Annotated in this window: 51 protein-coding genes and 1 riboswitch (1 of these 52 only partly in view); of the genes, 42 read left to right on the top strand and 9 right to left on the bottom strand. The window is 72.7% G+C overall.

Annotated elements, in window-relative coordinates; all coding sequences use genetic code 11:
- Positions 1–101: 101 nt before the first annotated feature.
- Genes ACIQ9E_RS13485 through ruvX form a run of 4 tightly spaced genes read left to right on the top strand, consistent with a single transcriptional unit; the run spans position 102 to position 4,047 of the window.
- The gene (locus ACIQ9E_RS13485; protein WP_403706400.1) at positions 102–563 is read left to right on the top strand and encodes a DUF948 domain-containing protein; all 462 of its coding nucleotides are present in this window, start codon (positions 102–104) and stop codon (positions 561–563) included.
- A gap of 6 nt (positions 564–569) precedes the next feature.
- The gene (locus tag ACIQ9E_RS13480) at positions 570–917 is read left to right on the top strand and encodes a DUF6167 family protein (protein ID WP_403706398.1); all 348 of its coding nucleotides are present in this window, start codon (positions 570–572) and stop codon (positions 915–917) included.
- Positions 917–3,586, top strand: a complete 2,670-nt coding sequence (alaS, locus tag ACIQ9E_RS13475; protein WP_403706397.1) for an alanine--tRNA ligase — start codon at positions 917–919, stop codon at positions 3,584–3,586. Before ACIQ9E_RS13480 ends, alaS begins: the two co-directional genes overlap by 1 nt.
- Entirely contained in the window at positions 3,583–4,047 is a 465-nt protein-coding gene (ruvX, locus tag ACIQ9E_RS13470; protein WP_403706395.1) for a Holliday junction resolvase RuvX, read from the top strand. The genes alaS and ruvX overlap by 4 nt, the downstream gene beginning before the upstream one ends.
- Before the next feature lie 105 nt (positions 4,048–4,152).
- On the opposite strand, the gene ACIQ9E_RS13465 is transcribed toward ruvX, so the two are convergent.
- Positions 4,153–4,647 (bottom strand): hypothetical protein, encoded by a 495-nt coding sequence (locus ACIQ9E_RS13465; protein ID WP_403706393.1) that lies wholly within the window; start codon positions 4,645–4,647, stop codon positions 4,153–4,155.
- Here ACIQ9E_RS13465 and mltG point away from each other — a divergent pair.
- From mltG to nusB, 10 genes are all read left to right on the top strand, one after another.
- Positions 4,639–6,093 carry an endolytic transglycosylase MltG gene (mltG, locus tag ACIQ9E_RS13460; protein ID WP_403706391.1) on the top strand — a complete coding sequence of 485 codons (1,455 nt, stop codon included), beginning with the start codon at positions 4,639–4,641 and terminating at the stop codon, positions 6,091–6,093. The two genes, ACIQ9E_RS13465 and mltG, sit on opposite strands and share 9 nt — an antisense overlap.
- 14 nt (positions 6,094–6,107) lie before the next feature.
- Positions 6,108–6,977, top strand: a complete 870-nt coding sequence (locus ACIQ9E_RS13455; protein ID WP_403706817.1) for a shikimate dehydrogenase — start codon at positions 6,108–6,110, stop codon at positions 6,975–6,977.
- A 159-nt stretch (positions 6,978–7,136) separates the two neighbouring features.
- Complete coding sequence (aroC, locus tag ACIQ9E_RS13450) at positions 7,137–8,321, top strand: chorismate synthase (protein ID WP_403706389.1); 1,185 nt, start codon at positions 7,137–7,139, stop codon at positions 8,319–8,321.
- Between the two features lie 29 nt (positions 8,322–8,350).
- Positions 8,351–8,839 (top strand): shikimate kinase, encoded by a 489-nt coding sequence (locus ACIQ9E_RS13445; protein ID WP_403706815.1) that lies wholly within the window; start codon positions 8,351–8,353, stop codon positions 8,837–8,839.
- Positions 8,836–9,927: a 3-dehydroquinate synthase gene (aroB, locus tag ACIQ9E_RS13440; RefSeq protein WP_403706387.1), complete on the top strand. Its 1,092-nt coding sequence runs from the start codon at positions 8,836–8,838 to the stop codon at positions 9,925–9,927. Before ACIQ9E_RS13445 ends, aroB begins: the two co-directional genes overlap by 4 nt.
- Positions 9,924–10,364, top strand: coding sequence for a type II 3-dehydroquinate dehydratase (gene aroQ / locus ACIQ9E_RS13435; protein WP_366261171.1), 441 nt, complete (start codon positions 9,924–9,926; stop codon positions 10,362–10,364). The genes aroB and aroQ overlap by 4 nt, the downstream gene beginning before the upstream one ends.
- 679 nt (positions 10,365–11,043) lie before the next feature.
- On the top strand, positions 11,044–11,796 hold the full coding sequence (locus ACIQ9E_RS13430; protein ID WP_403706384.1) for an AAA family ATPase: 753 nt from the start codon (positions 11,044–11,046) through the stop codon (positions 11,794–11,796).
- A gap of 62 nt (positions 11,797–11,858) precedes the next feature.
- Positions 11,859–12,974, top strand: coding sequence for an aminopeptidase P family protein (locus tag ACIQ9E_RS13425; RefSeq protein ID WP_403706382.1), 1,116 nt, complete (start codon positions 11,859–11,861; stop codon positions 12,972–12,974).
- A 58-nt stretch (positions 12,975–13,032) separates the two neighbouring features.
- Positions 13,033–13,599 (top strand): elongation factor P, encoded by a 567-nt coding sequence (gene efp / locus ACIQ9E_RS13420; protein ID WP_006350346.1) that lies wholly within the window; start codon positions 13,033–13,035, stop codon positions 13,597–13,599.
- Between the two features lie 2 nt (positions 13,600–13,601).
- Positions 13,602–14,036, top strand: a complete 435-nt coding sequence (nusB, locus tag ACIQ9E_RS13415; protein WP_403706380.1) for a transcription antitermination factor NusB — start codon at positions 13,602–13,604, stop codon at positions 14,034–14,036.
- A gap of 586 nt (positions 14,037–14,622) precedes the next feature.
- On the opposite strand, the gene bldD is transcribed toward nusB, so the two are convergent.
- Positions 14,623–15,123 carry a transcriptional regulator BldD gene (gene bldD / locus ACIQ9E_RS13410; RefSeq protein ID WP_006350348.1) on the bottom strand — a complete coding sequence of 167 codons (501 nt, stop codon included), beginning with the start codon at positions 15,121–15,123 and terminating at the stop codon, positions 14,623–14,625.
- Between the two features lie 258 nt (positions 15,124–15,381).
- Between bldD and pyrR the strand changes: the two genes are divergently transcribed.
- The 14 genes from pyrR (at position 15,382) to ACIQ9E_RS13340 (ending at position 32,718) form a co-directional block, all read left to right on the top strand.
- The gene (gene pyrR, locus ACIQ9E_RS13405) at positions 15,382–15,969 is read left to right on the top strand and encodes a bifunctional pyr operon transcriptional regulator/uracil phosphoribosyltransferase PyrR (protein WP_403706378.1); all 588 of its coding nucleotides are present in this window, start codon (positions 15,382–15,384) and stop codon (positions 15,967–15,969) included.
- A 157-nt stretch (positions 15,970–16,126) separates the two neighbouring features.
- On the top strand, positions 16,127–17,107 hold the full coding sequence (locus ACIQ9E_RS13400; RefSeq protein ID WP_403706376.1) for an aspartate carbamoyltransferase catalytic subunit: 981 nt from the start codon (positions 16,127–16,129) through the stop codon (positions 17,105–17,107).
- A gap of 2 nt (positions 17,108–17,109) precedes the next feature.
- A complete protein-coding gene (locus ACIQ9E_RS13395; protein ID WP_403706374.1) occupies positions 17,110–18,405 on the top strand; it encodes a dihydroorotase in 1,296 nt (431 codons plus the stop codon).
- A complete protein-coding gene (locus ACIQ9E_RS13390) occupies positions 18,402–18,977 on the top strand; it encodes a hypothetical protein (RefSeq protein ID WP_403706372.1) in 576 nt (191 codons plus the stop codon). The genes ACIQ9E_RS13395 and ACIQ9E_RS13390 overlap by 4 nt, the downstream gene beginning before the upstream one ends.
- Positions 18,974–20,131: a glutamine-hydrolyzing carbamoyl-phosphate synthase small subunit gene (gene carA, locus ACIQ9E_RS13385; protein ID WP_403706371.1), complete on the top strand. Its 1,158-nt coding sequence runs from the start codon at positions 18,974–18,976 to the stop codon at positions 20,129–20,131. Before ACIQ9E_RS13390 ends, carA begins: the two co-directional genes overlap by 4 nt.
- Positions 20,124–23,432, top strand: coding sequence for a carbamoyl-phosphate synthase large subunit (carB, locus tag ACIQ9E_RS13380; RefSeq protein ID WP_403706369.1), 3,309 nt, complete (start codon positions 20,124–20,126; stop codon positions 23,430–23,432). Before carA ends, carB begins: the two co-directional genes overlap by 8 nt.
- 167 nt (positions 23,433–23,599) lie before the next feature.
- Positions 23,600–24,730, top strand: a complete 1,131-nt coding sequence (locus ACIQ9E_RS13375; RefSeq protein ID WP_403706368.1) for a quinone-dependent dihydroorotate dehydrogenase — start codon at positions 23,600–23,602, stop codon at positions 24,728–24,730.
- The gene (gene pyrF / locus ACIQ9E_RS13370; protein WP_403706366.1) at positions 24,727–25,575 is read left to right on the top strand and encodes an orotidine-5'-phosphate decarboxylase; all 849 of its coding nucleotides are present in this window, start codon (positions 24,727–24,729) and stop codon (positions 25,573–25,575) included. The genes ACIQ9E_RS13375 and pyrF overlap by 4 nt, the downstream gene beginning before the upstream one ends.
- 550 nt (positions 25,576–26,125) lie before the next feature.
- On the top strand, positions 26,126–26,449 hold the full coding sequence (locus ACIQ9E_RS13365; protein ID WP_003956414.1) for an integration host factor: 324 nt from the start codon (positions 26,126–26,128) through the stop codon (positions 26,447–26,449).
- 61 nt (positions 26,450–26,510) lie between these two features.
- The gene (gene gmk, locus ACIQ9E_RS13360) at positions 26,511–27,083 is read left to right on the top strand and encodes a guanylate kinase (RefSeq protein WP_403706364.1); all 573 of its coding nucleotides are present in this window, start codon (positions 26,511–26,513) and stop codon (positions 27,081–27,083) included.
- A 113-nt stretch (positions 27,084–27,196) separates the two neighbouring features.
- Positions 27,197–27,469, top strand: a complete 273-nt coding sequence (gene rpoZ / locus ACIQ9E_RS13355) for a DNA-directed RNA polymerase subunit omega (protein ID WP_040916850.1) — start codon at positions 27,197–27,199, stop codon at positions 27,467–27,469.
- Positions 27,470–27,593: 124 nt separating this feature from the next.
- Positions 27,594–28,826, top strand: a complete 1,233-nt coding sequence (gene coaBC / locus ACIQ9E_RS13350) for a bifunctional phosphopantothenoylcysteine decarboxylase/phosphopantothenate--cysteine ligase CoaBC (protein WP_403706363.1) — start codon at positions 27,594–27,596, stop codon at positions 28,824–28,826.
- A gap of 334 nt (positions 28,827–29,160) precedes the next feature.
- On the top strand, positions 29,161–30,375 hold the full coding sequence (gene metK, locus ACIQ9E_RS13345) for a methionine adenosyltransferase (RefSeq protein ID WP_403706362.1): 1,215 nt from the start codon (positions 29,161–29,163) through the stop codon (positions 30,373–30,375).
- A gap of 168 nt (positions 30,376–30,543) precedes the next feature.
- The gene (locus tag ACIQ9E_RS13340; protein ID WP_403706361.1) at positions 30,544–32,718 is read left to right on the top strand and encodes a primosomal protein N'; all 2,175 of its coding nucleotides are present in this window, start codon (positions 30,544–30,546) and stop codon (positions 32,716–32,718) included.
- 484 nt (positions 32,719–33,202) lie between these two features.
- Here ACIQ9E_RS13340 and ACIQ9E_RS13335 read toward each other — a convergent pair whose 3' ends face one another.
- Positions 33,203–33,724, bottom strand: coding sequence for a hypothetical protein (locus tag ACIQ9E_RS13335; protein ID WP_403706359.1), 522 nt, complete (start codon positions 33,722–33,724; stop codon positions 33,203–33,205).
- A gap of 547 nt (positions 33,725–34,271) precedes the next feature.
- Between ACIQ9E_RS13335 and fmt the strand changes: the two genes are divergently transcribed.
- From fmt to ACIQ9E_RS13315, 4 genes are all read left to right on the top strand, one after another.
- Positions 34,272–35,213, top strand: coding sequence for a methionyl-tRNA formyltransferase (gene fmt, locus ACIQ9E_RS13330; protein ID WP_403706358.1), 942 nt, complete (start codon positions 34,272–34,274; stop codon positions 35,211–35,213).
- A gap of 97 nt (positions 35,214–35,310) precedes the next feature.
- Entirely contained in the window at positions 35,311–36,756 is a 1,446-nt protein-coding gene (locus ACIQ9E_RS13325; protein WP_403706356.1) for an RsmB/NOP family class I SAM-dependent RNA methyltransferase, read from the top strand.
- 186 nt (positions 36,757–36,942) lie between these two features.
- Positions 36,943–37,638, top strand: coding sequence for a ribulose-phosphate 3-epimerase (gene rpe / locus ACIQ9E_RS13320; protein ID WP_403706354.1), 696 nt, complete (start codon positions 36,943–36,945; stop codon positions 37,636–37,638).
- Positions 37,639–37,853: 215 nt separating this feature from the next.
- Positions 37,854–38,834, top strand: coding sequence for a sugar-binding transcriptional regulator (locus tag ACIQ9E_RS13315; protein ID WP_403706813.1), 981 nt, complete (start codon positions 37,854–37,856; stop codon positions 38,832–38,834).
- Positions 38,835–38,922: 88 nt separating this feature from the next.
- Here ACIQ9E_RS13315 and ACIQ9E_RS13310 read toward each other — a convergent pair whose 3' ends face one another.
- Positions 38,923–39,771 carry a metallophosphoesterase family protein gene (locus tag ACIQ9E_RS13310; RefSeq protein WP_403706353.1) on the bottom strand — a complete coding sequence of 283 codons (849 nt, stop codon included), beginning with the start codon at positions 39,769–39,771 and terminating at the stop codon, positions 38,923–38,925.
- Between the two features lie 308 nt (positions 39,772–40,079).
- On the opposite strand from ACIQ9E_RS13310, the gene ACIQ9E_RS13305 reads away from it, so the two are divergent.
- From ACIQ9E_RS13305 to ACIQ9E_RS13290, 4 genes are all read left to right on the top strand, one after another.
- Complete coding sequence (locus ACIQ9E_RS13305) at positions 40,080–41,546, top strand: GuaB1 family IMP dehydrogenase-related protein (protein ID WP_403706351.1); 1,467 nt, start codon at positions 40,080–40,082, stop codon at positions 41,544–41,546.
- Positions 41,547–41,773: 227 nt separating this feature from the next.
- The gene (locus tag ACIQ9E_RS13300) at positions 41,774–42,229 is read left to right on the top strand and encodes an Lrp/AsnC family transcriptional regulator (RefSeq protein WP_366261195.1); all 456 of its coding nucleotides are present in this window, start codon (positions 41,774–41,776) and stop codon (positions 42,227–42,229) included.
- Between the two features lie 500 nt (positions 42,230–42,729).
- A complete protein-coding gene (locus tag ACIQ9E_RS13295) occupies positions 42,730–44,424 on the top strand; it encodes a flavin monoamine oxidase family protein (RefSeq protein WP_403706349.1) in 1,695 nt (564 codons plus the stop codon).
- A gap of 101 nt (positions 44,425–44,525) precedes the next feature.
- On the top strand, positions 44,526–44,693 hold the full coding sequence (locus ACIQ9E_RS13290) for a hypothetical protein (RefSeq protein ID WP_403706347.1): 168 nt from the start codon (positions 44,526–44,528) through the stop codon (positions 44,691–44,693).
- Positions 44,694–44,838: 145 nt separating this feature from the next.
- Here the strand turns inward: ACIQ9E_RS13290 and ACIQ9E_RS13285 are convergent, their stop codons facing one another.
- The 3 genes from ACIQ9E_RS13285 to ACIQ9E_RS13275 form a co-directional block, all read right to left on the bottom strand.
- Positions 44,839–45,525 (bottom strand): DUF5995 family protein, encoded by a 687-nt coding sequence (locus ACIQ9E_RS13285; RefSeq protein WP_403706345.1) that lies wholly within the window; start codon positions 45,523–45,525, stop codon positions 44,839–44,841.
- Positions 45,526–45,597: 72 nt separating this feature from the next.
- Positions 45,598–47,052 carry a uracil-xanthine permease family protein gene (locus tag ACIQ9E_RS13280; protein ID WP_403706344.1) on the bottom strand — a complete coding sequence of 485 codons (1,455 nt, stop codon included), beginning with the start codon at positions 47,050–47,052 and terminating at the stop codon, positions 45,598–45,600.
- A gap of 425 nt (positions 47,053–47,477) precedes the next feature.
- Positions 47,478–48,704, bottom strand: a complete 1,227-nt coding sequence (locus ACIQ9E_RS13275; protein WP_403706343.1) for an MFS transporter — start codon at positions 48,702–48,704, stop codon at positions 47,478–47,480.
- Positions 48,705–48,954: 250 nt separating this feature from the next.
- Between ACIQ9E_RS13275 and ACIQ9E_RS13270 the strand changes: the two genes are divergently transcribed.
- Positions 48,955–50,136, top strand: coding sequence for an ROK family transcriptional regulator (locus ACIQ9E_RS13270; protein WP_403706341.1), 1,182 nt, complete (start codon positions 48,955–48,957; stop codon positions 50,134–50,136).
- A gap of 565 nt (positions 50,137–50,701) precedes the next feature.
- Here ACIQ9E_RS13270 and ACIQ9E_RS13265 read toward each other — a convergent pair.
- Entirely contained in the window at positions 50,702–51,817 is a 1,116-nt protein-coding gene (locus ACIQ9E_RS13265; protein ID WP_403706339.1) for a response regulator, read from the bottom strand.
- Positions 51,810–52,166: a hypothetical protein gene (locus ACIQ9E_RS13260; RefSeq protein ID WP_403706337.1), complete on the bottom strand. Its 357-nt coding sequence runs from the start codon at positions 52,164–52,166 to the stop codon at positions 51,810–51,812. The genes ACIQ9E_RS13265 and ACIQ9E_RS13260 overlap by 8 nt, the downstream gene beginning before the upstream one ends.
- Before the next feature lie 491 nt (positions 52,167–52,657).
- Here ACIQ9E_RS13260 and ACIQ9E_RS13255 point away from each other — a divergent pair, with 491 nt between their 5' ends.
- From ACIQ9E_RS13255 to ACIQ9E_RS13235, 5 genes are all read left to right on the top strand, one after another.
- The gene (locus tag ACIQ9E_RS13255) at positions 52,658–53,695 is read left to right on the top strand and encodes a D-2-hydroxyacid dehydrogenase family protein (RefSeq protein ID WP_403706335.1); all 1,038 of its coding nucleotides are present in this window, start codon (positions 52,658–52,660) and stop codon (positions 53,693–53,695) included.
- Positions 53,696–54,078: 383 nt separating this feature from the next.
- A riboswitch (FMN riboswitch) is annotated at positions 54,079–54,209 on the top strand.
- Between the two features lie 170 nt (positions 54,210–54,379).
- Positions 54,380–55,561 carry a bifunctional diaminohydroxyphosphoribosylaminopyrimidine deaminase/5-amino-6-(5-phosphoribosylamino)uracil reductase RibD gene (gene ribD, locus ACIQ9E_RS13250; protein WP_403706334.1) on the top strand — a complete coding sequence of 394 codons (1,182 nt, stop codon included), beginning with the start codon at positions 54,380–54,382 and terminating at the stop codon, positions 55,559–55,561.
- Position 55,562: 1 nt separating this feature from the next.
- Positions 55,563–56,177, top strand: coding sequence for a riboflavin synthase (locus ACIQ9E_RS13245; protein ID WP_403706332.1), 615 nt, complete (start codon positions 55,563–55,565; stop codon positions 56,175–56,177).
- On the top strand, positions 56,174–56,818 hold the full coding sequence (locus ACIQ9E_RS13240; protein WP_403706330.1) for a nicotinamide riboside transporter PnuC: 645 nt from the start codon (positions 56,174–56,176) through the stop codon (positions 56,816–56,818). Before ACIQ9E_RS13245 ends, ACIQ9E_RS13240 begins: the two co-directional genes overlap by 4 nt.
- Positions 56,815–57,671, top strand: the 5' portion of a protein-coding gene (locus tag ACIQ9E_RS13235; RefSeq protein WP_403706328.1) for a bifunctional 3,4-dihydroxy-2-butanone-4-phosphate synthase/GTP cyclohydrolase II. 436 nt of this gene lie beyond the right edge of the window; only the first 857 of its 1,293 coding nucleotides appear in the window; its start codon is at positions 56,815–56,817; the stop codon falls past the right edge of the window. Before ACIQ9E_RS13240 ends, ACIQ9E_RS13235 begins: the two co-directional genes overlap by 4 nt.

Raw genomic sequence — 57,671 nt, 5'->3', positions numbered from 1 at the left:
CCCCGGAATGCGGTAGGGGGCCCACCGGGATCGCGATAGGCTCGGAAGGACGTATCCCCGGGTCCCCGGGGGACAACCGGACGAGCAGGAAGCGGTGCAGTGTGACCGGTGGAGAGGTGGCCGGGATCCTGGTGGCCGTCTTCTGGGCGATCCTGGTCTCCTTCCTCGCCGTGGTGCTGGTGAGGCTGGCCCAGACGCTCAGGGCGACCACCCGGCTCGTGACCGAGGTGACCGAGCGGGCGGTGCCCCTGCTCACCGACGCGTCCGCGACCGTGCGCTCCGCGCAGACCCAGCTGGACCGGGTCGACGCCATCGCCACGGACGTCCAGGAGGTCACCTCCAACGCCTCCGCGCTCTCCACCACGGTCGCCTCCACCTTCGGCGGCCCGCTGGTCAAGGTCGCCGCCTTCGGATACGGCGTGCGCAAGGCGATGAGCCGCACCTCCGGCGAAGCCGGGGAGGAGCGCGGCCCGCGCCGCGGTCGCGCCGCCCGCACGGTGGTCGTCGGACGTACGGTGCCCCCGGCACGCGGTGGACGCGGCCGCTGGGGCGGAAAGGGCTGAGGCACGATGTTCCGCCGCACCTTCTGGTTCACCGCGGGCGCCGCTGCCGGCGTCTGGGCGACCACCAAGGTCCACCGCAAGATCCAGCAGCTCACCCCCGAGAGCCTCGCCGCACAGGCCGCGGGCCGCGCGGTCGACGCGGGCCACCGGCTGCGGGAGTTCGCCCTCGACGTCCGCGCCGGAATGATCCAGCGCGAGGAGGAGTTGGGCGAGGCACTGGGCACCAGCGCGCCGCCCGGCACCGAACTGCCCGCCCAGCGGATCCGCCCCGCACTCGGCGGCCCCGCCCGCGGCCCCCGCGCCGCCCACCCGAACCGCCCCCACACTTCGTACAACCGGAATGAGGACCACTGATGGAGTCGGCTGAGATCCGCCGCCGCTGGCTGAGCTTCTTCGAGGAGCGCGGGCACACCGTCGTGCCCTCCGCGTCGCTCATCGCGGACGACCCGACTCTGCTGCTGGTCAACGCGGGCATGGTGCCGTTCAAGCCGTACTTCCTCGGGGAGAGCCGCCCGCCCGCCCCGCGCGCCACCAGCGTGCAGAAGTGCGTCCGCACCCCGGACATCGAAGAGGTCGGCAAGACCACCCGGCACGGCACCTTCTTCCAGATGTGCGGAAACTTCTCCTTCGGCGACTACTTCAAGGAAGGCGCCATCAAGTACGCCTGGGAGCTGCTCACCGCGCCCCAGGACAAGGGCGGCTACGGCCTCGACCCCGAGAAGCTGTGGATCACCGTCTACCAGGAGGACGACGAGGCCGAGCAGATCTGGCGCGACGTCATCGGCGTGCCCGCCGAGCGCATCCAGCGCCTCGGCATGGGCCCGAACTTCTGGTCGATGGGCGTCCCCGGCCCCTGCGGCCCCTGCTCCGAGATCAACTACGACCGCGGTCCGGAGTTCGGCGAGGAGGGCGGCCCCGCCGTCAACGACGAGCGGTACGTGGAGATCTGGAACCTGGTCTTCATGCAGTACGAGCGCGGCCCGGGCCAGGGCAAGGAGGACTTCCCGATCCTCGGGGAGCTGCCCTCCAAGAACATCGACACCGGCCTCGGTCTCGAACGGCTCGCCATGATCCTCCAGGGCGTGCAGAACATGTACGAGACGGACACGCTCCGGGTCGTCATGGACAAGGCCACCGAGCTGACCGGAGTGCGGTACGGCGCCGAGCACGGCTCCGACGTCTCCCTGCGCGTGGTCGCCGACCACATCCGTACCTCGGTGATGCTCATCGGCGACGGCGTCACCCCCGGCAACGAGGGCCGCGGCTATGTGCTGCGCCGCATCATGCGCCGCGCCATCCGCAATATGCGCCTGCTCGGCGCCACCGGCCCGGTCGTCGCCGCGCTGGCCGACGTGGTGATCCGGACCATGGGACAGCAGTACCCCGAGCTGATCACGGACCGCAGCCGGATCGAGGCCGTCGCCCTCGCCGAGGAGGCCCGCTTCCTCAAGACCCTCAACGCCGGCACCAACGTCCTCGACGGTGCCGTGACCGAGGCCAAGCAGGCCGGTTCCGCCGTCCTCGCCGGCGACAAGGCGTTCCTCCTCCACGACACCTGGGGCTTCCCCATCGACCTCACCCTGGAGATGGCCGCCGAACAGGGCCTCTCCGTGGACGAGGAGGGCTTCCGGCGCCTGATGAAGGAGCAGCGGGAGCGCGCCAAGGCCGACGCCCGGTCCAAGAAGACGGGCCACGCCGACCTCTCCGCCTACCGCGAGGTCGCCGACACCTCGGGCACCACCGAGTTCACCGGCTATGTCACCAACGAGGGCGAGGCGACCGTCGTCGGTCTGCTCGTCGACGGAGTGCCGTCGCCCGCCGCCGTGGAGGGCGACGAGGTCGAGGTCGTCCTCGACCGGACCCCGTTCTACGCCGAGGGCGGCGGCCAGCTCGCCGACCAGGGCCGGATCCGGCTCGACTCCGGCGCCGTGATCGAGGTCCGCGACGTCCAGCAGCCGGTCCCCGGTGTCTCCGTGCACAAGGGTTCGGTCCAGGTCGGCGAGGTCACCGTGGGCGCCTCCGCCCACGCCGCCATCGACGCCAAGCGGCGCCGGGCCATCGCCCGCGCCCACAGCGCCACCCACCTCACCCACCAGGCCCTGCGCGATGCCCTGGGCCCCACCGCGGCCCAGGCCGGCTCCGAGAACTCCCCGGGCCGCTTCCGCTTCGACTTCGGCTCCCCGGCCGCCGTCCCCGGCACCGTCCTCACCGATGTCGAGCAGCGGATCAACGAGGTCCTCTCCCGTGAGCTGGACGTCCAGGCCGAGGTCATGAGCCTGGAGGAGGCCAAGAAGGCCGGTGCCATCGCCGAGTTCGGCGAGAAGTACGGCGAGCGGGTCCGGGTCGTCACCATCGGCGACTTCTCCAAGGAGCTGTGCGGCGGTACGCATGTCGGCAACACCGCCCAGCTCGGACTGGTGAAGCTGCTCGGCGAGTCCTCCATCGGCTCCGGTGTGCGCCGGATCGAGGCCCTGGTGGGCGTCGACGCCTACAACTTCCTGGCCCGGGAGCACACGGTCGTCGCCCAGCTCCAGGAGCTGGTCAAGGGCCGTCCCGAGGAGCTGCCCGAGAAGATCTCCGGCATGCTCTCCAAGCTCAAGGACGCCGAGAAGGAGATCGAGAAGTTCCGCGCGGAGAAGGTGCTCGCCGCCGCCGCCGGGCTCGCCGCGGGCGCCCAGGACGTCCGGGGCACCGCCCTGGTCACCGGACGGGTGCCGGACGGCACCACCGCCGACGATCTGCGCAAGCTGGTCCTCGACGTCCGCGGCCGGATCCCCGGCGACCGGCCCGCCGTCGTCGCCCTCTTCACGGTGGCGGGCGGCCGTCCGCTGACCGTCATCGCCACCAACGAGGCCGCCAGGGAGCGCGGGCTCAAGGCCGGTGAGCTGGTCCGTACCGCCGCCAAGACCCTCGGTGGCGGAGGCGGCGGCAAGCCGGACGTCGCCCAGGGCGGCGGCCAGAACCCGGACGCCGTGGACGATGCCGTCGCCGCCGTCGAGCGCCTGGTGGCCGAGGTCTCGTGAGACGCGGACGCCGCCTCGCGATCGACGTCGGGGACGCCCGGATCGGGGTCGCCTCGTGCGACCCCGACGGGGTCCTCGCCACCCCGGTGGAGACCGTGCCGGGACGCGATGTCCCGGCCGCCCACCGGCGGCTGCGCGCCCTCGCCGAGGAGTACGAACCCATCGAGGTCGTCGTCGGGCTGCCCCGCTCGCTCAACGGGCGGGAGGGCCCCGCCGCGGACAAGGTCCGGACCTTCGCCCGGGAGCTGGCGCGGGGCATCGCCCCCGTACCGGTGCGGCTCGTCGACGAGCGGATGACGACGGTCACCGCCGGACAGGGACTGCGGGCCGCGGGAGTGACGGCCAAGAAGGGCCGTTCCTTCATCGACCAGGCGGCCGCCGTGGTGATCCTCCAGAACGCGCTGGAGTCCGAACGGGCGTCGGGGGCACCCCCCGGTGAGAGCGTCGAAGGGATTGTCTGATCGCGATACGGTAACGTTCCGCGCCATCGGGCGGCTTATTCGAACGGCTGCCGCACTGAACCGTACAGCGGGACGTACACCCGCCCGACTCGCGGCCCTAGGGGATCAATGACTGAGTATGGCCGGGGCCCCGGCTCCGAACCGTGGCACCCCGACGACCCGCTCTACGGCGACCAGGGGCAGGGACCGCAGTCCGCTTCCGGCCATGATCCCTACGGCGGCGGTCAGCAGCAGTACCAGCAGCACCCGGGCGGGCCGCAGCAGGACTACGGGGTCCAGGACCCCTACCAGCAGCAGCCCCAGCAGCAAGGCCGGCAGGCCCACGACCCGTACCAGCAGCAGTACCAGCAGCACCCCGGCGGGCCGTACTACCACCCCGGTGACCAGCAGCAGTACGACGGCGGGCAGACCGGGTACGGCGCGGGCGACGGCACACAGGGCGGGCACGCCCCGTGGGACGGGGGAGCGTACCCGCAGCAGCAGCCGCAGGGCCCGCACCAGGGCCACGGCGGACACCCGCACCAGGCGCAGCACCAGGGCGGCGAACCGCAGCAGCAGGCGCCCCACCAGCACGCCCCGCAGCAGGGGCAGATGCCGCATCCGGCCGACCTCGGGGTCGCCTACGGAGCCGCACCCGGCGACAGATACGCCGCCAACCCCGCCGACACCTACAGCGGGCCCGTCCCCGGCTACCAGGACCAGGCCGAGGCCGACCACTACGCCACCCCCGACGCCTACCCCCCGCCGCAGCCCCCCGGGCGGCGCCCCGCCGAGCCCGAGGCCCGGGAAGGGGCCTGGGACGCCGAGGCCCCCGAGGAGGAGAAGCACCCCTTCTTCACCGGTGACGGCGAGGACCGCGACGACAGCGCCGCGGACGACGATCCGGCCGCCGCCCGGACCTCCCGCCGCGGCGGTGGCGACGGCGCGGGCGACGGCGAGCGCCGGGGCCGCCCCAAGAAGAAGAGCCGCAACGGCTGTGCCTGCCTGATGGTCTCCGCGGTACTGCTCACCGGCATCGGCGGCGTCTCGTACTTCGGCTACCAGTTCTGGCAGGGCCAGTTCGGCTCCGCGCCCGACTACAGCGGCGCCGGCAGCGGCTCCGTGGTCGTCGAGATCCCCCAGGGCGCCGGACTGGCGGAGATCGGCCGCATCCTCAAGCAGCAGGGCGTCGTCAAGAGTTCCGGGGCCTTCGTCTCCGCGGCCAACAGCAATGAGCGTGCCAAGGGCATCCAGGCCGGTGTCTACACCCTCGCCAAGGAGATGTCCGGCGCCAACGCCGTCAAGGCGATGCTCGACCCGCGCAGCAGCAGCAACATGATCATCCCCGAGGGCAAGCGGAACGCCGAGATCTACGCCCTGATCGACAAACGCCTCAGTCTCAAGGCGGGCACCACCGCCAAAACCGCCAAGGACCAGTCGGGCAAGCTCGGACTGCCCGCCTGGGCCAAGGGCGGACCCGATATCCAGGACCCGCTGGAAGGCTTCCTCTTCCCGGCCTCCTACCCCGCAGCCAAGGGTATGAAGCCCGAGAACGTCCTCAAGAGGATGGTCGCCCGCGCCAACGAGGAGTACACCAAGGCCGACGTGGTGGGGAAGGCCGCCGGACTCGGTCTGAAGAACCCCCTCCAGCTCGTCACCGTCGCCAGCCTGGTGCAGGCCGAGGGCAAGTACAAGGAGGACTTCGACAAGGTCGCCCGGGTCGTCTACAACCGGCTCAAGCCGGACAACACCGAGACCAACGGCCTGCTCGACTTCGACTCCACCGTCAACTACGCCCGGGGCGAGAGCAAGCTCGCCATCGGCAGCGTCGACAAGGTGCGGAAGTTCAACCACCCGTACAACACCTACCGCATCGTGGGCCTGCCGCCCGGACCGATCGGCAACCCGGGCACGGCCGCCATCAACTCCACGTTGAACCCGGCCGAAGGCGGCTGGTACTACTTCGTCTCGGTCACCGAGGACGAGACGGTGTTCTCGGAGACCCACGCGGAGCACGCCCGGGCCCGCGAGAGGTATCTGGCAGAGCTCGAGAAGAACCAGGAGTGACCGGCGTGATCAGCGTGACCCCAGGACGCGGCAGCGCGGAGGACGGCCGGACGGACGGTACGGCGCAGCGGCGCGCGGCGGTCCTGGGATCGCCGATCGCCCATTCGCTCTCACCTGTCCTGCACCGCGCCGCCTACACCGCACTGGGGCTCGCGGAGTGGACGTACGACCGCTTCGAGATCGACGAGACGGCGCTCCCGGGCTTCGTCCGCGGTCTCGACGCCGGCTGGGCCGGGCTCTCGCTGACCATGCCGCTCAAACGGGCGATCATCCCCCTGCTGGACGGCATCAGCGCCACCGCGGCCTCGGTGGAGGCCGTCAACACCGTCGTACGCGACGGAGACGGCCGCCTCACCGGTGACAACACCGATATCCCCGGCATGGTCGCCGCCCTGCGCGAGCGGGGCGTCACCGCCGTACCGTCCGCGGCGGTCCTGGGCGCCGGAGCCACCGCCGCCTCCGCGCTCGCCGCGCTCGCCAGGATCTGCGAAGGCCCCGTCACCGCGTACGTCCGCGGCCCGGCCCGCGCCGCCGAGATGCGCGGCTGGGGCGAGCGACTCGGCCTCGACGTCCGCACCGAGGACTGGGAGCGGGCCGCCGCGGCCCTCGAAGCCCCGCTGGTGATCGCCACCACGCCCGCCGGGGCCGCGGACGCCCTCGCCGACCGGGTCCCCGAACGGCCCGGCACCCTCTTCGACGTCCTGTACGACCCCTGGCCCACCCCGCTCGCGGCCGGCTGGGCCGCACGCGGCGGGGCCGTCGTCGGCGGTCTCGACCTCCTCGTCCACCAGGCCGTCCTCCAGGTCGAGCTGATGACCGGCCGCAGTCCCGCGCCGCTCGCAGCGATGCGCGAGGCGGGCGAACGGGCCCTGCGCGCCCGCTGACCGGCGCCCCGGACGGCCCTCCCGCCGCCCCGGCCCGGAGTCCGACTGCTGGACCGGGCACGGAGCCGCCCCCGGGACATGGGAGGATCGGAGGCGGGCGGGCCGGTGCCGCGCACCCGGCCGGGCCCGCAGTTCGAGGCGCGAGCATGAGGAGCACCGTTGAGCAGGTTGCGTTGGCTGACCGCGGGGGAATCGCACGGACCCGCACTGGTGGCGACGCTGGAGGGACTTCCCGCCGGTGTCCCGGTCACCACGGAGCTGGTGGCCGACCACCTCGCCCGCCGGCGCCTGGGCTACGGCCGCGGCGCACGGATGAAGTTCGAGCGCGACGAGATCACCTTCATCGGCGGGGTACGGCACGGACTCACCCTCGGCTCCCCGGTCGCGATCATGGTCGGCAACAGCGAGTGGCCCAAATGGGAGAAGGTCATGGCGGCCGACCCCGTCGACCCCGAAGAGCTGGCCGCGCTCGCCCGTAACGCACCTCTGACCCGTCCCCGGCCCGGCCACGCCGACCTCGCGGGAATGCAGAAGTACGGCCTCGACGAGGCCCGGCCGATCCTGGAGCGCGCCAGCGCCCGCGAGACCGCCGCCCGGGTCGCCCTCGGCGCCGTCGCCCGCTCCTACCTCAAGGAGACCGCGGGCATCGAGATCGTCTCCCACGTCGTCGAGTTCGGCGCCGCCAAGGCCCCCAAGGGCGTCTACCCGACCCCCGCCGACGTCGAGCGGCTCGACGCCGACCCGGTGCGCTGCCTGGACGCCGACGCCGGCAAGGCGATGGTCGCCGAGATCGACCAGGCCCACAAGGACGGCGACACCCTCGGCGGAGTCGTCGAGGTGCTCGCGTACGACGTCCCGGTCGGACTCGGCTCCCACGTCCACTGGGACCGCCGCCTCGACGCGCGGCTCGCCGCCGCGCTCATGGGCATCCAGGCCATCAAGGGCGTCGAACTCGGCGACGGCTTCGACCTCGCCCGGGTCCCCGGCTCCCAGGCCCACGACGAGATCGTCGCCACCGCCGACGGACTGCGCCGCACCTCCGGCCGCTCCGGCGGCACCGAAGGCGGCATGTCCACCGGCGAACTGCTCCGGGTGCGCGCCGCGATGAAGCCCATCGCGACCGTCCCCAAGGCCCTCGCCACCGTCGACATCACCACCGGCGAGGCCGCCGCCGCGCACCACCAGCGCTCCGACGTCGCCGCCGTCCCCGCCGCCGGGATCGTCGCCGAAGCCATGGTCGCCCTGGTGCTCGCCGACGCGGTCGCCGAGAAGTTCGGCGGCGACAATGTCGCGGAGACCCGCCGCAACGTCCGCTCCTACCTCGACAACCTGCACATCCGGTGAGCGCCCCGCTGATCGTCCTGGTCGGACCCATGGGCTCCGGCAAGTCCACGGTGGGCGAGGTACTGGCCCGGCGCCTCGGCGTCCCCTACCGCGACACCGACGCGGATATCGTCACCGCCGAGGGCCGGGAGATCTCCGACATCTTCATCGAGGACGGCGAACCGCACTTCCGCGAACTGGAACGGGCCGCGGTCCGGGAGGCCCTCGCCGTCCACAGCGGGGTGCTCGCCCTGGGCGGCGGCGCGATCCTCGACGCCACCACCCGCGCCCTCCTCTCCGGACTGCCCGTCGTCTACCTCTCCCTGGAGGTCGACGAAGCGGTCCGGCGCACCGGACTCAACCAGGCCCGGCCGCTGCTCGCCGTCAACCCCCGCCGCCAGTGGCGTGAGCTGATGGACGCCAGGCGCCCCCTCTACACGGAGGTGGCGCGGGCCGTCGTGGCCACCGACGACCGCACCCCCGACGAGGTCGCCGACGCGATCGTCGACGCCCTGGAGCTGAAGGACTACCCCGCATGACCGAGCAGGCAGTGACCCGGATCCGGGTCGGCGGCACCGAGGGCACCGCCCCGTACGACGTCCTCGTCGGCCGGCAGCTCCTCGGCGAGCTGGCCGGGCTGATCGGCCGGGCCCAGAGGGTCGCCGTGCTCCACCCGGAGGCGCTCGAAGGCACCGGCGATGCGATCGCCGAAGACCTCAGGGCCCAGGGGTACGAGGTCGTCGCCGTCCAGGTGCCCAACGCGGAGGAGGCCAAGACCGCCGAGGTCGCCGCCTACTGCTGGAAGGCGCTCGGCCAGTCCGGCTTCACCCGCACCGATGTGATCATCGGGGTCGGCGGCGGCGCCACCACCGACCTGGCCGGCTTCGTCGCCGCGACCTGGCTGCGCGGGGTCCGCTGGATCGCCGTGCCCACCACGGTCCTCGGCATGGTCGACGCCGCCGTCGGCGGCAAGACCGGCATCAACACCGCCGAGGGCAAGAACCTCGTGGGCGCCTTCCACCCGCCCGCGGGTGTGCTGTGCGATCTCGCCGCCCTGGAGTCCCTGCCCGTCCACGACTACGTCAGCGGACTCGCCGAGATCATCAAGGCGGGCTTCATCGCGGACCCGGCGATCCTCGAACTCATCGAATCCGACCCGGAGGGCGCGCGGACCCCCGCGGGACCGCACACCGCCGAGCTGATCGAACGGTCCGTCCGGGTCAAGGCCGAGGTCGTCTCCGGCGACCTCAAGGAATCCGGCCGCCGCGAGATCCTCAACTACGGCCACACCCTCGCCCACGCCATCGAGAAGAACGAACGCTACAAGTGGCGCCACGGCGCTGCCGTCTCGGTCGGCATGGTGTTCGCCGCCGAACTGGGCCGGCTCGCCGGACGGCTCGACGACGCCACGGCCGACCGGCACGCGGCCGTCCTCAGGTCCGTCGGCCTGCCGCTCACCTACCGCGGCGACCAGTGGCCCCGGCTGCTGGAGACCATGAAGGTCGACAAGAAGTCCCGCGGCAACCTGCTCCGGTTCATCGTCCTCGACGGACTCGGCAAGCCGAACGTCCTGGAGGGACCGGACCCGGCGCTGCTGCTCGCCGCCTACGGGGAAGTGTCGTCATGAGCCGCCGGGTGCTCGTCCTCAACGGCCCCAACCTCGGGCGCCTCGGCTCCCGCGAACCCGACGTCTACGGCGCCACGTCCTACGCGGGCCTGGTGGAGACCTGCCGCTCCCTCGGCGAGCAGCTCGGCCTCGACGTCGACGTCCGGGAGACCAACGACGAGGCCGAACTGATCCGCTGGCTCCACGAGGCGGCGGACGGGGCGATTCCGGTGGTGCTGAACCCGGGTGCGTTCACGCACTACTCGTACGCCATGCGGGACGCGGCGGCGCAGAAGACGGCGCCCCTGATCGAAGTCCACATCTCCAACCCGTATGCGCGGGAGGCGTTCCGGCACACCTCGGTCGTCGCGGCCGTCGCCACGGCCACGATCGCGGGCTTCGGCCTCGGGTCCTACCGGCTGGCGCTGCGGGCGCTGGCGGAGGAACTGGCGCCGTAGCGCCTCCCGCTGGGGGCCTGGGGGGTGTGCCGTGGGTGGGCTTGTGCCGGGGCCCGGCCGCGGGCCGGTGGGGGCTGGTCGCGCAGTTCCTCCCCCTACGCCTTCGGCAGCGGGAGCACCCCCAGCGCCCCTGGGTACCCGTTCCTTCCCGTCCCTGCGGGTGCGGGCCCTGAGATGGTCGGGTCGCGTTGCTCCGTGGGGTAGGCCCGGGGCCTTCTCCGGTGCGGGTGGGCCGGTGGCCTCCGGGCTCACCTCCTCGCCGGCGGCGATGCACCGCCCCGAAGAGCGTCCTGCTGGTCGCCACCGGCTGCGAGGGCGGCCCTGCACCCCCCTCCCAGGTGACCCCGATCTGAACAGCCCCCGAGGCGCCTGCCCTGTCCAGCTTCATGAGGACTCCCCGGGCAAGGACGGGTGCGAGCAGGAAGGGGGCGCCGGTCCCCACGCCGCAGGCACAGGGGACGGATTGCTCCGAGGCCGGGGAAACAGCGCCCGTCGGGCACGGTGTCTCCGGCGGCATCCCGGTGCCCGGGGGCGGTTCCCTACAGGTGTTGTGGAACCCGGTCGGCTCCGGAGACCTCTCACGGTACGGGGGAGCGTCTCCGGCGGGGCGGGGAGGTACCGTTCCCGCAGGGGCGGGGACCGACCGCCGTACGCAGCGAACGAGACGGAGTCGCACCGGATGCAGCACCCAACGGGCCCCCCGCCGCTGCCTCGCCATCAGGGGCAGGGCGGTGCCACCGGTCCCGTATCGCCTCCGCATGCCCCCGGCTGGGCCCAGCCGGGACCGCCCCACCCCGCCGCGCCTCCGCCGAGGCCCGAGGCCGCGCTGCCGCCCGTACCGTCCTCCCCCACGGAGCCGGACGCCGGCACCGGTGCGACGACCCTCGCCGTCCTCCTCATCGGACCCGCCGGCGCGGGCAAGACGACCGTGGCACGGCACTGGGCGGCCCGCCGCCCCGTGCCCACCGCGCATATCAGCCTCGACGACGTCCGCGAATGGGTGTGCTCCGGATTCGCCGACCCCAAGGCCGGCTGGAACGAACACTCCGAGGCGCAGTACCGCCTGGCCCGCCGCACCTGCGGCTTCGCCGCGCGCAACTTCCTCGCCAACGGCATCTCCTGCATCCTCGACGACGCCGTCTTCCCCGACCGCCCGGTCGTCGGGCTCGGCGGCTGGAAGCGCCATGTCGGACCCGGGCTGCTGCCCGTCGTCCTCCTCCCCGCGCTGGAGACCGTCCTGGAGCGCAACGCGCAGCGCAGCGGCAACCGCCGGCTGTCGGACGAGGAGGTCGCGAGCATCCACGGCCGGATGGCCGGATGGTACGGTTCCGGGCTGCCGATCATCGACAACACCAAGTACGACGTGGAGACGACCGCCCGCGTGCTCGACGAGGCCCTCGCCCGGTCGATCGCCAGCCCCCCGTCCTGGTAGCCGGGAGACCGGTCGGACGCGCTGGGCGCGCCGCGCGGCGCGAACACTCGTACGCTCGGATCATGGCAGAGGTGTTCGCGGCCCGCCGCGACCGGTTGCGGGAGCGGTACGCGGAGAACGGCGGCGCGGTCCTGATCTCCCGCCCCGCCAATGTGCGCTATCTCGCCGGGACGGCCCCGCCGGGGGCCGTCCTGCTGATCGGGCCGGCCGCCGGAGACGGGGACACCCTGTGCTGCCCCGCCACCCCGCTCTCCGGCGCCACGGTCACCGGCCGCCCCGACGATGCGCTCCGGCCCGCCCTGCTGCCCGAGGACGGTCCCGACCCGGTGATCGCGGCCGCGGGGCTGGCGCACCGGGCCAAGGCCGGGGAACTCGCCGTCGAGGAGCATCATCTGACCGTCGCCCGCTACCGCGCCATCGGCTCCGAGCTGCCCCGGCTCCGGCTGGCCGATGTCGGGCTCGCCGTCGAGCGGCAGCGGATCGTCAAGGACGAGGAGGAGATCGCCTGCCTCCGGATCGCCGCCGAGATCACCGACCAGGCCCTCGGCGAACTCCTGGAATCCATCCTGGTGGGCCGCACCGAACGGCATCTCGCCCTGGAGCTGGAGCGCCGGCTGGTCGACCACGGTGCCGACGGCCCCGCCTTCCCCACCTCCGTCGCCACCGGACCGAACTCGGGCCGGCGGGGCCACCGGCCCACCGACCGGCGGGTCGAAGAGGGCGACTTCCTCACCGTCTGTGTCGGCGCCGACTACCGCGGCTACCGCTGCGAGATCGGCCGTACCTTCGTCATCGGCACCACCCCGGCGGACTGGCAGATCGAACTGTACGACCTGGTCTTCGCCGCCCAGCGGGCCGCCCGGGAGTCCCTGCGGCCGGGCATGGCCTACCGCGATGTGGACCTCGCCGCGCGCCGGATCCTCGACGGTGCGGGCCATGGAGCGGGCCTGGCGCCGCTCACCGGGCACGGGGTGGGGCTCGAAATCGACGAGGACCCGCAGTTGACTCCTGCGGCCATGGGTAAACTGGACGCTTGCGTGCCGGTCACCGTCGAACCGGGGGTCCACCTTCCGGGCCGGGGCGGGGTCCGGATCGATGACACGCTCGTCGTACGCCAGGAGGCGGACGGCGGACCCGAGCTACTCACCATCACGACCAAGGAGCTGCTCGCGCTCTAGCGGGCGCGTACCGCGGTGGCCCCAGGTCGTCCACGTCAGTCCAGGAGATTCCGCAACCGTGGCTTCCACGAACGACCTCAAGAACGGCATGGTGCTCAAGCTCGACAACGGCCAGCTCTGGTCCGTCGTCGAGTTCCAGCACGTCAAGCCCGGCAAGGGCCCGGCCTTCGTGCGCACCAAGCTCAAGAACGTGCTGTCCGGAAAGATCGTCGACAAGACGTTCAACGCCGGTGTGAAGGTCGAGACGGCCACCGTCGACCGCCGTGACATGCAGTTCTCGTACATGGACGGCGACTACTTCGTCTTCATGGACATGCAGACGTACGACCAGCTCCACATCGAGCGCAAGGCCGTCGGCGACTCCGCCAACTTCCTGATCGAGGGCTTCGAGGCCACGGTCGCCACCCACGAGGGCGAGGTGCTCTACGTGGAGCTGCCGGCCGCCGTCGAGCTGGTGATCGCCGAGACCGAGCCCGGCGTCCAGGGCGACCGCTCCACCGGTGGCACCAAGCCCGCCAAGCTGGAGACGGGCTACGAGGTGCAGGTGCCGCTCTTCATCACCACCGGTGAGAAGATCAAGGTCGACACCCGCTCCGGCGACTACCTCAGCCGGGTGAACAGCTAACCGTGGCCGCTCGCAGCAAGGCCCGTAAGCGCGCCTTCCAGATCCTCTTCGAGGCCGACCAGCGCAACGCATCCGCGCAGACGGTGCTCGCCGACTGGATCCGCCACTCACGGACCGACGACCGGCAGCCGCCGGTCAGCGAGTACACGATGCAGCTGGTCGAGGGGTACGCGGGATACGCGGCCCGGATCGACGAGCTGATCTCCACCTACGCGACCGACTGGGACCTCGACCGGATGCCCGTCGTCGACCGGAACATCATCCGGCTCGGCGCCTACGAGCTGGTCTGGGTCGACGAGACGCCGGACGCGGTGGTGATCGACGAGGCGGTGCAGCTCGCCAAGGAGTTCTCCACCGACGATTCGCCGTCCTTCGTCAACGGTCTCCTGGGCCGGTTCAAGGAGCTGAAGCCGTCCCTGCGGCGCGACGGCTCCTGACGGCCGTCACCGGCCGCCCCCGAGGTACGGGCCCGGGTCCCGTGGATCGCAAGGTCCGCGGGGTCCGGGCCCGCCTGTTTTCGCCGGGCGGAGGCCGGGAGCCGTGGGAGCCACGGCGGTGGAGGCTCCGTTACGGCCCCGGGAGGCGGCGCAGCACGGTTTCCGGACCTGCCCCGGGGTGCTGCCCCTACCCGGTGTTCCGAGGGGCGTGTGGGGCGCCTGAGGCGGGTGCCCCCCCTCGAAGGGCGACGGGAGTGCCGCTGCTGCCCGGCTGCGCCGAGGACCTGCTGATGGCCGGGCACGGCTCGGACGGACCCGCCCTGAGCCCTGCACCGCGTGCCCGACCCGGCTCCGGTACCGCCCGAGCCGGCGCGGGACGCATGGGCGCGACCGTGGTCCGCGCCTGCCCGAGGCGCGGGGCCCGGTTTCGCCCTCGGGCGGGGCGCACACCGCCCGGCCGTCCGGCTGTCCCCGGGCCGAGGGTCCGGAGACAGCCCGGCCGCACGCAGGAACGCCGGAGGGCGGGACCCGTCCGGGTCCCGCCCTCCGGCGTGACGATTCTCCGCAGCCCCCGCGGGGGCGGGCGTCAGTTGTCCTCGTGGCTCACCGCGCGCCGCGCGTCGGCGTCCAGCACACCCCAGTTGATCAGCTGCTCGGTCAGGACGGACGGCGACTGGTCGTAGATCACGGCCAGGGTGCGCAGATCGTCCTGGCGGATCGACAGCACCTTGCCGTTGTAGTCGCCGCGCTGGGACTGGATGGTCGCCGCATACCGCTGGAGGGGGCCCGCCTTCTCGGCCGGGACATGCGCCAGCCGCTCCAGGTCGAGGACCAGCTTCGGCGGCGGCTCGGCGGCCCCGCCCGGGGTGGTGCCCGGCAGCAGCTCCTGCACCGGAACCCCGTAGAAGTCGGCCAGCTCGGCCAGGCGCTGGACGGTCACAGCGCGGTCGCCGCGCTCGTAGGAGCCGACCACCACGGCCTTCCAGCGGCCCTGGGACTTCTCCTCCACGCCGTGGAGGGACAGACCCTGCTGCGTGCGGATGGCGCGGAGCTTGGCCCCGAGCTGCTTTGCGTATTCGCTGGACATATAGCTCCCCGGACGCTGTGACAACGTGCGGCTCCGCCGCGCTGCTGGTGACTCACTGTGAGGTTACGCAGCGTGATTCGGAAGCGTCAAGCCGAACGGGTCCAGACCGGTGGCCTGTCATGATCACAGCGGGCATCGCCGCAGGTCCGGACCAGCCCCGGCAAGGTTCCCCCGAATGGCCCTGGTACGGTAGTGAGCGCACTATCCGACGTCCTTTAAGGTCCGTCCCGTGAGGCGGAGAAGGAGGTCTGTTTCGCCATGGAATCCATGGACACGAACAGCCACACCGGCGGCCCCGACACGGCCCGCCCCGTTCTGGAAGCGCCCGATATCGCACGGGTGCTGACCCGGATCGCCCACGAGATCGTCGAACGCGCCAAGGGCGCCGACGACGTGGTCCTCCTCGGCATCCCCACCCGCGGCGTTTTCCTCGCCCGCCGGCTCGCCGGAAAGCTGGAGCAGATCACCGGACGCACCGTCCCGGTCGGCTCCCTCGACATCACGATGTACCGCGACGACCTGCGGCTGCGCCCCGCCCGCGCGCTCGCCCGAACCGAGATCCCCGGTGACGGCATCGACGGCCGCCTCGTCGTCCTCGTCGACGACGTGCTCTTCTCCGGCCGCACCATCCGCGCCGCACTCGACGCCCTCGGCGATATCGGCCGCCCCCGCGCGGTCCAGCTCGCGGTCCTCGTCGACCGCGGCCACCGGGAGCTGCCGATCCGCGCCGACTACGTCGGCAAGAACCTGCCCACGTCCCTGCGCGAGACCGTCAAGGTCCTCCTCTCCGAGGAAGACGGACGGGACACCGTGCTGCTCGGCGTGCGCGAGACCGACCACCGCTAGCAGCCCGACGGCCCCGCGCGCCCGGAGCGGCGTGACGGGCGCCCCCGTGCGCCCGCGTGCCCGGACACCCCGGGAGCGCGGTGGCGCGCCGCCGCAAGCCGCGCAGCCGCGTACGCCGCACGTGCCGACCCGAGCCGAACCCACCGGAGCCCACCAGATGAAGCACCACCTCATCTCGGCCGCCGATCTCACGCGGGACGACGCCGTCCTCATCCTCGACACCGCCGAGGAGATGGCCCGCGTCGCCGACCGGCCGATCAAGAAGCTGCCCACCCTCCGGGGCCGTACCGTCGTCAACCTCTTCTACGAGGACTCGACCCGGACCCGGATCTCCTTCGAGGCCGCAGCCAAGCGCCTCTCCGCCGACGTCATCAACTTCTCCGCCAAGGGATCCTCGGTCTCCAAGGGCGAATCCCTCAAGGACACCGCGCTGACCCTGGAGGCCATGGGCGCCGACGCCGTCGTCATCCGCCACCACGCCTCCGGAGCGCCCTACCGGCTGGCGAACTCGGGGTGGATCGACGGATCGGTCGTCAACGCGGGCGACGGCACCCACGAGCACCCCACCCAGGCCCTCCTCGACGCCTTCACCGTGCGCCGCCGGCTGGTCGGCAGGGACGCAGGCATGGGACGCGACCTCGCCGGACGCCGGATCACCATCGTCGGGGACGTACTGCACAGCCGGGTCGCCCGATCCAACGTCCTGCTGCTGAACACCCTTGGCGCCCAGGTCACCGTGGTCGCCCCGCCGACCCTGGTGCCCATCGGCGTCGAGAGCTGGCCCTGCGAGGTCTCCTACGACCTCGACGCGGTGCTCCCCAAGTCCGACGCCGTGATGATGCTGAGGGTGCAGCGCGAGCGGATGAACGCCGCCTTCTTCCCCACCGAGCGCGAGTACGCCCGCCGCTACGGCCTCGACGGGGACCGGATGGCCCGGATGCCGGAACACGCCGTCGTCATGCACCCCGGACCGATGAACCGGGGTATGGAGATCACGGCCGCGGTCGCCGACTCCGACCGCTGCACCGCCGTCGAACAGGTCGCCAACGGGGTCTCCATCCGGATGGCGGTCCTCTATCTGCTGCTCGGCGGCAACGAGTCCGCCGCCCACACGTCCCGTACCGAGGAGACCCAGTAACCATGAGCAAGATCCTTATCCGTGGCGCCGGGATCCTCGGCGGACGGCCCCAGGACGTCCTGATCGACGGCGGGACCATCGCCCGGGTCGCCGACGCCATCGACCCCGAGGTCGCCGGAGCCGCCACCGTGGTCGAGGCCGCGGGACGGATCCTCCTGCCCGGCCTGGTCGACCTCCACACCCATCTGCGCGAGCCCGGCCGCGAGGACTCCGAGACCGTCCTCACCGGCACCCGCGCCGCGGCCGCCGGCGGCTACACCGCCGTCCACGCCATGGCCAACACCTTCCCCGTCGCCGACACCGCCGGTGTGGTCGAGCAGGTCTACCGGCTCGGCAAGGAGTCCGGCTACTGCGACGTCCAGCCCGTCGGCGCCGTCACGGTCGGCCTGGAGGGCAAGCAGCTCGCCGAGCTGGGCGCCATGCACGACTCCGCCGCCGGAGTGAAGGTCTTCTCCGACGACGGCAAGTGCGTCGACGACGCGGTGATCATGCGCCGCGCCCTGGAGTACGTGAAGGCCTTCGACGGCGTCATCGCCCAGCACGCCCAGGAGCCCCGGCTGACCGAGGGCGCCCAGATGAACGAGGGCGTCGTCTCCGCCGAACTCGGACTCGGCGGCTGGCCCGCCGTCGCCGAGGAGTCGATCATCGCCCGTGACGTCCTCCTCGCCGCGCACGTCGGCTCCCGGGTCCATATCTGCCACCTCTCCACCGCGGGCTCCGTGGAGATCGTGCGCTGGGCCAAGTCCAAGGGCTGGAACGTCACCGCCGAGGTCACCCCCCACCACCTCCTCCTCACCGACGAACTGGTCCGCACCTACGACCCGGTCTACAAGGTGAACCCCCCGCTGCGCACCGCGACCGACGTGATGGCGCTCCGCGAGGCCCTGGCCGACGGCACCATCGACTGCGTCGCCACCGACCACGCGCCGCACCCCCACGAGGACAAGGACTGCGAGTGGGGCGCCGCCGCCATGGGCATGGTCGGTCTGGAGACCGCGCTCTCCGTCGTCCAGGAGACGATGGTCGAGACCGGGCTGCTCGACTGGGCCCAGGTCGCCGACCGGATGTCCTTCCGGCCCGCCCGCATCGGCCGCCTCGAAGGACACGGCCGGCCCGTCGCGCCGGGGGAGCCCGCCAACCTGGTGCTGGTCGATCCGGCTTACCGTGGTGCGGTGGACCCCGCGGGCTTCGCCTCCCGCAGCCGCAACACCCCCTACCAGGGCCGTGAGCTGCCGGGACGTGTCACCCACACCTTCCTGCGGGGCCGGGCAACGGTCGTCGACGGGAAGCTGACGTGACAACACTCACCACCATCGCAGCAGGGCTCGCAGCCGAGGAGCGCAGGTCGGCGGAGGTGACCGACTGGGCCGCCCGTATCGGCTGGGTCGTCGGACTCCTCCTCTTCGTCGTCCTGGTCTACTGGCTGATGCGCCAGGGCTGGAAATGGCGCGGCAGCCTCCAGTCCGGTCTGCCCGCACTCCACGGACTGTCCGCATCCTCCGGCACTCCGGTCGCCGCCCTCAGCGGCCGCTACCACGGCTCCACCACCGCCGGGCAGTGGCTCGACCGGATCGTCGCCCATGGACTGGGCGCCCGCAGCCGGGTCGAGCTGACCCTCACCGAGGCCGGAGTGGACGTGGTACGCCCCGGGGCGGCCGACTTCCACATCCCCCGCTCCGCCCTGCGCGGCGCCCGCCTCGACAAGGGCATCGCCGGAAAGGTCCTCGCCGAGGGCGGACTGCTCGTCCTCACCTGGGAGCACGGCGGAACCCTCCTCGACTCCGGCTTCCGCTCCGACCGGGCCGCCGAGCACAACGACTGGGTCACCACCCTGAACCAGCTGATCACCACGAAGGAAGGCGCACGATGACCACCTCCACCAGGGGAACCGCCGCACGGCGGACCACGGTTCCCGCCGTACTCGTCCTGGAGGACGGCCGCACCTTCCGCGGCCGTGCCTACGGGGCCGTGGGGGAGACCTTCGGCGAAGCGGTGTTCAACACCGGCATGACCGGGTACCAGGAGACGCTGACCGACCCCTCGTACCACCGCCAGGTCGTCGTCATGACCGCCCCGCACATCGGCAACACCGGCGTCAACGACGAGGACGACGAGTCCCGGAAGATCTGGGTCGCCGGCTACGTCGTCCGCGACCCCGCCCGGACTCCGTCGAACTGGCGCTCCCGCCGCACCCTCGACGACGAGCTGACCGCCCAGGGCATCGTCGGCATCAGCGGAATCGACACCCGCGCCCTCACCCGCCATCTGCGCGAACGCGGCGCCATGCGGGTCGGCATCTTCTCCGGCGACGCCCTCGCCGACGAAGCCGCCCTGCTCGCCCGGGTCCGGTCCGCCCCTCGGATGAAGGGCGCCGACCTCTCCGCCGAGGTCGCCACCGCGGAGACGTACACCGTCCCCGCGATCGGCGAGAAGCGGTTCACCGTCGCCGCCCTCGACCTCGGCATCAAGGGCATGACCCCGCAGCTGATGGCCGAGCGCGGCATAGAAGTCCACGTCCTGCCCGCCACCGCCACCGCCGACGAGGTCTACGCGATCGCCCCGGGCGGACCTGACGGTGTATTCCTCTCCAACGGCCCCGGCGACCCGGCCACCGCCGACCTCACCGTCGTCAAGGCCGTCCTGGAGCGCGGCACCCCCCTCTTCGGGATCTGCTTCGGCAACCAGCTCCTCGGCCGCGCCCTGGGCTTCGGCACCTACAAGCTGAAGTACGGCCACCGAGGCATCAACCAGCCCGTCCAGGACCGTGCGACGGGCAAGGTCGAGGTCACGGCCCACAACCACGGCTTCGCCGTCGACGCCCCCCTCGACACCGTCTCCGACACCCCCTACGGCCGCGCCGAGGTCTCCCACGTCTGTCTCAACGACAACGTGGTGGAAGGCCTGCGCCTGCTCGACCGGCCGGCCTTCAGCGTTCAGTACCACCCCGAGGCGGCCGCGGGCCCGCACGACGCCGCGTACCTGTTCGACCGCTTCGTCTCCCTGATGGAGGGCCAGCGTGCCTAAGCGCACCGACATCCAGTCCGTCCTGGTCATCGGCTCCGGCCCGATCGTCATCGGCCAGGCCGCCGAGTTCGACTACTCCGGCACCCAGGCCTGCCGCGTCCTCAAGGCCGAGGGCCTGCGGGTGATCCTGGTCAACTCCAACCCGGCCACGATCATGACCGACCCGGAGATCGCCGACGCCACCTACGTCGAGCCGATCACCCCCGAGTTCGTCGAGAAGATCATCGCCAAGGAGCGCCCCGACGCGCTGCTGCCCACCCTCGGCGGCCAGACCGCGCTGAACACCGCGATCTCCATGCACGAGCAGGGCGTCCTGGAGAAGTACGGCGTCGAACTCATCGGCGCCAATGTCGAGGCCATCAACAAGGGCGAGGACCGCGACCTCTTCAAGGGCGTCGTCGAGGCCGTCAAGGCCAAGATCGGCTACGGCGAGTCCGCCCGCTCGGTCATCTGCCACTCCATGGACGACGTCCTCCAGGGTGTCGACACCCTCGGCGGCTACCCCGTCGTCGTCCGCCCCTCCTTCACCATGGGCGGCGCCGGCTCCGGCTTCGCCCACGACGAGGAGGAGCTGCGCCGCATCGCCGGCCAGGGCCTCACGCTCTCCCCGACCACCGAGGTCCTCCTGGAGGAGTCCATCCTCGGCTGGAAGGAGTACGAGCTGGAGCTGATGCGCGACAAGAACGACAACGTCGTGGTCGTCTGCTCCATCGAGAACTTCGATCCGATGGGCGTCCACACCGGCGACTCCATCACCGTCGCCCCCTCGATGACCCTCACCGACCGCGAGTACCAGCGGCTCCGCGATATCGGTATCGCGATCATCCGCGAGGTCGGCGTCGACACCGGCGGCTGCAATATCCAGTTCGCGGTCGACCCGGAAGACGGCCGGATCATCGTCATCGAGATGAACCCCCGGGTCTCCCGCTCCTCCGCACTCGCCTCCAAGGCCACCGGCTTCCCGATCGCCAAGATCGCCGCCAAGCTGGCCGTCGGCTACACGCTCGACGAGATCCCCAACGACATCACCGAGCAGACCCCGGCGTCCTTCGAGCCCACCCTCGACTACGTCGTGGTCAAGGCCCCCCGCTTCGCCTTCGAGAAGTTCCCCTCCGCCGACGCCACCCTCACCACCACCATGAAGTCGGTCGGCGAGGCCATGGCGATCGGCCGCAACTTCACCGAGGCCCTCCAGAAGGCCCTGCGCTCCCTGGAGAAGAAGGGCAGCCAGTTCGACTTCACCTCGCCCACCGGGGACAAGGACGAGCTGCTGCGCGAGGCGGTACGCCCCACCGACGGCCGCATCAACACCGTCATGACCGCGATCCGCGCCGGGGCGACCCCCGAGGAGGTCTTCGAGGCCACCCGGATCGACCCCTGGTTCGTCGACCAGCTCTTCCTCATCAAGGAGTACGCGGACGAGCTGGCCGCCGCCGACAAGCTCACCCCCGAGCTGCTCGGCGAAGCCAAGCGGCACGGTTTCTCCGACGCCCAGATCGCCGGTATCCGCGGACTCCGCGAGGACGTCGTCCGCGAGGTCCGCCACGCCCTCGGCATCCGCCCGGTCTACAAGACCGTCGACACCTGCGCCGCCGAGTTCGCCGCCCGGACGCCGTACTTCTACTCCTCGTACGACGAGGAGACCGAGGTCGCGCCGCGCGAGAAGCCCGCCGTGATCATCCTCGGCTCCGGGCCCAACCGCATCGGCCAGGGCATCGAGTTCGACTACTCCTGCGTCCACGCCTCCTTCGCGCTCAGCGACGCCGGCTACGAGACCGTGATGGTCAACTGCAACCCCGAGACCGTCTCCACCGACTACGACACCTCCGACCGGCTCTACTTCGAGCCGCTCACCCTGGAGGACGTCCTGGAGATCGTGCACGCCGAGGCGCAGGCCGGACCGATCGCCGGAGTCGTCGTCCAGCTCGGCGGCCAGACCCCGCTGGGTCTCGCCCAGGCACTCAAGGACAACGGCGTCCCCGTCGTCGGAACCTCCCCGGAGGCCATCCACGCCGCCGAGGACCGCGGAGCCTTCGGCCGGGTCCTCGCGGAGGCCGGACTGCCGGCCCCCAAGCACGGCACCGCGACCACCTTCGCCGAGGCCAAGGCCATCGCCGACGAGATCGGCTACCCCGTCCTGGTCCGCCCCAGCTACGTCCTCGGCGGCCGCGGGATGGAGATCGTGTACGAGGAGGCCCGGCTGGAGTCGTACATCGCCGAGTCCACCGAGATCAGCCCCACCCGGCCGGTCCTGGTCGACCGCTTCCTCGACGACGCCATCGAGATCGACGTCGACGCCCTCTACGACGGCAGCGAGCTGTACCTCGGCGGCGTCATGGAGCATATCGAGGAGGCCGGAATCCACTCCGGCGACTCCGCCTGCGCCCTGCCCCCGATCACCCTCGGCGGCTTCGACATCAAGCGGCTGCGCGCCTCCACCGAAGCCATCGCCCGCGGCGTCGGCGTCCGCGGACTGATCAACATCCAGTTCGCCCTGGCCGGGGACATCCTCTACGTCCTGGAGGCCAACCCCCGGGCCTCCCGTACGGTCCCCTTCACCTCCAAGGCGACCGCCGTGCCGCTGGCCAAGGCCGCCGCCCGGATCTCCCTGGGCGCCGGCATCGCCGAACTGCGCGCCGAGGGCCTGCTGCCCGCCACCGGCGACGGCGGCACCCTGCCGATGGACGCGCCGATCTCCGTCAAGGAGGCCGTGATGCCGTGGTCCCGCTTCCGGGACATCCACGGCCGCGGTGTCGACACCGTCCTCGGCCCGGAGATGCGCTCCACCGGCGAGGTCATGGGCATCGACACCGTCTTCGGCACGGCGTACGCCAAATCGCAGGCGGGCGCCTACGGACCGCTGCCCACCACGGGCCGCGCGTTCATCTCGGTCGCCAACCGCGACAAGCGTTCGATGATCTTCCCGGCCCGGGAGCTGGTCGCCCACGGCTTCGAGCTGCTCGCCACCTCCGGCACCGCCGAGGTCCTCAAGCGCAACGGCATCAACGCCACCGTGGTGCGCAAGCACAGCGAGGGCGAGGGCCCCAACGGCGAGAAGACCATCGTCCAGCTGATCCACGACGGCGGGGTCGACCTGATCGTCAACACCCCGTACGGCACCGGCGGCCGCCTCGACGGCTACGACATCCGGACCGCCGCCGTCGCCAGGGCCGTACCCTGCCTCACCACGGTCCAGGCGCTTGCCGCCGCCGTCCAGGGCATCGACGCGCTCAACCGCGGCGACGTCGGCGTCCGCTCCCTCCAGGAGCACGCGGAGCACCTGACCGCGGCCCGCGACTGACCGGCCCGAGGGGCGCGAGGGGAGGGGGACACCGCACACGCGGTGTCCCCCCCCCCACGACAGCCCCCCGCAGGCACCGCCCGCCGGACCGGCCGGGGACCGCCGCACAGGATCCCCGCCCGGCCGGTGAGGTCACCGACGCCGACCCCGGCCCCGAGGAACCCACCATGTACCAGCTCTTCTTCTCCCTCTTCTTCAAGCGGATGGACCCCGAGGCGGCCCACCACCTCGCCTTCCGCTGGATCCGGCTCCTCGCCCGGATCCCCGTCCTGCGCACCTACGCCGCCGCCGTCCTCGCACCCCGCCACGAGGAACTGCGCACCGAGGCCTTCGGACTGCGGATGCACGGCCCCTTCGGCCTCGCGGCCGGCTTCGACAAGAACGCCTCCGGCATCGACGGCCTGGCCATGCTCGGCTTCGATCACGTGGAGATCGGTACGGTCACCGCGCTGGCCCAGCCCGGCAACCCCAAGCAGCGACTCTTCCGCCTGGTCGCCGACCGGGCCCTGATCAACCGGATGGGCTTCAACAACGACGGCTCCGCCGCGGTCGCCCAGCGGCTGGGGGAGCGCCGCCCGGTCTTCCGTACCACCGTCGGCGTCAACATCGGCAAGACCAAGGTCGTCCCGGAGGCGGAGGCGGCCGCCGACTACGTCACCTCCACCGAGCGACTGGCCCGGCACGCCGACTACCTCGTGGTCAACGTCTCCTCGCCGAACACCCCCGGCCTGCGCAACCTCCAGGCCACCGAATCCCTGCGCCCCCTGCTGACCGCCGTCCGGGAGGCCGCCGACCGCACCGAGACCCGCCGCCGGGTCCCGCTGCTGGTCAAGATCGCCCCCGATCTCGCCGACGAGGACATCGACGCCGTCGCCGATCTCGCGGTCGAGCTGGGGCTCGACGGGATCATCGCCACCAACACCACCATCGCCCGCGACGGCCTCGTCTCGCCCGCCGAGCTGACCGCCGAGACCGGCGGGCTCTCCGGAGCGCCGCTGAAGGACCGCTCCCTCCAGGTCCTGCGGCGGCTGTACGCCCGGGTCGGCGACCGGATCACCCTGGTCGGCGTCGGCGGTATCGAGGACGCCGAGGACGCCTGGCAGCGCATCCTGGCCGGAGCCACCCTGGTCCAGGGCTACAGCGCCTTCGTCTACCAGGGGCCGTTCTGGAGCCGTGCCGTCCACCAGGGGCTGGCGGCCCGGCTCAAGGCGAGCCCGTACGCCACCCTGGCCGAGGCCGTCGGCGCCGGTGTCCGGGCCGGCGCCGACGGGACCACCACCGAGGAGACCGCCGCATGACCACCACGAACCTCCCCTTCGGCGCCCGGCTGCGCGCGGCGGCGGACGACCGCGGTCCGCTCTGCGTCGGGATCGACCCGCATGCCTCCCTGCTCACCGCCTGGGGGCTGAACGACGACGTCGCCGGTCTGGAGCGGTTCGCCCGCACCACGGTCGAGGCGCTCGCCGACCGGGTCGCCGTCCTCAAACCGCAGGCCGCGTTCTTCGAGCGGTTCGGCTCCCGGGGCGTCGCCGTCCTGGAGAAGACCGTCGAGGAGGCCCGGTCCGCGGGCGCACTGGTCCTGATGGACGCCAAGCGCGGCGATATCGGCTCCACCATGGCCGCGTACGCCTCGGCCTTCCTCGACCCGGCGTCGCCGCTGTTCTCCGATGCCGTCACGGTCTCCCCGTACCTCGGCTTCGGCTCCCTGCGCCCGGCGCTGGACGCCGCGGCCGCCGCCGGATCGGGCGTCTTCGTCCTGGCGCTCACGTCCAATCCGGAAGGGGCCGAGGTACAGCGGGCCGTCGCCGCCGACGGCCGTACGCTGGCGCAGGTGATGCTCGACCATATGGCCGCAGAGAACGCGGACGCCCGGCCGCTGGGCTCGGTCGGTGCCGTGGTCGGCGCCACGCTCGACGGTGCCGGGGTGGACCTGGAGATCAACGGACCGCTCCTCGCCCCGGGCATCGGCGCCCAGGGGGCGACCCCGGCGGACCTGCCGCGGGTCTTCGGAGCGGCGGTCGGCAACGTCGTCCCGAGCGTCAGCCGGGGCGTCCTGCGCCACGGCCCCGACCCGGCCGCGCTCCGGGCGGCCGCGGAACTCTTCGCGGAGGAGTGCCGGGCGGTGGTCGAGGGAGCGCGGTAGCCCCGCCCCGGCGCAGTCGCCCGGATCAGCGGATTCCCCGGATTCAGCGGTCTCGGTGATGCGGCGCATCTGCGGACCCGGTGCACCCGGTGGATGCGGTGGATGCGGCGCAGCGGTGATCGGTGCAACGGTGAAATACGGAGACGGTCCGTCCCGGGCGCATCACGGTGGAATCCGGCCGGATCCACCGGAAAGGCCCGACCCGGGGCAGGGCGCCGGTCCGGCGGTGGCCGGCCGGGGGCTCTCATCGTGTGTAGATGTACTGACCAGCGGATTTGTCGGCGGAGGCCGCCGGGCCGTCCGGGCGGCCGTTCGCACAGCGAGTTGACAGAATCTTGACGCAAAACCTCGCCGTTTTGTCGTAAAAGTCCTGGTCGGTCGATGCTGACCAGGACTTTTCGTCTGTTCTCGCTGACTGGAGCGGTGCGGCCCGCTAGTCTCCGTCGAAGAGCGGCACGAGCACTGCGTTGCTCGTTGCTCGCCTGGTGTGGGGCGACTAGGTTCCTCACCGGTCCGTATCCGACAGTTCGACATCCGAGGTGACGTAGGCGTGGCTCTTCCGCCCCTTACCCCTGAACAGCGCGCAGCCGCGCTCGAAAAGGCCGCCGCGGCTCGCCGGGAGCGGGCCGAGGTCAAGAATCGACTCAAGCACTCCGGCGCCTCGCTCCACGAGGTCATCAAGCAGGGCCAGGAGAACGACGTCATCGGCAAGATGAAGGTCTCCGCGCTTCTGGAGTCGCTGCCCGGCGTGGGCAAGGTCCGCGCCAAGCAGATCATGGAGCGGCTCGGCATCTCCGAGAGCCGCCGGGTCCGTGGTCTCGGCTCCAACCAGATCGCTTCCCTGGAGCGGGAGTTCGGCGGCGGCCCCGCCTGATCTCCTCCCGATGTCCGGGGCGGCGGTCCCGGACACTCCGGAGAACCGGGATAATCGCTGCATGGCAGCAGAAGTACGTCCGCGGCTGACCGTGCTCTCCGGCCCCTCCGGGGTCGGCAAGAGCACGGTCGTCGCGCATATGCGCAAGGCTCACCCCGAGGTCTGGCTCTCGGTGTCGGCCACCACGAGAAAGCCGCGCCCCGGCGAGCGCCACGGCGTCCAGTATTTCTTCGTCACCGACGACGAATTCGACAAGCTGATCGCCAACGGCGAGCTGCTGGAGTGGGCGACCTTCGCGGGCAACCGCTACGGCACGCCCCGCGGGGCGGTCCTCGACCGACTGGACGCGGGCGAGCCGGTGCTGCTGGAGATCGACCTCCAGGGCGCCCGGCAGGTGAAGGAGTCCATGCCGGAGTCCCGGCTGGTCTTCCTCGCCCCGCCGAGCTGGGACGAACTGGTCCGCCGGCTCACCGGCCGGGGCACCGAATCGGCCGCGGTGATCGAGGAGCGGCTGGCCGCCGCCCGGATCGAACTGGCCGCCGAATCGGAGTTCGACACGACCCTGGTCAACACCTCCGTCGAGGACGTGGCGCGTGAGCTGCTAGCCTTGGTGGCGGTGTCTTCCGGCGAGTGATCCTTCTGCGGGATCTCACCGGACCCGGCGGAGCGACGCGGATCCCTCCACGTACCTCCGCCTTCGGCCGAACCGGCCGAGTTCATCATTTTTCCTCTTTCGGAAGGTAGAGCGTGTCCTCTTCCATGACTGCGCCCGAGGGCATCATCAACCCGCCGATCGACGAGCTGCTCGAGGCCACGGACTCGAAGTACAGCCTCGTGATCTACGCGGCCAAGCGGGCGCGCCAGATCAACGCGTACTACTCGCAGCTCGGCGAGGGTCTCCTGGAGTACGTCGGCCCGCTCGTCGACACCCACGTCCACGAGAAGCCCCTCTCGATCGCGCTGCGCGAGATCAACGCCGGTCTGCTGACCTCCGAGGCAGTCGAGGGCGCGACCAACTGATTCACCGCTGCCCGGACGCGCCCGGACGGGCGTCCGCGGCAGCTCTCCATCACCAGGCCCGGCGGGAAGTCCGCCGGGCCTGTGGTGTGTCATGGGTGGTGACAACCGAGAGTGGGGAGAGACCATGGCCGGGCCGGATCAGCCGCAGGCATCGTCCGACAAGCCGCGAGTCGTGCTGGGTGTCGGCGGGGGCATCGCCGCCTACAAGGCCTGTGAGCTGCTGCGCCGGCTCACGGAGTCCGGCCATGACGTCCGTGTGGTGCCGACGGCCTCGGCCCTCCGCTTCGTCGGCGCTCCGACCTGGGAGGCCCTCTCCGGCCACCCCGTCCGGGCCGAGGTCTGGTCCGAGGTGCACGAGGTGCCGCACGTCCGGATCGGCCAGCACGCCGATCTGGTGGTCGTCGCCCCTGCCACCGCCGATCTGCTGGCGAAGGCGGCCCACGGCCTCGCCGACGATCTGCTGACGAACACCCTGCTCACCGCCCGCTGTCCGGTCGTCTTCGCGCCCGCGATGCATACCGAGATGTGGGAACACCCCGCCACCCGGGAGAACGTGGCCGTGCTCCGCCGCCGCGGCGCCGTCGTCATCGAGCCCGCGGTCGGCCGGCTGACCGGCGTCGACACCGGCAAGGGCAGGCTGCCCGACCCGGGCGAGCTGTTCGAGATCTGCCGCCGGGTACTGGCCCGGGGGGCCGCCGGGCCGGATCTGGCGGGCCGCCATGTGGTGGTCAGCGCGGGCGGCACCCGGGAGCCGCTCGACCCGGTCCGGTTCCTCGGCAACCGCTCCTCCGGCAAGCAGGGGTACGCGCTGGCGCGGACCGCCGCCGCCCGGGGTGCCAGGGTGACGCTGGTCACCGCGAATACCACCCTGCCCGATCCGGCGGGCGTCGACGTGGTCCCCGTCGGTACGGCCCTGGAGCTGCGCGAGGCCGTGCTGGCGGCCGCGGTGGACGCGGACGCGGTCGTCATGGCGGCGGCGGTCGCCGATTTCCGCCCGGCCGATTACGCCACCGGGAAGATCAAAAAGAAGGACGGGGTCGAGCCCGAGCCCGTCGCGCTGGTCCGCAATCCGGATGTGCTCGCCGAGCTGTCCGCCGAACGGCCCCGAGCCGGTCAGGTGGTCGTGGGCTTCGCCGCCGAGACGGACGACGTGCTCGCCAACGGCCGCGAGAAGCTCCGCCGCAAGGGCTGCGATCTGCTCGTCGTCAACGAGGTGGGGGAGCGCAGGACCTTCGGCTCGGAGGAGAACGAGGCCGTGGTGCTGGCCGAGGACGGTACGGAGACCCCGGTGCCGTACGGGCCCAAGGAAGCCCTCGCCGATACGGTCTGGGACCTGGTCCTGCCCAGGCTGGACTGACGCCGTCCCTCCCGGATCAGCAGCCCGCCCACCACCGGTCCGGGGCGGCTGATCCCGGAGGGACAGCAGGACACTCCGGTGGCCCCTGTGTCTCCGCCCGCCCCGGGGAAACGCCCGAAAGGATCCCGACGGGACGGCTGATTTCGGCCGTTCCTTCGGCCGGTCAGCCCCATCGCCGCAGCTCAGGGATCAACCACACGGCTCTCACGAATCGGGACGGGTGGACTGACGGCGGACGGTGGCGGATAAACTGGTGTGCGGAACGTCGCGGGGCGCAGCCCCCTGCCGGTCCACCCATGATCAGCCAGCAGCCGCTGCAACCCCAGGGAGCGATGTGTCCCGCCGTCTTTTCACTTCGGAGTCCGTGACCGAGGGTCACCCCGACAAGATCGCCGATCAGATCAGCGACACCATCCTCGACGCCCTGCTGACCGAGGACCCCACCTCTCGTGTCGCCGTCGAGACGCTGATCACCACTGGACTGGTCCATGTGGCCGGCGAGGTCACCACCCAGGCGTACGCAGACATCCCCACGCTCGTGCGCAACAAGATCCTTGAGATCGGCTACGACTCGTCGAAGAAGGGCTTCGACGGCGCGTCCTGCGGAGTGTCGGTGTCGATCGGCGCGCAGTCCCCGGACATCGCCCAGGGCGTCGACGTGGCGTACGAGAAGCGGGTCGAGGGTGCCGACGGCGAAGACGATCTCGACCGGCAGGGCGCGGGCGACCAGGGTCTGATGTTCGGCTACGCGTGCGACGAGACGCCCGAGCTGATGCCGCTCCCGATCAACCTGGCGCACCGGCTCTCCCGCCGGCTCTCCGAGGTCCGCAAGAACGGCACCATCCCCTATCTGCGGCCCGACGGAAAGACCCAGGTCACCATCGAGTACGACGGCGACAAGGCCGTCCGGCTCGACACGGTCGTGGTCTCCTCGCAGCACGCCTCCGACATCGACCTGGACTCGCTGCTCGCACCCGATATCCGCGAGTTCGTCGTGGAGCACGTGCTCAAGCAGCTCGTCGAGGACGGCATCAAGCTGGACACCGACGGCTACCGGCTGCTGGTGAACCCCACCGGCCGGTTCGAGATCGGCGGCCCCATGGGCGACGCCGGACTCACCGGACGCAAGATCATCATCGACACGTACGGCGGTATGGCCCGCCACGGCGGCGGTGCCTTCTCCGGCAAGGACCCGTCCAAGGTGGACCGCTCCGCCGCCTACGCCATGCGCTGGGTCGCGAAGAACGTCGTCGCGGCGGGCCTGGCGGCGCGCTGCGAGGTGCAGGTCGCGTACGCCATCGGCAAGGCCGAGCCGGTCGGTCTCTTCGTCGAGACCTTCGGCACCGCCACGGTCGACGTCGAGAAGATCGAAACGGCGATCGCCCAGGTCTTCGATCTCCGCCCGGCGGCGATCATCCGCGATCTGGACCTGCTGCGGCCGATCTACGCCCAGACCGCGGCGTACGGCCACTTCGGCCGTGAGCTGCCGGACTTCACCTGGGAGCGCACGGACCGCACGGCCGCGCTGCGTACCGCCGCGGGCCTCTGAGCCTGCGGAGTCTGCGCGTTCACGCGGTCTCACGCGTTTCACGGTTTCACGTCTGAGCGGGCTCGCGTTTCCGCGGGCTCGCCACGGGACCCCGCCGCCCTCGCCGGGCGGCGGGGTCCCGTGCGTTGCGGCCTGCGGTTCGGAGCCTGCTCGGCGGCGGGGCTCTCGATGTCAGTGGGCTCTGCCAGAATTGCGGGCGTGAGCAGGGAGGACGGGTCGGCCCCGGGTGAGGAGCCGGCCGCGCCGGAACAGCTGGCGCTGATCCGGGACGCGGTCCGGCGGGCGAACGTGCCCCGGGCCAAGCCGCGGACCTGGCGCGGTGCCGATCTCGCCGACGAGCTGCCCGTGGCCCGCGTCGTGGTCAACAAGGGCGTGCTCCATCTCGACCAGTTCTTCGACTACGCCGTGCCGAAGGAGCTGGACGCCCAGGCGCAGCCCGGGGTCCGGGTCCGGGTCCGGTTCGGGGCCGGCGGCAGCCGGGTGCGGCAGGGCCGCCGTGAGGGCGGTGGGCTGATCGACGGTTTCCTCGTGGAGCGCCGCGCCGAATCGGACTACGGCGGGGCGCTCGCCGCCCTGGCGAACGTGGTCTCCCCGGAGCCCGTGCTCAGCCCGGAGGCGCTGGCACTGGCCCGGGACGTCGCCGACCGGTACGCGGGCTCGCTGGCCGATGTGCTCCAGCTCGCGGTGCCGCCGCGCAATGCCAGGGCCGAGGGCCGGCCCTCGGCGCCCGCGCTGCCGCCGCCCCCGCCGCCGGACCCGGAGTCCTGGCGGCGGTACACCAGCGGGCCGGAGTTCCTGCGGGCCCTAGCGGCCGGCGGGAGCCCGCGCGCGGCCTGGACGGCGCTGCCGGGGCCCCACTGGCCCGAGGAGCTGGCCCGGGCCGTGGTGGCCGCCCTGGCGTCCGGCCGGGGCGCGCTCGTCGTCGTTCCCGACGGGCGCCGGGTGGCCCGGATCGACGAGGCGCTGACCGCGCTGATGGGGTCCGGGCGGCATGCCGTGCTGACCGCCGAATCCGGCCCCGAGAAGCGGTACGGGCAATGGCTCGCCGTGCGCCGGGGCTCCGTCCGCGCCGTCGTCGGCACCCGCGCCGCGATGTTCGCGCCGGTACGGGACCTGGGCCTGGTCGCCGTCTGGGACGACGGCGACCCCAGCCACAGCGACGACCACGCCCCCTTCCCCCATGTCCGCGAGGTGCTGGAACTCCGCTCCCGCAACGAGTCCTGCGGCTTTCTGCTGGGCGCCCTGAGCTGCACGGTGGAGGCGGCCCAGCTCGTCGGCAGCGGCTGGGCCCGGCCGCTGCGGGCCCCCAGGGAACAGGTCAGGGCCGCCGCGCCCCGGATCCGCACGGTCGGGGACGAACAGCTGGGGCGGGACGGCGCGGCGCGGGCCGCCCGGCTCCCGACGCTGGCATGGGAGACCGTGCGGGACGGACTGAAGGACGGCCCGGTGCTGGTCCAGGTCCCCCGCCGGGGGTACGTGCCCCGGCTGGCATGCGAGCGGTGCCGTACGCCCGCCCGGTGCGACCACTGCTCCGGCCCGCTCCAGGCCCCCGACGAACGGGCGCTGTGCTGCGGCTGGTGCGGCCGGGAGGCCACCGGCCGGCACTGCCCCGCCTGCGGCGGCACGCGGCTGCGGGCCTCGGTGGTCGGGGCCCGGCGGACCGCGGAGGAGCTGGGGCGGACGTTCCCCGCGGTGCCGGTGCGCACCTCGGGCCGCGACCACGTACTGGACTCGGTGCCCGGACGGCCCGCCCTCGTGGTGAGCACGCCCGGGGCCGAGCCGGTCGCCGAGGGCGGCTATGCGGCGGCGCTGCTGCTGGACGGCTGGGCCATGCTCGGCCGCCCCGATCTGCGGTCGTCCGAGGAGGCGCTGCGGCGCTGGACGGACGCGGCGGCGCTGGTGCGGGGCGGGCCCGAGGGCGGTGCGGTGGTCATCGTCGCGGAGCCGACACTCCGGCCCGTCCAGGCCCTGGTGCGCTGGGATCCGGTGGGCCATGCGGAGCGGGAGCTGGCGGACCGCGCGGAGCTGGGGTTCCCGCCGGTGTCCCGGATGGCGGCGGTGACGGGCCGGACGGACACGGTCGCCGCGTTTGTGGCCGGTGCCGGGCTGCCGCCCGAGACGGAGGTCCTCGGGCCGGTGCCGCTGCCCGAGCCCCCGCCGGGGCGGCCGAGGCGTCCGGGCGACCCCCCGGTCGGGGAGCTGTGGTCACGGGCGCTGCTGCGGGTGCCGCCGGGGAGCGGGGCGGCCCTGGCGCGGGCCCTGAAGGCGGCCAAGGCGGCACGGACGACGCGTGGGGGCACGGACCAAGTACGGATCCGTATCGACCCCCTGGACATCGGCTAGCCGCATCCCGCGGTGCCCCGCCGACCCCGGGGGGCGCCCAGCCCAACGGGGGCTGTCGTCCGGCTCCCCCTGGTCCGTGGCTTGTCGCGCAGTTCCTCCCCCTGCGCCTGGCGGCGTGGGGGGACCCCCAGCCACGCCCGGCGGCGTAGGGGGAACCCCAGCGCCCCTTTCCGGCCTCCCCGCCCCGACACGTGCAGGAGCCGCACGCGCCGAAGGCCTGGGGCAGGAGTACCCAGGGGCGCGGGGAACCGCGCGAGAACCAGCTGCGGTCTGTGGCCGGGGGCAGACCTTGCTGCGCCGGGCGCCCCCCCGTTACCGGGCTCGGGAAGGGGGGCCCGGGCGCTGGAGGTCCCCCACGCCGCCAGGCGTAGCCGGGGATCCCCCCATGCCCTTGGGCACAGGGGGCGGAACTGCGCGACAGCCACAGACCGGCGGTAGGCGGGCAGCAACATCCGCAGGGCTGGGCGCTCCCCGTGGCCGGGGGTCAGCCGTTGCGGGGGCCGGGGAACGCACCCGGGCGTGGTTCGGGTGCCGGGGTCGCCGGGGGCTGCGGCGGCATGCTCCGGGCCGCCGGGACCGACGCGGACGCGGGCAGCGCGGCCGGGGCCGGGAAGGGGTGCGGCTGCTGCTCCGGATCCGCCCCGACCGCGGTGGGTGCCGAGCGCCGGGCGCCGTACCGCCGGTGGACGGCCTGCTTGGTGACCCCGAGCGCCGAACCGACCGCGTCCCAGGAGAAACCCAGCGAGCGGTCGAAGTCGACCGCGGCCGTCACCAGGGTCTCGACGCTGTCCCGCAGCTCCTGCGCGAGGCGGACGGTGGGCGCCGGGGCCCTGCCGTAGACGACGAAGCCCGTGGAGGGACCGGTGCGGCGCGGGCGGTACACATTGCCGAGCTGGGCGGTGAGTGTGCGCAACGCGTCCACCTGCCGGCGGACCCGTTCGATGTCCCGCACCAACAGGTGCAGGCTTGCCCTGGCTTGGGCGTCGTGGGTTGCGTGGTCGGCCATCGGGAAGCCTCTCGAACCGGCGTGGAAAAGGATCCGGGCCGCCTGGGCCGTGTCGTCAAAATCCCGCCCGGCCCGCGACGCCCGGCCCGCACACTCGCTGCGCTGCCGGGATGCCCCTCGTACGTCCCGTACGAGGAAAACCCCTCCGCCTTGCGAGTGCCGGGCCGGGGAGCCGCAGGCCCCGCCCTTCGGGCGGACGGCGCCATTTTGACGACACGGCCCAGGGGAGCGGCCCGCGTCGGCCGATCCCCGGCGACCGCGTGAGCCGTCCCCCCGGAGATCGGTCAATCTGTCTTGACCAACGCCGTACCCGCCGTTGTGGTCACGCTGCGGGGGCGTAAGCGCATACCGTCCCGGCGCACGGGCTCCCGTACGCCCCCCGGTCCGGCCCCGGAAACCTGCACCGCCGGGAGCCGCGCTGCGCCCGGCGGCGCCGCCCGGCCCGTGAGCCCGGCGCGGTCCACCGGACGACCTAGACTGGTGCGCCGCCCGTGCCGTATCCGTACCTCCGCACTCACCCGTACAGCCGAGAGGCAGTCAGCCACCCATGAAGCTCGTCTTCGCCGGCACCCCCGAGGTCGCCGTCCCCGCCCTGGACGCCCTGATCGCCTCCGACCGACACGAGGTCGCCGCGGTGATCACCCGGCCCGACGCCCCCGCCGGGCGCGGCCGGAAGCTGGTGGCCAGCCCGGTCGCCCAGCGCGCCGAGGAGGCCGGGATCGAAGTCCTCAAGCCCGCCAAGCCGCGTGACGAGGACTTCCTGGCCAGGCTGCGGGAGATCGGGCCCGACTGCTGCCCGGTCGTCGCCTACGGCGCGCTGCTGCCGAGGGTTGCGCTCGACGTTCCGGCGCGCGGCTGGGTCAATCTGCATTTCTCGCTGCTGCCCGCGTGGCGCGGCGCCGCCCCCGTCCAGCACGCGGTGATCGCCGGTGACGAGGTGACGGGCGCCGCGACCTTCCTCATCGAGGAGGGCCTGGACTCCGGGCCGGTCTACGGAGTGGTGACGGAGCTGGTCCGGCCCGCCGACACCAGTGGCGATCTGCTGACCCGGCTGGCCTTCGCCGGGGCGGGACTGCTGGCTGCCACGATGGACGGTATCGAGGACGGCACCCTGACCGCGGTCCCGCAGCCCGCGGACGGTGTCTCGCTGGCGCCGAAGCTCACCGTCGACGACGCCCGGGTCGACTGGCGCGCCCCCGCGCTCCGCGTCGACCGGCTGGTCCGCGGCTGTACCCCCGCGCCCGGGGCGTGGACGGTCTTCCGCGGCGAGCGGCTGAAGCTGGTCTCGGTGGCGCTCGACCCGGCGCGCACCGATCTGGCCCCCGGCGAGCTGGCCGTGGGCAAGAACGACGTCCGGACCGGCACCGGCTCGCACGCCGTGGAGCTGCTCTGGGTCCAGCCGCAGGGCAAGAAGCCGATGCGGGCCGCGGACTGGGCGCGCGGTGTACGGATCACCCCGGGCGAACGCCTCGGCGCCGACGCGGGCTGACCCCGCCCGGGGCCGCGTCCGGGGGCCCGGCGGCCCGGCCGCCGGGCCGGACGTAACCTGGGAGCGAACCCGACTGATCAGATACCGCGGAGCACCTTTGAACGACCAGGCACGCCCCCAGGGGGCTCGCCGGCCCCGTCCCCCCAAGCCGCACCGGCGCCCGGTGAAGGATCCCGTCCGGATCCTCGCCTTCGACGCCCTGCGGGCCGTCGACGAACGGGACGCCTACGCGAACCTCGTCCTCCCGCCGCTGCTGCGCAAGGCCCGCGAGAACGACGGCTTCGACGACCGGGACGCGGCCCTGGCGACCGAACTGGTCTACGGGACGCTCCGCCGCCAGGGCACGTACGACGCGATCATCGCCGCCTGCGTCGACCGGCCGCTGCGCGAGGTCGACCCGCCCGTCCTCGATGTGCTGGCCCTCGGTGCCCACCAGCTGCTGGGCACCAGGATCCCCACCCATGCCGCGGTCTCGGCGAGTGTGGAGCTGGCCCGGGTGGTGCTGGGCGACGGCCGGGCGAAGTTCGTCAACGCCGTCCTGAGGAAGATCTCCCGCGACGATCTGGAGACCTGGATCCAGCGGGTGGCGCCGCCGTACGACGAGGACCCCGAGGACCATCTGGCCGTCGTGCACTCGCACCCCCGGTGGATCGTCTCGGCCCTGTGGGACGCCCTCGGCGGCCCGCGCGCGGGCATCGAGGAGCTGCTGGCCGCCGACAACGAACGGCCCGGGGTGACGCTGGTCGCCAGGCCCGGCCGGGCCGCCCCCGCCGAACTGCTGGAGCTGGACGCGGCCGAGCCGGGCCGCTGGTCGCCGTACGCGGTGCGGATGGCGGACGGCGGCGAACCGGGCGCGGTCCCCGCCGTCCGCGAGGGCCGTGCCGGGGTCCAGGACGAGGGCAGCCAGCTCGTCGCGCTCGCCCTCGCCGGCGCCCCGCTCGACGGCCCCGACAGCCGCTGGCTGGACGGCTGCGCCGGACCCGGCGGCAAAGCGGCCCTGCTGGCCGCGCTGGCGGCGGAGCGCGGTGCGTCCCTGCTGGCCGCCGAGAAGCAGCCGCACCGCGCCGGGCTGGTCGCCCGGGCGCTGGCGGGGAACCCCGGCCCGTACCAGGTCGTGACCGCCGACGGCACCCGCCCGCCGTGGCGGCCCGGCAGCTTCGACCGGGTGCTGGTCGACGTTCCGTGCTCGGGTCTCGGTGCCCTGCGGCGCCGCCCGGAGTCCCGCTGGCGCCGCCGGCCCGAGGACGTCGAGGGCTTCGCGACGCTCCAGCGGTCCCTGCTGCGGGAGGCCCTGAAGGCCGTCCGGGTCGGCGGAGTCGTCGGCTACGCGACCTGCTCGCCGCATCTCGCGGAGACCCGGATCGTGGTCGACGACGTACTGCGCGGCCGCGGCGGTGAAGCTCCGGCCGGTGCGGAGTGGATCGACGCCAGGCCGCTGATGCCGGACCTCCCCGGCCTCGGGGACGGCCCGGACGTCCAGCTCTGGCCCCACCGGCACGGTACGGACGCCATGTATCTGGCGCTGCTGCGGCGTACCGCCTGACGGGCAGCGCCGGGGGTGCCGGGACCCCGGCCCGTACGGACACCGAAAGGATCCGGACGGCCCGGGGCCCCCGGCCCGCCGCCGTCCTGCCGGACTTGCCGGGAATGCGATGGCCGGAAGTGCTCTTTCCGTACCGGAGGGCGGACGGAGGCGGGGAACCACCCCGGTCCATGGCAGGCTTGGCCCATGGCCGTACAGATCAGTCCCAGTATTCTCTCCGCCGACTTCGCCCGACTGGCCGAGGAGGCGAAGGCCGTGGGGGGCCCCGGCGGCGCCGACTGGCTCCATGTCGATGTGATGGACAACCACTTCGTGCCGAACCTGACGCTGGGCGTCCCGGTCGTGGAGTCGCTCAGCCGCGCCACCGACACCCCCCTGGACTGCCATCTGATGATCGAGGACCCCGACCGCTGGGCGCCGCAGTACGTGGAGGCCGGAGCGGGTTCGGTGACGTTCCATGTGGAGGCGGCGGCCGCGCCGGTCCGGCTGGCCAGGGAGATCAGGGCCAAGGGGGCCAGGGCGTCGATGGCGCTCAAACCGGCCACCCCGATCGAACCGTACGAGGACCTGCTCCCCGAACTGGACATGCTGCTGATCATGACGGTGGAGCCGGGCTTCGGCGGCCAGGCCTTCCTGGACATCATGCTGCCCAAGATCCGCCGTACCCGGGAGCTGATCGCCAAGCACGGCCTGGAGCTGTGGCTCCAGGTCGACGGCGGGGTCGCCGCCTCGACCATCGAGCGGTGCGCGGAAGCCGGTGCCGATGTGTTCGTCGCGGGCTCCGCGGTGTACGGCGCCGAGGACCCGGCCGCCGCGATCCGCGCGCTGCGCGGAGCGGCCGAACAGACCGTCGCCACGGCGGGCTGGGCCTGCGCACACTGACCTGGAGGCGTCGGGGCGGGGCCGCCGGCCCCGCCGGGGACGTACCACCCGGCCCGGAAGGTCACCACGGGCGACCACCGGACCACATGGAGATGAACTCGGCCCGACCGGGCCGATCGACAGCGGCCGGATCTGACAGGATGACGGATCCGGAGTCTGAACAGGAGTGAGGAGACGCGGTGTCTGCTAGGTCGGCAGGACGGTCTGCCCTGCGGATGGGACCCGCGGAGCTTGTCCAGGCGGCGGCGATGGCCCGCCGGTTCTATCTGGAGGGCAAGTCCAAGATCCAGATCGCGGAGGAGTTCGGCGTCAGCCGCTTCAAGGTCGCACGGGTCCTGGAGACCGCGCTGGAACGGGATCTCGTCCGGATCGAGATCAGGGTCCCGGCCGAACTGGACGCCGAGCGTTCCGACGCGCTGCGGGCCCGGTTCGGGCTGCGGCACGCCGTGGTCGTCGAATCCCCGGCGGAGGCCGACGAATCGCCCGATCCGGAGAATCTGGGCGAGGTCGCGGCGGATCTGCTGGGCGAGCTGGTGGCCGAAGGGGACGTCCTGGGCCTGGCCTGGGGCCGCTCCACGATCCATATGGCCGCGGCCCTCGACAAGCTGCCGCCGTGCACCGTCGTCCAGCTCACCGGGGTGTACGACGCGGGGACCGCGGAACGCGGCTCCGTCGAGGCGGTCCGCCGGGCCGCCCAGGTCTCGGGCGGCGACGCCCACCCCATCTACGCACCGATGCTGCTGCCGGACGCCGCGACGGCTGCCGCGCTGCGCCACCAGACCGGGATCGCGCGGGCCTTCGACTACTTCGACAAGGTCACGGTGGCCGCCGTCTCCATCGGCTCCTGGGAGGCGGGCATCTCCACCGTCCACGACATGCTCTCGGACGAGGAGCGGGCCCGCTACGCCTCCTACGGCGTCGCGGCGGAGATGTCCGCGCATCTCTTCGACCGCGACGGCCGCCGGGTCGGCCGCGATCTCGGCGAGCGGTGCATCACCGTCGAGGCGGACCGGCTGCGCCGGATCCCCGAGGTCGTCGCCATCGCCGGAGGGCAGCGCAAGGCCGAGGCGATCGGCGCCGTACTCCGGTCCGGTCTGGTGACCAGCCTGGTCACCGACACGGCGGCGGCCGATCTGCTGCTGACCTCGCCGCCCGGACTGCGCCCGGCGCTGGAGCGCGCCGACCCCGACGCCTGAGGGGTCCGTGGTCCCGGGCAGTCGAGCCCGGGACCGCGGAATCGTATCTGCGGGGTCCGGCGGCCGGATTCGCCGTTCCGGACCCGGTTCAGGGCTGCTGCGGGCGGGGGAGGATCTGCCGGGCCAGTTCGTCACGGAGCCCGAAGCGGTGCCATTCGCGGGGATAGCCCAGCGACACCTCCTCGAATGGCACCCCGTCGTACACCGTGCTGCGGGGGATGTGCAGATGGCCGTAGACGACCGCCCGGACGTCGAAACGGGTGTGCCAGTCGGCGGTTCTGACCGTGCCGCACCACTGGGCGAACTCCTGGTAGGTCATGACCTCCGTCGGCGTCCGCACCAGCGGCCAGTGGTTGACCATGACCAGCGGGAGATCACCCGCGACCTCGTCGAGCCTGCGCTCGGTCTCCTCGATCCGGGCGGCGCACCACTCGGCCCGGCCCGGGTAGGGGTCCGGATGGAGATAGAACTCGTCGGTGCAGACGATCCCGGCTTCGTGGGCCGCGGCCAGCGACTCCTCGACCGTTGTCGTCCCCGGGGTCAGGAAGCTGTAGTCGTACAGCAGGAACATCGGGGCGATCCGCACCGGCCCGCCGGCGCCCGTCCAGACCGGCCAGGGGTCCTCCGGGGTGAGCACGCCGATCCGGCGGCACAGCTCCACCAGGGCCCGGTACCGCGCCACCCCGCGCAGCGGACTGGTCTCCTTCTTGACCGTCCACAGCTCATGGTTGCCCGGCACCCAGATCACCCGGGCGAACCGCTCCGCCAGCAGGCCGAGGGCCCACTCGATATCGGCCATCAGCTCCCCGACGTCCCCGGCCACGATCAGCCAGTCGTCGGGCGAGTTCGGCTTGAGCCCCGCCACGATGTCGCGGTTCTCGTCGTAGGAGATATGCAGGTCGCTGATCGCCCTCAACGCTCCGTCGGTCTTCGCCACGTCCGCCAGCCTAACCGCAACCCTCCGCGACCGGCCGGGTACACGAGCCGCCGGCGGCATCACCGGGCGGCAGGCCGGGCAGGCTGGGCAGGGCGGCCGGGGACCGCCGGAGGTGCGGAACATCGCTGATCTGTTCGATCTCGGGTAACCTTTCGACGTAAGGCAGGCCCACGGTCCTGCGCACCAGCCCCCGCATCCCCGGGGCCGCCCCCACCGGGGCGACCTTGGAGGAAAACACAGCACGGGGGTTCTTTGTTGTGTCGTTCGTGGGAGTGACCTGCTCCGTTTCGCTTGAAAATGTGAGACTTATGCGTTTTCTTGAGCCCGGTACGGGCCGGCTGACCGCCAGCCCCTCGGTCCCCTACGACCTGACCTACGACGATGTGTTCATGGTGCCCAGGCGCTCGGCCGTCGGTTCCCGCCAGGGTGTGGACCTGTCGTCGAAGGACGGCACGGGCACCACGATCCCCCTGGTCGCAGCGAATATGACGGCGATCGCCGGACGCCGGATGGCGGAGACGCTGGCCCGCCGCGGCGGTCTGGCCGTCATCCCCCAGGACATTCCGATCGAGGTCGTCACCGATGTCGTCTCCTGGGTGAAGTCCCGCCATCTGGTCCTCGACACCCCCATCGTGCTCACCCCGCACCAGACCGTCGCCGACGCCCTCGCGCTGCTGCCCAAGCGGGCCCACGAGGCCGGTGTCGTCGTGGACGAGGACCGCCGGCCGGTCGGTGTCGTCACCGATGCCGACCTCCTCGGCGTCGACCGCTTCACCCAGCTCTCCGAGGTGATGTCCCGCGATCTGGTGGTGCTGGACGCCGATATCGACCCCCGCGAGGCCTTCCACCACCTCGACAACGCCAACCGCCGCTACAGCCCGGCCGTGGACGCCGAAGGCCGTCTCGTCGGCATCCTCACCCGCAAGGGCGCGCTGCGCGCCACCCTCTACACCCCCGCCGTGGACGCCCGGGGCAGGCTGCGGATCGCCGCCGCCGTCGGTATCAACGGCGATGTGGCGGGCAAGGCGAAGCAGCTCCTCGACGCGGGCGTCGACACGCTTGTGGTGGACACCGCCCACGGCCACCAGGAGAGCATGATCGCGGCGGTCCGCGCGGTCCGTTCCCTCGACCCGGAGGTCCCGATCGTCGCGGGCAACATCGTGTCCGCCGAGGGCGTCCGCGACCTCGTCGAGGCGGGCGCCGACATCATCAAGGTCGGAGTCGGTCCCGGTGCCATGTGCACCACCCGCATGATGACCGGCGTCGGTCGGCCGCAGTTCTCCGCCGTTCTGGAGTGCGCCGCCGAGGCCAAGAAGTACGGCAAGCACGTCTGGGCCGACGGCGGGGTGCGCCACCCGCGCGATGTGGCGATGGCCCTGGCCGCCGGTGCCTCCAATGTGATGATCGGCTCCTGGTTCGCCGGTACGTACGAATCGCCCGGCGATCTCCAGCAGACCGCCGACGGGCGGCTCTACAAAGAGTCGTTCGGTATGGCGTCGGCCCGCGCGGTCCGCAACCGGACCAGCGACGAATCCGCGTACGACCGGGCCCGCAAGGCCCTGTTCGAGGAGGGCATCTCCACCTCCCGGATGTTCCTCGACCCGGCCCGTCCGGGCGTCGAGGACCTGGTCGATTCGATCATCGCGGGCGTCCGTTCCTCCTGCACCTACGCGGGCGCCGGCTCCCTGGAGGAGTTCGCCGAGCGGGCGATCGTCGGAGTCCAGAGCGCCGCCGGATACGCGGAGGGCAAGCCGCTCCACGCGAGTTGGAACTGACCTTTCGCCACACCGGCTCCGGCCCCGGGACACCTCCCGGGGCCGGAGCCGTGCCATGGTCCGCGGGACCCGGTGCCCCGGCGCCGGGGCCGTCCGCCGCGCGGTCCGCGCCGCGCCGCCCGGCGGTGTGTTCTACTGCGTTCCACCGCGGTGACGGCAAGATCCGAAAGAGACGGCCTGCCGCCCTGCTCAGGACCGGTCCAGCGAAGAAGAGTGAACCACCCTCCGTGCGACTCAACGATCTCGACGAACGCATCGTCCACGCCCTGGCCGAGGACGCCCGCCGCTCCTACGCCGATATCGGCGCGCAGGTCGGCCTCTCCGCCCCCGCTGTGAAGCGGCGCGTCGACCGGCTGCGCGAGTCCGGGGCCATCACCGGCTTCACGGTACGGGTCGATCCGGGCGCGCTCGGCTGGGAGACCGAGGGGTACATCGAGCTGTACTGCCGCAGCAACACCTCGCCCGAGGCGATCGAACGCGGCCTGGAGCACTACCCCGAAATCGTCTCCGCCTCCACCGTCACCGGCGAGGCCGACGCGATCGTCCAGGTCTTCGCCTCCGACATGCGCCACTTCGAACGGGTGCTGGAGCGGATCGCGGGGGAGCCGTTCGTCGAGCGCACCAAGTCCGTCCTGGTGCTCTCCCCGCTGCTGCGCCGCTACTCCTCGGGCCCGTCCGCCTGACCCTCCGGGCGGCCCCGCGGGCCCCGGTCCGCCGACCCGCGATTACCGTTCCGAAACCCTTGAACCGCCCTCTCCGCGGAGCGGCGGCACCCCGTACGACCTGCGACGACGCCCCCGCACAACGAATCGACGCGACGGGCCGGACAGACGCAACGAATCGCCCGTTCGTACGCAACGGTCGCGCCTTGTCCCGGACGGAGACGGGACCGTACCGTCTCAGAAGACGAAGCGCCCTCGGGCGTTCCCCCGCGAACCGCCCGAGGTCAGCCCATGCCGCCGCTGCGCACCGCCCTGCTCCGGAACTCCGGAACCCTTGGTTCCGTCGAGGCGAACCCGGCTGAGCGGGACCCGGCGGAGCGGGATACGGCTGCGGCCCGTGCGGCGGCCGCGGGCGCCCGGGGCTGATCCCCTACCCCGTCCGGACCCCCTCTCCGTACCCCCGTCCGTACCGCTCGTCTTCGACACCGCAGTCCCGCTGTTCCCGCAAGGAGTCCGTACCCATGACGTCCACGGTGCCCACCGCCGTCCAGCACACCGACGCGCAGCCGCCGATCACCATGTTCGGACCGGACTTCCCCTATGCGTACGACGATTTCCTCGCCCACCCGGCCGGGCTCGGGCAGATCCCGGCCACCGAGCACGGCAGCGAGGTCGCGGTGATCGGCGGCGGGCTCTCCGGGCTCATCACCGCGTACGAGCTGATGAAGATGGGCCTCAAGCCCGTGCTGTACGAGGCCGACCGGATCGGCGGACGGCTGCGGACCGTCGGCTTCGACGGCTGCGACCCGGAGCTGAGCGCCGAGATGGGCGCCATGCGCTTCCCGCCGTCGTCGACCGCGCTCCAGCACTACATCGACCTGGTGGGGCTCACCACCCGGCCCTTCCCCAACCCGCTGGCGCCCGAGACCCCGTCGACCGTGGTCGACCTCAAGGGCACGTCGCACTACGCGCGGACCGTCGACGACCTCCCGCAGATCTACCGCGATGTGATGAACGCGTGGAACGCCTGTCTGGAGGAGGGCGCCGACTTCACCGCCATGAACCGGGCGATGCGGGAGCGGGACGTACCGAAGATCCGGGAGATCTGGGCCCGGCTGGTGGAGAAGCTGGACAACCAGACCTTCTACGGTTTCCTCTGCGCCTCCGAGTCCTTCTCCTCCTTCCGCCACCGGGAGATCTTCGGACAGGTCGGCTTCGGCACCGGCGGCTGGGACACCGACTTCCCCAACTCCATCCTGGAGATCCTCCGGGTCGTCTACTCGGAGGCCGACGACCACCACCGCGGCATCGTCGAGGGGAGCCAGCAGCTGCCGCTGCGGCTCTGGGAGCGGGCGCCGGAGAAGATCGTCCACTGGCCCCAGGGCACCTCCCTGGCCTCCCTCCACGAGGGCGGCGAACACCGCCCGGCCGTGACCCGGCTCAACCGGACCGCGGGCAACCGGATCACCGTCACGGACGCCTCAGGCGATATCCGTACCTACCGGGCGGCGGTCTTCACCGCCCAGTCCTGGATGCTGCTGTCCAAGATCGCCTGTGACGACGAGCTCCTCCCGATCGACCACTGGACCGCCGTCGAGCGCACCCACTACATGGAGTCGTCGAAGCTGTTCGTCCCGGTCGACCGGCCGTTCTGGCTGGACCGGGACCCGGTGACCGGGCGGGACGCGATGTCGATGACGCTCACCGACCGGATGACCCGCGGGACGTACCTCCTGGACGACGGCCCGGACAAGCCGGCCGTCATCTGCCTCTCGTACACCTGGTGCGACGACAGTCTGAAGTGGCTGCCGCTCTCCGCGAACGAGCGGATGGAGGTGATGCTGAAGTCGCTCGGCGAGATCTACCCGGACGTCGACATCCGCAGCCACATCATCGGCAACCCGGTGACCGTGTCCTGGGAGAACGAGCCGTACTTCATGGGCGCGTTCAAGGCCAATCTGCCCGGCCACTACCGCTACCAGCGGCGGCTGTTCACCCACTTCATGCAGGACCGGCTGCCGGAGGGCCGGCGGGGCATCTTCCTCGCGGGCGACGACATCTCGTGGACCGCGGGCTGGGCCGAGGGCGCCGTGCAGACCGCGCTCAACGCGGTCTGGGGCGTTATGCACCACTTCGGCGGCAGTACCGACGCGTCCAATCCGGGGCCGGGCGATGTGTACGAGGAGATCGCGCCGGTCGAACTGCCGGAGGACTGAGAGACGGTACGGGTACGGCCGGGGTGCCGGAGGGTCCGAGCGCGGACCGGCCGGCCGAGGGACCGGGGCGCGGATGCGTCCCGGTCCCCACCCCGACCGATATGAACCCCGCCGAAGGTGAGGACGCCGATGAGGTGCGGGCGTCGACGGCGCTCGGGAGCTTCCTCGCCCCCGAGGACATCGCCGCGACGGTGGTCCATCGCGCCGGGCCCGGCGGGAGGCTGATCACCGGCACGGAGATCACGGTGGACGCGGGCGTCAACGCCTGACCGGCAGCCGGCCCGGCAGGGTCGGGTTGCGTCCTTGTCCTCCGGATCGGGCGAGTCCGGCGGGATCCGCGAGAGCGGGCCCGGGGTGTGTCCGGTCCGCGAAGGACCGCCGTCCGCAGGCCGGGCGGGACTCTGCGGACACGGCCTACGGCCACGGCGTCAGCAGGCAGCGGCTCACCAGCCCGACGCCCGTGTCCAGGCGTTCGGTGAACTCTCCCGTCAGCCCGGGGAGTTCCCGTACGCCCCACAGCAGTCCGGCCGTGGACCAGGCGGCGTCCCGGGCCCGTTCCAGACTCCAGACGCCGACGAGATGGGTGAGGGGATCGGCGACTTCCAGCAGGTCGGGACCGGGCATCAGATCCTCCCTGATCCGCTCCTCCAGCAGGACCAGCACCTCCCCGATCCGGTCGAAGTCCCGTTCCAGTGCGTCCGGGGCGCAGTCCAGCGCCCGGCAGGTGTCGACCACCGCCAGCGCCAGATCGTGCCCGATATGGGCGTTGATCCCGGCCAGGGCGAACTGGAGCGGCCGTACGCCGGGATGCCGCCGGTACTCGACGAGGGGGCGCCAGCAGGCGGGCGGGCGGTCACCGGACTCCGCCCGTCCGACCGCCGCCAGATAGCGTCCGGCGAAGAGGACCGCGAGCGTGCCGGCAGTCCGCCGGTCGGGGAACTCGCCCCGTGCGATCCGCCGCTCCACCTCCTCCGTCACCGCGAGATAGACGCGGTTGAAGACGGCGACACCGTCCCGGGCGGGCCAGCGGGCGGCCAGCGCCCGCATCCGCTCGGCGATCTCCGCCACACCGACCGCCGCGCTCTGTTCCATCCGGACCATGGCGGCAGCGTCCCAGCCGCCGCGACGGTCCGGAAGGGGGGCGGCCGGGACGTCCCCGGAACGGGCGAACGGTCAGTCGCGGTCGCCGGGCTCCCGCTTTCCGGCCGAGCCGTCGCGCCCGTTGCCCTCGCCGGGGGCCGCGGGATCGGCGGCGGACTCGGAGTCGTAGCTGGAGGTCCCCGAGTCCAGCAGCGGTTCCTCGGTCTTCATATGGGCCGGGGCGAAGGCCCGCAGTACGTGGTAGCCGGTGATGACGACGATCGTGCCGAGCGCGATCCCGCCCAGCTCGAAATCGTCCGTGATCTTCAGCTCGACACCGCCGACGCCGATCACGATGCCCGCGGCGGCCGGGACCAGATTCAGCGGATTCCGCAGATCCACCTTGGCGTTGATCCAGATCTGGGCGCCCAGCAGGCCGATCATTCCGTACAGGATGACGGTGATACCGCCGAGCACACCGCCCGGGATGGCCGCCACGATCGCGCCGAACTTCGGGCAGAGGCCGAAGAGGAGCGCGAAGACGGCCGCGGCCCAGTAGGCGGCCGTGGAGTAGACGCGGGTGGCCGCCATGACGCCGATGTTCTCGGAGTACGTGGTGTTGGGCGGGCCGCCCACCGCGGTGGAGAGCATCGACGCGGCACCGTCCGCCGCGATCGCCGTCCCCAGTTTGTCGTCGAGCGGATCGCCGGTCATCTCACCGACCGCCTTGACATGGCCCGCGTTCTCCGCGATCAGCGCGATGACGACGGGCAGCGCCACCAGGATCGCCGACCATTCGAAGGCGGGGGCGTGGAAGGACGGCAGCCCGACCCAGTCGGCCTTGGCGACCCCCGAGAGGTCCAGCCGCCAGTGGTCCACGGCCGTGCCGCCGCCCATGGGGGAGTTGATCTTGCCGAAGACCCGGTCGAGCACCCAGGAGAGCAGATAGCCGAAGAGGAGGCCGAGGAAGATGGCGATCCGGGAGAAGAAACCGCGCAGACAGACCACGGCGAGCCCGGTGAACAGCATCACCAGCAGGGCCGTCCACTGGTCCTGGGGCCAGTACGTCGTCGCCGTCACCGGGGCCAGATTGAAACCGATGAGCATGACGACGGCACCGGTCACGATCGGGGGCATCGCCGCGTGGATGATCCGCGCGCCGAACCGCTGGACGGCCAGACCGGAGAGGAAGAGCGCGACACCGACGACGAAGACCGCGCCGGTGACGGTGGCGCTGTCCCCGCCGCCCGCCCGGATCGTGGCCGCGACACCGACGAACGAGAGCGAACAGCCGAGGTAGCTGGGGACCCGGCCGCGGGTCGCCAGCAGGAAGATCATGGTGGCGACGCCGGACATCATGATCGCGAGGTTGGGGTCGAGACCCATCAGGACCGGCGCGACGAAGGACGCTCCGAACATCGCCACCACGTGCTGGGCGCCGAGCCCCGCGGTCCGCGGCCACGAGAGCCGTTCGTCGGGGCGTACGACGGCGCCCGGAGCGGGGGTCCGCCCGTCGCCGTGCAGGGTCCAGCGCACGCCGAGGTTCACGGGCGGCTCCACTTCTCACGGATGGTCGGTCAGGAGTGAGCGCCTCAGGGGTCCTGCGGCGATCGGCGCAATGGTAGTGGCACTTTTCGGCCGTCGACCCCTCACGGGTGCCCGGGGCAGCGCCCCGGCGGCCGCCGGAGCCGGCGGGGCCGATACGGCTCCGGCCTCGTACGACCCGGGCGGCAGCCCCGGCGCAGGTGCGGGCGCCGGGGCGGGGGAGGGGCCGGGGAGGAGACCGTACGGCCGAAAAAGCCTCCCCGGCGGGGGCGGGGGCCGGCCGGCGGGTGCCCCGGGCGGCGCTGCGGTGCGTGACCGAAGGGGCCGCCGGGTCGGGCCCCGAAGGCGGAGCAGGCCCCGGACGGGCGGGTGGCAGTGGGCCCGTCCGGGGCCGGTTCAGGGGGCGCCGCCGGTCGGGCGGCGCCGCTTCAGGTGCCGGGCTCGGCCACCGCCGGGCCGTCGGCCGGGGACTTCGCCCCGCCCCTTCCGGCCGGACGCAGCACCCCCGCGCCGACGATCAGACCGAAGGCCAGCACCGTGACCAGCCCGAAGGAGACGACCAGACTGGTCGCGTCGGCGACCGCGCCGAGCGCGGACGGCGCGATCAGGCCGGAGGTGTACGTGATGGTCGCGACGCCCGCGATCGCCTGGGCCGGGCGGGGGCCGCTGTGCCCCGCCGCCGCGAAGGCGAGGGGCACGACGACGGCGACCCCGAGCCCGATGAACGCGAAACCGGTCAGGGCCACCGCCGGATGGGAGGCGGCGACGACCAGCAGTCCGCCCGCGGTGGCCAGCGCGCCGCCGGTCCGGACCGTGGGCACCGCGCCGAACCGGTCCACGATGCGGTCGCCCGCCAGCCGGGCGACGGCCATCGTCAGGGCGAACGCCGTGGTCGAAGCGGCCGCCAGCGCGGGGGAAGCGCCGAGGACGTCCTTCAGGTAGACCGCCGACCAGTCGAGACTCGCCCCCTCCGCGAACACCGCGCAGAACCCGATCGCCCCGATGACCACCGCGGACTTCGGCGGGATCGCGAAGTGCGGCGGCGGCTCGTCGCCGGGCCTGCTCCGTACGTCCAGCACACCCTGGCAGGCCACCAGAGCGAGCACGGTGAGGACCGCGGCGGCGAACGCGTGGTGCACCCGGGCGTCGGTGTCCAGATGCGCGGCGAGCGTCCCGCCCGCCGATCCGATCAGAGCGCCGACGCTCCACATCCCGTGCAGCCCGGACATGACGGACCGCTTCATCCGGTTCTCGACCTCGACGCCGATGGCGTTCATCACCACGTCCGCAGTTCCGGCGGTGGCGCCGTAGACGAAGAGCGCCGCGCACAGCCGGAGCAGATCGGGGGCGAGTGAGGGGAGCGTCAGGGCCAGCGTCCAGAGCGCGAGCAGCCAGCGCAGGGCGTTGCGCGCACCGAGCCGGTGGCTGATCGCCCCGGCGACGGGCATCGCGAGCGACGCGCCGATGGCGGGGAAGGCGAGCGCCAGCCCGAGCTGGCCGGCGCTGAGCCCCGCATGGTCCGCGATCCACGGGATCCGGGTCGCGAAGCTTCCGGTGACCGCTCCGTGCACACAGAAGACCGCGCCCAGGGCGATTCTCGCCCGCCGCACCTGCCCCGGACCGGGATCCCCGGCACCCGCCGCGTACTCCGCCATCTGACCGTGCCCCTCCGTCGTCCCGGTTGCGTTCCGGGTCTCGGCTGTGTCCCGCGTCCTGCCACGGGTGTCCGGATTCCGCCCGGCGGGATCTGGTGCCCGGCGGACTGGGCGTAAACTATCAGGAACCTTGCCTGATAGTTAGCCCTCCTGTCGATCGCATCATTCGCGACCCCGCTCCGGATCTCCCCGGAACGACCGGCCGCCACCCTTCGGCCGGACCCGGAAACCGATCTGGAAGGATTTCGGCATGCCCGCATCCCCGAGCACCGCCCGGGCCATCAACGACCGGCTCGCGCTGGATTTCCTCCAGCGCGAAGGCCCGCTGACGGCCGCGCAGTTGAAGGTCCTCACCGGGCTCTCCCGGCCCACCGTCGCCGATCTCGTCGAACGGCTCCAGGAGTCCGGGCTGATCCGGATCGTCGGCGAGGCCGGTGCCCGGCGCCGCGGCCCCAATGCGCGGGTGTACGGGATCGCGGCGGACCGGGCCCACTTGGCCGCCCTCGACGTCCGTACCCAAGGTGTCTCCCTGGTCGTCGCCGACCTCCTCGGCACCACGCTCGCCGAGGCCTCCCTCCCGATCGCCCGGTCCATGCCCACCGGGCCGGCCGTCGAACGCGCGGCCGCGCTGCTGGAGCGCACGGCCCGGGACGCGGGGGTGACCCGGCTGCACTCGGTGGCCGTCGGCGTCCCCGGGCTGATCGACCCCGGCACGGGTGAACTCCGCGAATCGGGTCTGCCGGGCTGGCACCGCAGTCTGGTCGCCGCGCTCCAGGAGCGGCTGCCCGCGCGGATCGTGCTGGAGAACGAGACCAACCTCGCGGCCGTCGCCGAGCAGCGGTCCGGGGCCGCCCGCGACCGCGACACCTTCGCTTTTCTCTGGCTGGGCCACGGCGTCGGCGCGGCGCTCTCCCTGGACGGACGGATCCGCAAGGGGGCTTCCGGCGGCGCGGGCGAGATCGGCTTCCTGCCCGTGCCCGGTACGGGGGGACTGCCGTCGGCCTCCGGCTGCGACGGGGGATTCCACTCGCTGGCGGGCTCGGCCGCGATCGGCGCGCTCGCCGTCGAGCACGGGCTGACGGCGCCCGCCGACCCGGAGACCGTGGCCTCCGCGGTGGTGGCGGAGGCGGTCGCCGCCGGTGCCGGGCGGGCGGGTGCGGGCGCCTTCCTCGACGCCCTCGCGCACCGGATCGCCCTGGGGGCGGCGGCCGTGACGTCGATCCTGGACCCCGGGTGCGTGGTCCTCGGCGGCGAGGTGGGGCTGGCGGGCGGCGAGGAGCTGGCGCACCGGGTCGCGGCCCGGCTGGCGGCTCTCAACCCCCTGCCGACGGAGGTCCGCCCGGGGGCGCTCGGCGGCAGGGCGATCCTCCACGGCGCCCTGCTGACGGCACGCGACCAGGCCCAGGAGGACCTTTTCGCCTCCGGCGCGTAGGGGGTTTCGGCCGGGTCGGGCCGGATCGGTGAGCGGGGTATGCCTCGCGGGCTCTCCCCCGGGGGGCGCGCCTTCCGGGCGGCCGGGTCCAGGGGCCGTGGACGGCTGACGGCAACGCAGCGGTACTGCCCGGGGGCCCGGCCCGTACCCGGAGGCACCGGGGGAGGGAGTGCCCCGGCGCCTCCGGCGACAGCCGGGGACAAGCTGACCCGGCAGGGTTCGAAAGAGATGACCAGGCGGTCGTACGGGGCCGGAGCCCGCGGCCCCGTACGGACGGGACGGGACCGCTGCCGCGCCTGCGGGACGGAACCCGTCGCCCTGTCCGGGCGGACCGGCGGGCCCGGCGACCGTACGGCAGCGACCGCTCCGGTCGACCTCCCGCTCCGGTGCTTTGCCGCGCGGATCGCCGCCCACGGGATTCCGCCACGGTGGCCGCCTACGGCCGGTCCGCTGTCGTCCCTCCGGTCGGTCCCCGCCTCCGGCCGGTCCGCTGTCGTCGGCCGCCGTGGACCGGGACCCCGGCCGTCGCCCGCGCGGCCCGCCGCCCCTTGCGCCGGGACGGCCGTCAGCGCGTGTGGGTGTGGGCGCGGCGTTCGAGGTAGATACCGGTGAAGACGGCTACCTTCGCCCGCAGCACCCAGGGGTCGAAGGGCTTGCCGATGTAGTCGACCGCGCCCGCCGCGTAACCGCGGGCCGAATGCTCCGGGTCGGCGCCCATGGCCGTCAGGAAGATGATCGGGACGTTGCTGCTGCGGCTGCGCCGCTTGATGTGCGCGGCCGTCTCGTAGCCGTCCATCACCGGCATCTGGACATCCATGATGATCACCGCGAAATCGTCGTGGTCCAGCAGAGCCTTGAGCGCTTCCCGCCCGGACGACACCGCCACCAACTCCTGGTCCAGCGTGGCCAGCACTGCCGTCATCGCCAGCAGATTGTCCTTCTGGTCGTCCACGATCAGCACCCTCGGCAGCGCCCGCCCCACCGGCCCGGCGGGCGGGACCAGCGTGGGCAGCCCGGTGCCGCTCCGGACCTTCTCCATCGCTTCCAACTGGCGCTCCAGCAGTCCGCACCGCTCCTCGGCGCAGTCGCGCTGGAGCCGGGTGGCCGCGAGTTCCTCCGCCAACTGCCCCACCTGCCCTTGCAGCGCCTCGCGCTCCCGGAGCAGCTCGGAGACGTCGGGCGCGGCCTCGGCGAGCCGGTCCGACCGCTCCCGCTCCGCGCTCCACGCCGCCTCCAGCTCACTGATCCGTACCTCCAGATCCGCGATCCGGTGCTGCCGGTCCAGCAGCGCCTCACCGAGGACGTCCCCGCGGACGGAGGAGCGGCGCGAAATCCGGTCGGCGTCGGCGAGCTGCCGCTCCAGCACCTCCATGGCGTGCCGAGGGGAGGGCACGGAGGTGGTCAGCGCCGTGCGGTGCAGTCTGCGCACCAGTTCGATCGCCTCGGGGGTGGCCGCCGTACCGCGGTGCTCCGCGAGATCCGTGAAGAGGTCCGTCACCACCTCCCAGGGCGGCACCCGGGTGCCGTTCAGATAGCGGGAGAACGTGCCCGCGTCGCGCAGCCGCCGGGCCGCGTACCGCCGTACGGACACCTGGAGCGCCTGGAAGAGCCTGCGCAGCTCCAGGGCGAGCGCACGCGCCTCCGGGCTCAGACCGGGGCCCAGCGGCTTCAGCTCAGCCACGCCGGTCACCCCCGTCCGTACCCGCGGCGCCCGCCGGACCGGGTGCCCCCGCCGTGGCGTTCACCCCTGCTGTACCGCTTGCGCCCGCGGCGCCCGGGTGCGGCCCGGGGCCCGGGATCGCGTCCGCCGGGCCGTCCGCCCGGTGCGGCGCCGTCCACGCGCCCCGGTCCTCCAGACCGATGAGCCGGTCGAAGAACGGCACCGCGAGGGCGGTCGCGGCGAGCCCGCACAGCACGCTGCGGGCGGTGTTCTCCCCCGCGACTCCGGCGAGCACCCCCGCGCCCAGCCCGGCGAGAACCGCGAGTAAGAGGATGAGAGTGGCTCTCAGCGACAGCAGCGGGCGCTCCATGGCGTCCTCGTCCTTTCGTCGCCCCGCCGGACCCCCGGCAGGGACGGGCACCTCCTGACGGTCGCCGGAAGGTGAGGGACAGCATGGGGGGCGGGCCGGGCGTTGCGCCGCCCGAACCGCACAACGGCAACGTTGGCGATCCGCGCCCGGCCGCCGCCCGGATCCGCGCAACACCGGTCACCGCTGGTGGGAAGCGTGCACCGGCCGGACGGCGGCGATCGCGCCGCCGGGTGTTGCGGGACAACACCGGCGGGCGGCGCAGCCCGCCCGCCCACAGCAGTCGCGCGCCGGGGGCGCGCAGAGGTGCATTACGCTCCCGCCTCAGAGGCGGCGCAGGGGCGGACGGCCTTCGGGGTACGGCGCCGAGGCGCGGACCCCGGGCACGGCGGCAGGGTCGTACGGCCCAGGGCACGGCCCCGGGCCACCGGCTCCGGGACCGGACGGGAGACGCCGCCCCGGAAGCGCCGGACACCACGGAAGGGCGGGGCGGGATGACGGAAGCGACCGGCACGGCAGCAGGGGCCCGGAACGGCGACGGGCGGAACGGCGGTCGGGGCGAAGGGAGCGGTGGCAGGCTGCGCTGCGCCGTACTCGACGACTACCAGGACATCGCCCGTACCCTCGCCGACTGGGACCGGATCGGCGACCGCGTCGAAACCCGCTTCCTGCACGAGCCGCTGTCCACCCACGACGAGGTCGTGGCCGCGGTCGGCGACTGCGAGATCCTCGTGGTGATGCGGGAGCGCACCCCCTTCCCCGCCGCACTGCTCGACCGGCTGCCCCGGCTCCGACTGCTGATCACCTCCGGAATGCGCAACGCCGCGCTCGACCTCGCGGCCGCCGCCCGCAACGGCGTCACCGTCTGCGGTACGGCCAGCAACTCCGAACCGCCCGCCGAACTCACCTGGGCGCTGATCCTCGGCCTGGCCCGCGGAGTGACCACGGAGAACGCGGCCCTGCGCACCGGAGGGCCCTGGCAGCAGACCCTCGGCGCCGATCTGCACGGCCGCCGTCTGGGCCTCCTCGGTCTCGGGAAGATCGGCACCAAGGTGGCCCGGGTCGGTGCCGCGTTCGGCATGGACGTGGCCGCCTGGAGCCCGAACCTCGATCACCGGCGGGCCGCCGACGAGGGCGTCACCCCCTGCGCCGCCAAGGAGGAACTCCTGGAGACCAGTGACTTCGTCTCCGTGCACCTGGTGCTCGGAGAGCGGAGCCGGGGGCTGATCGGAGAGGCCGAACTGCGGCGGATGCGCCGTACCGCCTTTCTCGTCAACACCTCGCGTGCGGGCATCGTCGACCAGCCGGCGCTGCTGCGCGCGCTCCGCGAGGGCTGGATCGCGGGGGCGGGCGCGGACGTCTTCGCCACCGAGCCCCTTCCGGCGGACGATCCGCTGCGCACCGCGCCCCACTTCCTCGGACTTCCGCATCTCGGCTATGTGACCCGCCGCAACTACGAGGGCTACTTCGGTCAGGCGGTCGAGGGCGTCGAGGCGTATCTGGCGGGTCGGCCCGTCCGCACCCTGGGCTGACCGGGGCGTTCCCCACGGTGTCCCGGGGGCAGGGCTCAGCCCGGCATCGGACGCCCGGCGGCGGCAAGGGCCGGGACTCCACCGCCGGGCGCACGCACCCCGCGCGCGAGCGGAGTGGCGCCGACACTAAAAGGACTAGACCAGTGCGTCAATAGCCCGGAGGTAGCGGTGCGTTCACGGCCGCCTCCGCCTCCTCCTCCGCGTTCGTCCCCGTCCCCGTCCCCGTCCCCGTCCCCGTCCCCGTCCCCGTCCCCGTCCCCGTCCTGCACCCGCGCGTTGCCCTGCGTTCCGCGTGAACACTCCCCGGCCGCCTGTGAGTCACCCCACAGTTGTTCCGTCGACCGGCCCCCGGGGCGCGTGGCACACTGGCCCTGTATCAGCAGCAGCGCACTCCGGGGTCGGTGCAATTCCGAGCCGGCGGTTACAGTCCGCGACCCGTCCGCAGCCAGCGGCCGGTTGACCAGGTGAAACTCCTGGACCGACGGTGAAAGTCCGGATGGGAGGCAGTGCGCGGCGGGCGATGTCGGCTTTCCGGCACGCCGGCCGTACGGAGCTGATCGCGCGCCTTCATGGGCGGGCGTTCGGCTTTCGACGGCCGTGCGCGGCCGTATGCCGGTTTCATCGTCCGTCCCTGTCGTTCGTCGACAGCCCCGGAGTCCGTGCCCGAAGAGGCAGGAGGACCCGGTGGCCACCGCAGCCGACCTTGCCGCCATGCGCCGAGCCATCGCGCTCGCCGCCCGCGGTCTCGGCTCCACGAGCCCCAACCCCGTCGTCGGCTGTGTCGTCACCGATGCGGCGGGCCGGATCGCGGGCGAGGGCTACCATCGCCGCGCGGGCGGCCCCCACGCCGAGGTCCACGCCCTGCGCGCGGCCGGCGACCGGGCCCGCGGCGGCACCGCCTACGTCACCCTCGAACCCTGCGACCACTCCGGCCGAACCGGTCCCTGCACCCGTGCGCTGACCGAAGCCGGGATCAGCCGGGTGGTGTACGCGGTACCCGACCCCACCCCCCAGGCCGCGGGCGGTTCCGCGACCCTGCGCGCGGCGGGGATCTCCACCGAGTCCGGGCTGCTGGCCGCCGAGGCCGCCGAGGGCAATACCGCCTGGCTGACCGCCGTGCGGACCGGCCGCCCCTATGTGCTCTGGAAGTACGCGGCCACTCTCGACGGCCGGATCGCCGCTGCGGACCGCACCAGCCGGTGGATCACCTCGCCCGAGGCCCGTGCCGACGTCCACCGGCTGCGGGCCGAGGCCGACGCGGTCGTCGTGGGCTCCGGCACCCTCGCCGCCGACGATCCGCAGCTCGCGGTCCGGGGCATCGAGGGTGCCGTCCAGCCGCTGAGGGTGGTCCTCGACACCCGGGCCACCGTCCGCCCCGGCGCCCGGGTCCTCGACGGTACGGCTCCCACCCTGGTCGCCGTCGGCGCGGGCGCCGACCCCGGCCCGGTGCCCGGCGCCGAGTTCGTCGAACTGCCGCCGGCCGAGGACGGCGGTCCCGGACTCTCGGTCCGCGCACTCCTGGCCGAGCTGTACGGGCGCGGCGTCCGCTCCGTCCTCCTGGAGGGCGGCCCCACCCTGGCCGGGGCCTTCGTCGCGGCGGGCGCGGTCGACCGGGTCGTCGGCTATCTCGCCCCCGTCCTGCTGGGCGCCGGACCCGCCGCACTCGGCGGAGCCGGAATCGGCACGATCGCGGATGCGTTCCGTCTCGACCTGACCGAGACCGTCCGCATCGGCCCCGACCTGCGGATCACCGCCGTCCCCGCCACCGCGGACGCCGTCGATGCGAAGCGCGCCGCCGTCCCCGCCACTGCGGACGCCATAGACGCCGTAGACATGATGCCCGTACCCGCACCCAAGGAGCGCTGAAGTGTTCACCGGAATCGTCGAAGAACTGGGTGAGGTCACCGCCGTCGAGCACCTCGACGACGCCGCCCGATTCACGCTCCGAGGCCCCCTCGTCACCGAAGGGGCCCGCCACGGCGACTCCATCGCCGTCAACGGCGTCTGCCTCACCGTCGTCGAAACCGCCGACGGCGCGTTCACCGCCGATGTGATGGCCGAAACCCTCAAACGCTCCAGCCTCGGCGCCCTGGTGCCCGGCGCCCGCGTCAACCTGGAACGCCCCACCGCGGTCGGCGGCCGGCTCGGCGGCCATATCGTCCAGGGCCATGTCGACGGGGTCGGCACGATCCTCGCCCGTACCCCCTCCGAACACTGGGAGACCGTGGAGATCGGCCTCCCCGCCACCCTGGCCCGCTATGTCGTGGAGAAGGGCTCCATCACCGTCGACGGCGTCAGCCTGACCGTCGTCGACGCCGGGGACGACCGGTTCACCATCAGCCTCATCCCCACCACCCTCGCCCTCACCACCCTCGGGGTGAAGCAGCCCGGCGATCCGGTCAATCTGGAGGTCGACGTGATCGCCAAGTACGTGGAGGAGCTGCTCGGCGCCCGCGCCGGGACCGGGGAGACACTGCGATGAGCGCCGTCTCCTGGCTGAACTCCGAGGCCTTCACCGCCTTCGGGCAGCACATCATGTGGTCCGACATGATCGGCAACATCGTCGGACTCGCCGCCCTCGCCCTCGGCTGGCGCCGCTCGGTGTGGACCTGGCCCGCCCAGCTCCTCTCCGGCGCCGTCCTCGTCACCGCCTATGCCTCCGCCCAGCTCTCCGGCGGCGTCGGCAAACAGCTTCTGGTCATCGTCGTCGCCCTCTGGGGCTGGCAGCAGTGGACCCGGGGCCGGCAGCGGGCGCAGGACGGGACGCTCGCCGTCCGCTTCGCCACCTGGAAGGAGCGCGCTCTCCTCGCCGGCGGCGCCGCCGCGGGCACCCTCGCCGTCGGCGGGCTCTTCACCCTCTACCCGTCCCTGTCCTGGAGCCCCTGGGCCGACGCCTACATCTTCGTCGGCACCCTCGTCGCGATGATCGCGCAGGCCCGTGGACTGGTCGAGTTCTGGTTCGCCTGGCTGCTGGTCGACCTCGTCGGCGTCCCCCTCGCCTTCAACAGCGGACTGGCCTTCTCCGGTCTGGTCTACATCGTCTACTTCGCGCTGGTCCTCTGGGGGCTGCGCGACTGGTGGCTGCGCACCCGTACCCCGGCTCTGGAAGGAGCAGCGGCATGATCCCGGCACCCACGTGGTACTCCACCGACAATGTCGAGGACCTCGCCCTCGACCCGGTCGAACAGGCCGTCCGCGATATCGCGGCGGGCCGTCCTGTCGTCGTCGTCGACGACGAGAACCGCGAGAACGAGGGAGATCTCGTCGTCGCCGCCGAGAAGGCCACCCCCGAGCTGGTGGCCTTCATGATGAGCGAATGCCGCGGCCTGATCTGCGCCCCGATGGAGAGCGAAGAACTCGACCGGCTCGACCTGCCGCAGATGGTCGAACGGAACACCGAGTCCATGCAGACCGCGTTCACCGTCTCCGTCGACGCCGCGCCCCGCCACGGCGTCACCACCGGTATCAGCGCCGCCGACCGGGCCGCCACCCTCCGGCTGCTCGCCTCCGGCACCGCCGAGCCGTCCGATCTGGTCCGGCCGGGACACGTCTTCCCGCTGCGCGCCAAGCCCGGGGGAGTCCTCACCCGGCCCGGCCACACCGAGGCCGCCGTCGACCTCGCCCGCCTCGCCGGACTCCGCCCCGCCGGGGTGATCGTGGAGATCGCGGGCGAGGACGGGGTGATGCTGCGGCTGCCGGAACTGATCCCCTTCGCCCGTAAGCACGGGCTGACGATCATCTCCATCGAGGACCTCATCGCCCACCGCCGCGCCACCGAGCCCGCCGTGCGCCGGGAGGCCGAGGTCGACCTCCCCACCGCTTTCGGCCGGTTCACCGCCTACGGCTACCGCTCCACCCGCGACGGCATCGAACACGTCGCCCTGGTCCACGGCGACCCGGCCGCCGACGCCGACAACGTCCTGGTCCGGGTCCACTCCGAGTGCCTGACCGGCGATATCTTCCACTCCCTGCGCTG

The organism is Streptomyces sp. NPDC094448, assembly GCF_044763775.1.
In the GTDB taxonomy this organism is placed as follows: Bacteria; Actinomycetota; Actinomycetes; order Streptomycetales; family Streptomycetaceae; genus Streptomyces.
The sequence above is the reverse complement of the archived record's forward strand: the minus strand, read 5'-3'. Positions and strand labels throughout refer to the sequence as shown.

Bases quoted from the DNA above. Each gene is read 5' to 3' on its own strand.
- ACIQ9E_RS13480 (WP_403706398.1), top strand. From the start codon at position 570: ATGTTCCGCCGCACCTTCTGGTTCACCGCGGGCGCCGCTGCCGGCGTC.
- alaS (WP_403706397.1), top strand. From the start codon at position 917: ATGGAGTCGGCTGAGATCCGCCGCCGCTGGCTGAGCTTCTTCGAGGAG.
- mltG (WP_403706391.1), top strand. From the start codon at position 4,639: ATGCCGCATCCGGCCGACCTCGGGGTCGCCTACGGAGCCGCACCCGGC.
- ACIQ9E_RS13465 (WP_403706393.1), bottom strand. From the start codon at position 4,647: ATGCGGCATCTGCCCCTGCTGCGGGGCGTGCTGGTGGGGCGCCTGCTG.
- ACIQ9E_RS13445 (WP_403706815.1), top strand. From the start codon at position 8,351: ATGGGCTCCGGCAAGTCCACGGTGGGCGAGGTACTGGCCCGGCGCCTC.
- aroB (WP_403706387.1), top strand. From the start codon at position 8,836: ATGACCGAGCAGGCAGTGACCCGGATCCGGGTCGGCGGCACCGAGGGC.
- aroQ (WP_366261171.1), top strand. From the start codon at position 9,924: ATGAGCCGCCGGGTGCTCGTCCTCAACGGCCCCAACCTCGGGCGCCTC.
- ACIQ9E_RS13430 (WP_403706384.1), top strand. From the start codon at position 11,044: ATGCAGCACCCAACGGGCCCCCCGCCGCTGCCTCGCCATCAGGGGCAG.
- ACIQ9E_RS13425 (WP_403706382.1), top strand. From the start codon at position 11,859: ATGGCAGAGGTGTTCGCGGCCCGCCGCGACCGGTTGCGGGAGCGGTAC.
- bldD (WP_006350348.1), bottom strand. From the start codon at position 15,123: ATGTCCAGCGAATACGCAAAGCAGCTCGGGGCCAAGCTCCGCGCCATC.
- pyrR (WP_403706378.1), top strand. From the start codon at position 15,382: ATGGAATCCATGGACACGAACAGCCACACCGGCGGCCCCGACACGGCC.
- ACIQ9E_RS13400 (WP_403706376.1), top strand. From the start codon at position 16,127: ATGAAGCACCACCTCATCTCGGCCGCCGATCTCACGCGGGACGACGCC.
- ACIQ9E_RS13395 (WP_403706374.1), top strand. From the start codon at position 17,110: ATGAGCAAGATCCTTATCCGTGGCGCCGGGATCCTCGGCGGACGGCCC.
- carA (WP_403706371.1), top strand. From the start codon at position 18,974: ATGACCACCTCCACCAGGGGAACCGCCGCACGGCGGACCACGGTTCCC.
- ACIQ9E_RS13375 (WP_403706368.1), top strand. From the start codon at position 23,600: ATGTACCAGCTCTTCTTCTCCCTCTTCTTCAAGCGGATGGACCCCGAG.
- pyrF (WP_403706366.1), top strand. From the start codon at position 24,727: ATGACCACCACGAACCTCCCCTTCGGCGCCCGGCTGCGCGCGGCGGCG.
- gmk (WP_403706364.1), top strand. From the start codon at position 26,511: ATGGCAGCAGAAGTACGTCCGCGGCTGACCGTGCTCTCCGGCCCCTCC.
- coaBC (WP_403706363.1), top strand. From the start codon at position 27,594: ATGGCCGGGCCGGATCAGCCGCAGGCATCGTCCGACAAGCCGCGAGTC.
- ACIQ9E_RS13340 (WP_403706361.1), top strand. From the start codon at position 30,544: ATGTCAGTGGGCTCTGCCAGAATTGCGGGCGTGAGCAGGGAGGACGGG.
- ACIQ9E_RS13335 (WP_403706359.1), bottom strand. From the start codon at position 33,724: ATGGCCGACCACGCAACCCACGACGCCCAAGCCAGGGCAAGCCTGCAC.
- fmt (WP_403706358.1), top strand. From the start codon at position 34,272: ATGAAGCTCGTCTTCGCCGGCACCCCCGAGGTCGCCGTCCCCGCCCTG.
- rpe (WP_403706354.1), top strand. From the start codon at position 36,943: ATGGCCGTACAGATCAGTCCCAGTATTCTCTCCGCCGACTTCGCCCGA.
- ACIQ9E_RS13315 (WP_403706813.1), top strand. From the start codon at position 37,854: ATGGGACCCGCGGAGCTTGTCCAGGCGGCGGCGATGGCCCGCCGGTTC.
- ACIQ9E_RS13305 (WP_403706351.1), top strand. From the start codon at position 40,080: ATGCGTTTTCTTGAGCCCGGTACGGGCCGGCTGACCGCCAGCCCCTCG.
- ACIQ9E_RS13295 (WP_403706349.1), top strand. From the start codon at position 42,730: ATGACGTCCACGGTGCCCACCGCCGTCCAGCACACCGACGCGCAGCCG.
- ACIQ9E_RS13290 (WP_403706347.1), top strand. From the start codon at position 44,526: ATGAACCCCGCCGAAGGTGAGGACGCCGATGAGGTGCGGGCGTCGACG.
- ACIQ9E_RS13285 (WP_403706345.1), bottom strand. From the start codon at position 45,525: ATGGTCCGGATGGAACAGAGCGCGGCGGTCGGTGTGGCGGAGATCGCC.
- ACIQ9E_RS13275 (WP_403706343.1), bottom strand. From the start codon at position 48,704: ATGGCGGAGTACGCGGCGGGTGCCGGGGATCCCGGTCCGGGGCAGGTG.
- ACIQ9E_RS13270 (WP_403706341.1), top strand. From the start codon at position 48,955: ATGCCCGCATCCCCGAGCACCGCCCGGGCCATCAACGACCGGCTCGCG.
- ACIQ9E_RS13260 (WP_403706337.1), bottom strand. From the start codon at position 52,166: ATGGAGCGCCCGCTGCTGTCGCTGAGAGCCACTCTCATCCTCTTACTC.
- ACIQ9E_RS13255 (WP_403706335.1), top strand. From the start codon at position 52,658: ATGACGGAAGCGACCGGCACGGCAGCAGGGGCCCGGAACGGCGACGGG.
- ACIQ9E_RS13240 (WP_403706330.1), top strand. From the start codon at position 56,174: ATGAGCGCCGTCTCCTGGCTGAACTCCGAGGCCTTCACCGCCTTCGGG.